The sequence below is a fragment of the Geofilum rubicundum JCM 15548 genome (assembly GCF_000974365.1).
Taxonomy (GTDB): domain Bacteria; phylum Bacteroidota; class Bacteroidia; order Bacteroidales; family Marinilabiliaceae; genus Geofilum; species Geofilum rubicundum.
Window position 1 is genome coordinate 115,344 of sequence record NZ_BAZW01000007.1, and the last position, 46,066, is coordinate 161,409.

A 46,066-nucleotide genomic window follows, 5' to 3' on the forward strand; every position below is an offset into this window, starting at 1 on the left:
GCAATTGTAACCATTGCTGGTCAGCAATTTAAAGTAGAGAAAGACCGTAAGGTTTTTGTACACCGTTTGGGTGCAGAAGAAGGTGCTTCTGTTGAATTTGACGAAGTTCTTCTGGTAGAAGATGAAAGTGGTATCACCGTAGGTGCTCCCACCCTGGCAGGAGCCAAAGTAACTGCTAAAGTTTTAGCTCATTTGAAAGGCGAAAAAGTAATCGTTTTCAAAAAGAAAAGACGCAAAGGTTACAAAAAGAAAAATGGCCACCGTCAATACTTGAGCCAAATTCAAATCGAAGACATCCTGATTGGTTAATCAAAAAAAATTAATGTGATATGGCACATAAGAAAGGTGTAGGTAGTTCCAAAAACGGTCGTGAGTCAGAAAGCAAGCGACTGGGAGTGAAAATCTTTGGCGGTCAGTTCGCTAAAGCCGGAAATATCATTGTACGTCAGCGTGGTACGCAACACCACCCGGGTGACAATGTAGGTATTGGCAAAGATCATACTTTGTTTGCACTTACTGATGGTAACGTTGTTTTCCGCAAAAGGAAAGACAACCGTTCATTTATATCAGTAGAGCCTGTTGCTGCCGAGTAAGTAACAGCAGAAAAAAGCTTTAAAAGTCTCCTGTTTTTGTTACTTTCGTAACAAATTCAGGAGACTTTTTTTGTGGGGTGGTGGATGCCCCGGATTTTGGACTAAAATTATACAGGATTAACAATAAGCGCTATGCTCACACTCAAACAGATTCAGGAAAATAAAGCGGAAGTTATAGAGCGTCTCAAAATAAAAAATTTTGACGCTACTGCGACTGTGGATCAGATTATTCAGCTCGATAACAAGCGCAAAGCCACACAGACTAAAGCCGATCAATTACAGGCTGAGATGAATGCGCTTTCGAAGTCTATTGGCCAGCTTTTTAAAGCGGGTAAGATGGAGGAAGCCAATGCCGGCAAGGAGAAAACAGCGGTGCTTAAGGAGCAGATTAAGGCGTTAACTGCTTTGCTGGAAACCACAGAGCAGGAACTTCAGGCAGCCTTGGTTCAGCTTCCCAACCTGCCCCACGCATCTGTTCCTGCAGGAAAAAGTGCCGAGGATAACCTCACGGTCCGTGAAGGCGGCGAAATGCCTTCGCTGACAAACGCTCTGCCCCACTGGGAGCTGGCTAAAAAGTATGATTTAATTGATTTTGAACTGGGCGTCAAGTTAACAGGAGCCGGATTTCCTGTCTATAAGGGAAAAGGGGCCAAGTTGCAAAGGGCCTTGATTAATTTCTTTTTAGATCAAGCCATTGTTGCCGGTTACCAGGAAGTATTACCTCCTTTAATGGTCAATGAGGATTCCGGTTTTGGTACCGGTCAGTTACCCGATAAGGAGGGACAAATGTATCATGTGGGCGTAGATAATCTCTATTTGATACCTACCGCCGAAGTACCGGTGACCAATATCTACCGCGATGTCATTTTAAATGCCCATCAATTGCCGGTCCGCAACTGTGCTTACTCGGCTTGTTTTCGTCGGGAAGCCGGTTCGTACGGTAAGGATGTGCGTGGCTTGAATCGTTTGCATCAATTCGACAAAGTTGAAATTGTGCAGGTGGCGCATCCCGACAAGTCATATGAGACCCTGGAAGGCATGGTGGCACATGTGCAGACTTTGGTCGAGAAGCTCGAACTGCCCTGGCGCATTTTGCGTTTGTGTGGCGGGGACATGAGCTTTACGTCGGCGCTGACCTACGATTTCGAGGTCTATTCGGCCGCTCAGGAACGCTGGCTGGAAGTCAGTTCCGTCAGTAATTTCGAAAGCTTTCAGGCCAACCGTCTGAAGCTCCGCTTTAAGGAGGATGGTGGCAAAAAGGCGCAGTTGGCACATACGCTCAATGGCAGTGCTTTGGCTTTGCCGCGGATCATGGCTGCCTTGCTCGAGAATAACCAGTTTGAAGGGGGGATCCGTGTACCAGAGGTTTTGGTGCCGTTCTGTGGTTTTGACCTTATAAAATAATTCTGAATTGTGTTGATATTTAATACATCCTTTTATGTAGGTGAAGGCTCGGTTGAGGACTGGAAGAGGTGGCTTAACGAGCAGTTGTTTGTGGAAGTCGGCAAGCAGGTGGGGGATTTGCCAACTGAGGTTTTTGAGGTGGTTTCGGCCCGGCCTGAAGAGAATCGGATCTTCTCGGTTCAATGGCGCTGCAGTCAGTTGGGAGAGATCCGGCAGGTAGATGATTGTGTGGCCAGCGTTTTGTCAACCCTCCAGTCGCAGTTCGGAGAATCGGCTACGCATTTTAGTTCAATAATGAAAAAGTTGTGATAAAAAAGGCCGCTGGAGAAAAAATAATACTGGGCATAGACCCCGGAACCACCGTGATGGGGTATGGTGTTCTCCGAGTGGTGGGCAATAAGCCTCTATGCTGGCCATGGGCGTATTAGAGTTAAAGAAATACGACGACCATTATCTGAAACTGAAGCGTATCTTTGAGCGGGTGGTTCAGTTGATAGAAACCTACCATCCCGATGAATTGGCCATTGAAGCACCTTTCTTTGGTAAAAATGTTCAGTCCATGTTGAAGTTGGGACGCGCGCAGGGTGTCGCCATGGCCGCCGCACTTTCCCGTTCCGTTCCCATTTTTGAATATGCCCCATTGCGCATCAAACAAGCCATCACGGGCAGAGGTAGCGCATCTAAAGAACAGGTGGCCTTGTTTTTAAAGCAGTATCTTCACTTAAAAGAGGACCCCAAGTTTTTAGATGCCACAGACGGTCTCGCTGCAGCGGTTTGTCACTATTTTCAGGCCAATGCTCCGGTTTCGGCCTCCGGAAGCAACAGCTGGAAGGCCTTTATCAGTAAAAATCCCGGGCGGGTTAAGAAATAGGCTTAAAGATGCTGCCTGATGTTGGCGGCGATGGTATCCATCTCCTCCTTTTCCAGTTTTAATTTTGGCCTGGAAAAGCTGATGTCGGCCTCTGTCTGCAAGGGCACCAGATGAATATGGGCATGCGGTACCTCCAGTCCCAGAACCGCCACGCCAATGCGTTGACAGGGAATGGTCTTTTCAATGGCCAGCGCCACTTTTTTGGCAAAGACGGTCAGACCTGCCAACAGGTCATCTTCCAAATCGAACAGGTAATCGGTCTCCTGCTTGGGAACTACCAGCGTATGGCCTTTGACCAGGGGGTTGATATCCAAAAAGGCCAAATAATGATCGTCCTCTGCAATCTTATAACAAGGAATTTCCCCTTTGATGATTTTCGAAAAGATGGTTGCCATGGTTTTTTCTTTCTTTTTTGTCGGCTATAAACGAAGCTACTAGCAAATATAAGGAAACAATTAGAAGCAGGAAAGGGGACAAAAAAAAGAACTGCCTTTCCGGGCAGTCCTTTTATAAGTTTGTTCTTAGAGTTGTCGGGCTTAAAGAGAGATTTCCAATATCTCAAAAGGCATGGTGCCCGACGGGACCTGAATGTCCACTTTGTCGCCTACTTTTTTACCCAACAGCCCCTTGGCAATGGGCGTTGAGATGGAGATTTTGCCGGCTTTCAGGTCGGCTTCACTTTCCGATACCAAAGTATAGGTCATGACAGCGTTGTTTTTCAGGTTTTTAATTTTAACCTTATTCAAAATCTGTACTTTGGATGTGTCCAGTTTGGACTCATCAATAAGCCGGCTGCCTGCAATGGTCTCTTTTAGTCTGGCAATTTTCATTTCAAGCATGCCCTGGGCTTCTTTGGCCGCATCATACTCTGCATTTTCAGAGAGGTCCCCTTTGTCGCGCGCCTCTGCTATCTGTTTCGAAATGTTGGGTCTTTCAACCGATTCAAGGTGAGAAAGTTCTTCCCGTAATCGCTTGAGTCCCTCTTCTGTGATATAACTCACTTTTGACATGATGTTTTCCTCCTGATTCTTTTTTAAATAAGGTTAATATACTGAAGAATCCCGAATGAATCGGGATTCTTCGCTGCTTCTGCAGCAAAAGATTTTGTTTAATATAAAATAAGTTGGTGATGTTTTGGTTTAGCTTATGATGGCCTTAAATAGTGGGTCTTTTGATAATTTCAGAATAGATGATGGCTCGTTTTAAGTCGAAGTTCTCAGCATCCCAAACTGAAGCGTCGTCGTAACTATTGGCTTCTTCTGCTAAACTCTTGTGAACAGGTTTTCGGGTTATCCTTGTGATGCGTTCAGGCCGCCTTAAACTGTCACTTTTTTTGATGCTTTGGTAGTCGGGTTTTTTATACTGCAGTTTTTGATGCTGCAATTTTTCCGCTTGCATCGGTTCGATTTCCGGTTCGTTTTGGTATTCGCGTGGTGGTTTTCTGATGGCTTCATCATCAAACCATTCACTAAAGGGCGGCATGGCTTCATCTGAATACGCTTCATCGTCATGATCAGGCACAACTTCCCCTTTACGCGCAGCATCCCTTGATTTTTTAATAACGCTAAAAATCAAGGCGCCGATCATTACAAGGATATATAAAATGTCGCCTAACGAATCGCCCATGTCTGTAAAAAATAATAGCTAAATTAGCCCGAACAAAACTAATAAGCAAATAAAGAGGTGCCAATTTTCGTTTGCACCTCTTATTCGCCTGATTGATTGATGGCTATGTTATTGATCTAGCTGTCGCTTAAAATGTTTGAAAATGAAAAATATATATGTATTCCTGTCTCTTACGTTGATTTTTGCTTTTGGTTGCAAAAAAGATGAACATCCGGTTCCCAATTACCGCTTTACGGCTTATGTGGATCTGATGTTGCCCGATTATAACAAACAAGTATTTAAGGTCAGCAGTGACCGCTTTGGCAACCGGGTCGGGGTAGCGGGCGTGATTGTTTACCGAATGGCCACCGATGAGTACTATGTATTTGAGCGCTATTGTCCGCACGACCAAAAACTCACCTGTGTCGTGGATGTCACGCCTGGCAATACAACGGCCAGTTGTCCCTGTTGTGAGTCGGAATTTTTGATTGCGGTGCCGGATGGGGACGTCATAGACGGACCTTCCGTCTATTCCTTAAAAAGCTACCGAACGCGCATGGATGGCAACTATCTGGTTATTTATAATTGAGAAACAACAAAGACGGCCAGCGGCCGTCTTTGTTATATGAAACGTTGAGCCATTGTTCAATGACCAATGGCCCTTGTCAGCATTTAGTACCTGTAATGATCCGGCTTATAGGGCCCTGATTTAGGGATGCCGATATAACTGGCCTGGGCATCTGTCAAGGTGGTCAATTTTACGCCCAATTTGGACAGGTGCAAGCGAGCCACTTCTTCATCCAATGATTTGGGCAAGGTGTAAACCCCCAATTCATACTTGTTTTTCCAGAGTTCGAGCTGTGCCAGTGTCTGATTGGTGAAGGAATTACTCATCACAAAGCTGGGGTGTCCGGTGGCATTGCCGAGGTTGACCAGGCGACCGCGGGACAGCATAATGATGCAGTGACCGTCAGGGAAATTGAACTGATCGACTTGAGGTTTGATGTTTATTTCCTGAATGCCTGGCAGTTTCTCCAGTTTTTCTACCTGAATTTCATTGTCGAAGTGACCAATGTTACAAACAATGGCCGTGTCTTTCATTTTCTGCATGTGCTCAACCGTTATCACATCGCGGTTACCGGTGGCTGTTACATAAACATCCGCCTCGGCCAGGGCCTCCTCAACGGTGGTTACTTCAAAGCCTTCCATGGCAGCCTGAAGGGCACAGATGGGGTCGATTTCCGTCACAAGCACTCTGGCACCAAAGCCACGCATGCTCTGGGCACAGCCTTTGCCCACATCACCATAACCACACACGACGACAATTTTTCCGGCAATCATGACGTCGGTTCCGCGCTTGATGCCGTCGGCCAGACTTTCACGGCAGCCATAGAGGTTGTCGAATTTGCTTTTGGTAACTGAGTCGTTGACGTTGATGGCGGGGAAGAGCAACTCACCTTTTTCCAGCATTTGATAAAGGCGGTGCACACCTGTGGTGGTCTCTTCACTTACCCCTTTTATACCGGCGGCCACTTTTTGCCATCTGTTATTATTTTGTTGGAACAGATCGGCCAGTAAGGCCATGAGTTCCCTGAAGTCTTCTCCCTCTGCACTGTAGTCGATCTTGAGAACCGAGTCGTCTTTTTCAATTTCTACGCCCTTGTGAATCATCATGGTGGCATCTCCGCCATCATCGACAATCAAATCGGGACCTTGTCCCTCACCAAAATCCAGGGCCCGTTCGGTACACCACCAATATTCCTTGAGTGTTTCGCCTTTCCAAGCGAAAACAGGAACACCGGCCTGAGCAATGGCAGCTGCAGCATGATCCTGGGTACTATAAATATTACAACTGGCCCATCGGACGCTGGCGCCTAATTCCACCAGGGTTTCAATCAGGACGGCTGTCTGAACCGTCATGTGTAACGATCCCATCACTTTGGCACCCTTTAAGGGCTTGTCGTGGCCATATTTTTCGCGAAGGGCCATCAGACCCGGCATCTCTTTTTCTGCCAGAAGGATTTCTTTTCTTCCGTAATCTGCCAGAGAGAGGTCGGCTACCTTATAATCTTGTTGTGGTGTGTTCATGCTTTCTTATTTTTTATTTTTTTACTAAAGTCTCATTGTTGGGGCTAAGGGGCTTATAACTGGTTGCGGGTTAACAATTCACGTATAACGGTTTCGTCCTTTTTAAGTTGCTCTTTGAGTGCTTCTATATCTGGGAATTTGATCTCTTCGCGGGTTTTGGTAATAAAGGCGATGGAGATCTCCTCCGAATAAATTTCCTGATTGAAATCCAATATATGCACCTCAATGGAACGGTTATCCATTTGCTGGTTGACGGTCGGCCGGATACCAATATTAACCATGCCGCCATATACTTTCCCCATTACTTTAACCCGGCAGGCATAAACGCCATCCGGTGGCACCAGTTTGGCCTTTTCACTCAATTGCAAATTGGCGGTAGGATAGGAGAGCTTTCTTCCCATTTTCATGCCCCCCGTTACCTGTCCGGTTATGGTGTAGGTATATCCCAACAACAAATTGGCTTCAGGAATCTTTCCTTCTAACAAAAAATTCCTGATTTTGGTTGAGCTGGGATACAATCCGTTAACATCAATGTGGCGAAACTGGCTCAGTTCAAAACACAGTCGACCCGATAGGTGCATCAAATTGGTGAAGTCGGTTCCTCCCTTTCCAAAGCGGTGATTGTAACCGATGATCAAATGATGCGTGTTCAATTGCTGTACCAATATTTTTTCAACAAAGTCCTCTGCCGTCAAATTAGCCAACTCCTTATTAAAGGGAACAATAATCAGATGATCAATGCCGGTCTCGCTCATCATCTTCGTTTTTTCTTCCAGGGTGGTGAGCAGGCGTAATTTCGCCACATCCTGGCCCAAAACAATTCTGGGGTGGGGCCAGAAAGTGAGTACCACCGATTGCGTGTTCTCCAGCTCTGCCAATTGTTTAACCCGCTGCAGCAGGGCGCAATGTCCGGGATGCATTCCGTCGAACGTTCCCATGGTGACGATGGGTCGGGGCCCCTTATAACTCTCTATGGATGAATGTACCTGCATGCCCTGAATGTTATAGAATGCTTTTAATGTTTTCAACCGGGCGACCGATGACCGCTTTATCGCCGTTGATAACTACGGGACGTTCTATTAATTTTGGATGTTGAGCCATGGCTTCTGCCCACTGATCGTCGTTGAGCTCCTTGTGCTTATAGACCTCTTTATAGATGGCCTCATTTTTTCGGATCCAATCAATGGCCGGAATGCCGAGTTTTTTGAGCATCGATTTTATCTCTTCGGCTGTCAATGGGTGGTCCAGATACCGAATCTCCTCAGGCTGGATGCCTGATCCTGTATAAATTTTAAGCCTTCCCGACTTTTGGTACAACGCGGGTTGTGCAGTATTTGTATCATTTCGGTTCGTTTTTTTCAAAAACATCTGAAGCGCCATATTCCATAAGAAAGGCTTTTATGAATCCGTCAATATCCCCATCCAGAACGCTCTGTACGTTACTGGTCTCATGTCCGGTACGTACGTCTTTAACCAGCTTGTAGGGCTGAAGCACATAGGAACGTATTTGCGAACCCCACTCGATTTTCTTCTTCTGGGATTCGATTTTGTTGGATTCTTCCAGCCTTTTTCTTAGCTCTATTTCATAGAGTTGAGATTTAAGGATTCTCAGGGCATTTTCCTTATTACCTCCCTGCGAGCGTGATTCCGTGTTCTCAATCACAATACCAGAAGGCGCGTGTCGCAGTCGGACCCCCGTCTCCACCTTGTTGACATTTTGTCCACCGGCTCCACCTGAACGGAAGGTGTCCCAGGTTATGTCTGAGGGGTTTATATCCACCTCAATGGAGTCGTCGATCAAGGGAATAACAAACACGGAAGTGAAGGAGGTCATGCGCTTATTGGCTGCATTGAAAGGCGACAGACGCACCAGTCGGTGTACCCCATTTTCTCCCTTCAGATAACCATAGGCATAGTCCCCTTCAAACTGAATGGTGACCGTTTTAATGCCCGCATCATCTCCTTCCAGGATGTGGTTGACCGTCAGCTTGTATTTGTTTTTTTCTCCCCAGCGAAGGTACATACGCATGAGCATTTCTGCCCAATCCTGACTTTCGGTCCCGCCGGCACCTGCATTGATTTTGAGGATGGCCCCCATTTTGTCTTCTTCTTTCTGGAGCATATTGCGCAACTCCAAATCTTCCATCCGCGAAAGGGCCTGATGGTAGGCTTTTTCAAGCTCGTTTTCTTCTGCTTCTCCCTCTTTGTAGAAATCGTAGAGCACCTGAAGATCATCCACGGCGGTCTTTATTTCCAGATAGCCGTTGACCCAGCTTTTGATTTCCTTGAGTTTCTTCATTTGGACTTCCGCAGCCTTGGCATCATCCCAAAAATCGGGAGCCTGAGAACGCAACTCCTCTTCTTCTATTTCGATTCGTTTTCGATCGATGTCAAAGGTACCTCCTCAGCGCGTTTTCACGGGCGCTTAAGTCTTTAATTTGATCCGGTGTTATCATCAGTATTTTATTTTGAATCACAAAGGTACTAAAAATATCAATTTGGGAAGATTATCTGAATCCATTCGATGAGAAGGTCCCCCGCTTGAGTTGACTGCAGTGCTTGGATATCAATCTAAAGGCCTGGGTGTTACCCAGTTTTCCGGCATTTTCCCAGTCCTCACAGGCCCTCTCCTTGAGGCCGGTATTGAAATAGGCCATGCCCCGGTTCATCAATGCATGGTCGTCGCGCGGATCCATGCGCAGGGCGCGATTGAACTCCGTGATGGCTTCCAAATAATCACTGCGTTTAAACTTGATATTTCCTATGAGGGTATAAACGCCGGGTAAATAAGGGTTGAGCCGGGATGCCGTGGTTAAATCTTCCAGCGCCGGATCGTGGTTGCTGGCATGTTGCATGACTAAACGCCCCCGTTCATACCATCCTTCTCCTAAAAGGGTATCCAGTTCAATGGCATAAGAATAGCTGGCATGGGCCTTCCTGACTTCGTTGTTCAGATTTTGCAGTTGCCCCAGAAGCACAAATCCACTTGCCAGGTTTTCTTCTTTTTGGAGACAGGTCATCAAATCTTCAACGGCCTGTTGGTTTTGTCGGTTCTTGATATGGTATATGGCCCGACCATAATAAGCCAAACCGCAATTCTCATCCAATTCAAGCGAGTAGCTAAAATCTTCTTCTGCCCCTATTCGGTTACCATATTGATGGCGGCTGATGCATCTTAAGGCATATAAGCGGGCATTCTCCGGCACCATTTTAAAGGCCATAGTGAAATACCTGGCGGATTCAATCCATTTTTCCCAGCCTTGCAGCAATAGTGCTTCGGTGCAATGGGGATCCGTTAATTCCATTTTCCTGGGGTTGATTTTGAAATGGCCCCAGGTTTGGTTAACGGAGGTCCACTGGTGGTCATTGATCAGATAAACCGGCAGCATAACGGGCTGATGGGCAGAAGGCATGTAGTGCAAAATGCCCACAAACAGGCCGGAGGTATTGATGATGGGTGCGCCCTTTGAGGCATGGCTGCAATCGATGGATAGGAGAGCGGAACGACCGATGGAAAAGGGGTGAATGATCTTCTTAATTTCGGCGATGTTTAAAGAGTTGTTTTGGTCCGATTCGTGCGGAAAGGTCATGACTTCACCCGGTGCGTCAAAGGGCTGACGGGCAGGACTCAGAAAATTATCTTCCCGGCTTCTGAAGCCGGACACCTGAATCATCGCCAAATTGGCCATGGGATGAATGGCTATGACACGGGATAAAAAAAGATTTCGGTTTTTGTGACCTGAGATGATCACCGTATCGGCTTTTTGAAACAGCGCTGCATTAGTTATGGCCAGTCCGTCCGCACTTATAAAGAAAGCCCTGGCCGTGTCTGTGGTGTGTCTGGTTGAATTGTAGGCGGTTAAATTGAAGGTGGCGGCCTCGGCTTTTTCGATGAGCTCCATCATGTTGAGTTGGGCGAAATTGTTGTGGCTCATTGTCAGAAGAATAAGCACCCATCCGAAAGGCAGAAGGAAGCGTTTTCCATGGGAAACTATTCCTGAGAAAGAAGACGTAAAACGGCCGGGACTGCCATCATGATGTCTTGTCGTGTAAAAGATTTTCATGGGAAACTGTCAATTTGGTTCCCAAATTAAACAATTATTGGTTAAATTGAGCCAATAATTTGACGGGAGTCGGGATTTAAGCTATAAGAACTCAGTAGTTTTTGTCGGGATAAGAAAAACAAAACCCGATGAATTTCTTCATCGGGTTTTTGAAAGGGTGAAAGACCGGTCTCGAACCGGCGACCTTCGGAACCACAATCCGACGCTCTAACCAACTGAGCTACAATCACCATTTTTTTGCAGTGCAAATATAAAGTTTTTTCTTCTAATTTTGCAAGCGATTTTGAAAAAGGATGGGTGATTTTTAGAGATATTTTTAAGCGAAATAGTTTTAATGTTTGAGAATGAAGTTTTTTGCCTACAATGAAAATTTGGAAGAACAGATGAAGTTGATCCAGCAACGCATCCGGAAGTTGATGAATGGAGAAATTGCCAGTCAACTTCAGGTGGCTGGTTTAAATTATCCCAAACTTTATGGGGTATCCTTGGTGCATCTGCGCCAGCTTTCACAAGGATTGACGCCGAGCAATGAATTGGCCGACCGGCTCTGGCATCGCAATATCAGGGAAACCATGATTTTAGCGACCATGGTGGCCAGGCGCGACAGCATCTCGGACGAACAGTTGATGCAATGGGCGGAAGGCATAAATAATCTTGAGTTGGCGGAGCAGATAGCCTTTAATTTGTTGGGAAAAAGGGAGCAATCGGCCGGCCTTATTGAAGCATGGATGCTTCATCCACAGTTTTATGTGCGATATGCGGCCTTGATGGCCTTGGGCTGGCAATTTCGCTTTGGTGACGGAGCAGCGAGAACATGTTTAAATCCGGAATGAGTACCATAGAGGCACTGGCCACAGATGCCAAAATTTGTCGGGCTGTGGTACATTGTTTAAAAATGTGCGGCAGGTTTTCTGAAGATTTGCGACCCTCGGTCCGACAATTGGCCAATCAATGGATGCAATCGGGGGAGCCGCATTTAAAGGGGTGTGCCAAGGATGTCCTGTTTGAACTGGATGCGGTGACCGGTTAAGGTCTGTCTGACTTTGTGCCTGCTTTAGTTTGAAAGTGCTTAAAAAAAAAGAAAACCCACATTGAAATAAAACTTTGTGCGGTTAAATTGTCAGAAAATTTAACTTTGTGCATCTTTTTCAAGTATTGATATTAAAATAAAGGAGTCTTATGGAGATACTACCGGTTAGCGATGGCCAAAGCGTCCGGGCGTTTTTGGACGTTGTTGAACTCATATATAAGGAAGATAAAAACTATGTCCGACCATTGGACGTTCAGATCGAAGAAGTTTTTGATCCGGCATCCAATGACTTTTTTAAACATGGTGAGGCGCAGCGTTTCATTTTAAATGATGACGATGGTCAAACCATTGGTCGCATAGGGGTATTTATCAATGAAAAGAAGGCCGGTGGATTTGCCCAGCCTACCGGTGGCATGGGGTTTTTCGAATGCATTGACCATAAAGAGGCTGCTTTTCTGCTATTTGACCGTGCCAAAAAGTGGTTGGCCGAACGGGGAATGGAGGCCATGGACGGGCCCATCAATTTTGGGGAAAATGATAATTTTTGGGGCCTGTTGATAGAAGGTTTCACGCCTTGTGCCTTTGGTATGCAATATAATCCGCCCTATTACCAATCCTTCTTCGAGGCTTATGGCTTTAGCAGATATTTTGAGCAGGTCACCAATCATTTGGATCTCCGCAAGCCTTTTCCGGAGCGCTTCTGGAGCATTGCCCGCAGAGTGGTTAGTCGGGAAGCCTATACCTTCAAACATTTTGAAAAGAAGCAATCAGAAAAGTTTATTGCCGACTTTGTCAATGTGTACAATGATGCCTGGCAGTATCACGATAATTTCACCCCCATGGACCCGGATACCTTGCGCAAATCATTGCGGGAGTCCCTGTCTTTTATGGACGAAGAATTGATCTGGTTTGCTTACCATAAGGATGAGCCCATCGCTTTTTTGGTGATGTATCCGGATGTCAATCAAATTATCCGGCATTTTAAGGGGAAAATGAACTGGATCAATAAACTGAGGTTTGTCTATTATAAGTGGCGGCATGAAATGACACGCGCCCGCGTAGTCATTATGGGGGTGAAGAACAGGTATCAAAGACTGGGCATTGAGTCTGGTATTTTTTACCACCTGCGTGAGGTCGTTGCTAAGAAGCCTTATTTTAATGAACTTGAATTATCATGGGTCGGTGATTTTAATCCGAAAATGCGTGCCATGCATGATTCGATGGGGGCTGAATTGGGCAAACGACACATTACTTACCGGTACATTTTTGATCCTGCCAAACGTCAGGAACAGCGGGCAGGCAGTATTCCTCTTGACACGAGGTCCCGAAAGGAAAACCTGGAAATGTCATAAGCCTGGAGGGATGCAAAAAATTATGAAATTTTTAGCGTGTTTCTTTTTGAGTTTTTGACCTTTATATATACCTTTGCATTCCATTTTGGAACAGATAGCTAGGAAGTATTAATTGTAGGATTTCCGAAACGCCTGTAATATTGGGTGCCCGGAAACATCAAACACAAACAATAAAGACAATGAAACAGGGAATTCATCCGGATAATTATCGCATGGTCGCTTTTAAAGATATGTCTAACGGCGACACGTTTATTACCCGTTCAACCGTAAATGCCCGGGAGACTGAAGAGATCGACGGCGTAGAGTATCCAGTAGTTAAACTTGAAATTTCAAGTTCTTCTCACCCCTTTTATACCGGTAAAATGAAACTGGTTGATACAGCAGGACGTGTAGATAAATTTATGAACAGATATCAAAAGCATATGGACAGCAAGAAGAAATAATCTTCATGTTGGCCTATACAACAAAAAAGCTTCGGAATTTCCCCGGGGCTTTTTTGTTTTCATTTGTTTTTTGTTTGGCACATCTATTGCGTTGACAAGGGTAATAATGGAAATGTCTTGGGCATTTCTATTCTTGTTTTTTCCTTTAAGTCAATGGAACAAACTGTTTTAAAGTGCTTTCTGGAAAAGCGAGGAGGTTCGTGATTTATAAGGATAATGTCATAATAAGCTGGAAGGGGTATAAAACAAATTGTTTTACGACATTTTGGCAGAAGGAGAAGGATTAAGATATGGATAATTTTAAAGTGTCAATCGGATTTAGTGAAATGATGGATTCTGATTCAGAATTTATTCCAATAGTTGAGGATGAGGATTATCAGATGAACAAGGATGATGAGCGCATGCCTGAGGACTTGCCCTTGCTGCCCTTGCGCAATACCGTTCTTTTTCCAGGGGTTATTGTCCCCATTTCAGTAGGACGTGAAAGGTCGCTCAAACTGGTCAAAGATGTCCAGCGCAACAAAGGCTTTCTGGGTGCCGTGGCTCAAATTGATGCGGCCATGGAGGAACCGGGCACTAAGGATCTGTATAAGGTGGGAACCATTGCCCGGGTCCTGAAGATTCTGGAAATGCCGGATGGTTCTACCTCCGTCATCATTCAGGGGCGTATTCGCTTTAAGTGGAAAACGGTTGTGAGTGATGATCCCTATTTTAAGGTGTCTTATAAGGTGCTGGAGGATGTTGTGCCCGAAGGAGATGCCAAAAGAGAGTTTGAAGCAGTGATTGGTTCACTCAAAGATCTGTCCTTACGTATTATTAAAGGATCTTCGAATATTCCCCAGGAGCTTCCTTTGCCCTTAAAAATATCAATAGTCCCTCTTTTTTGATCAATTATATTGGGTCCAACGCCGAGTTAAAGGTGTCAGAAAAACAGCGTCTGCTGGAAACCGAAGGTCTGAAAGAAAGAGGGATGGCCCTTGTGGAGCACCTTGTTCAAGAGGTGCAGCTGTTGGAGATAAAAAATGATATCCAGTCTAAAGTCAAGATGGACATTGACCAACAGCAGCGCGAATATTTTTTGCACCAACAGATTAAGACCATCCAGGATGAGTTGGGTGCCAGCCCTATTGAGCAGGAAGTCAAGGACATGGAGGCGGCTGCAGAAAAAAAGAAATGGCACGCGGAAGTCAGTGACGTTTTTAAGAAAGAGTTGGAGAAGCTTCGTCGGCTGAATCCGGCATCCGGTGAATATTCCGTTCAGCACAATTATTTGCAGACCATGCTGGACCTGCCCTGGAACGAATACACCAAAGATAATTTTGAACTGGCACGGGCTCGAAAGATTCTGGATCGGGATCATTATGGTCTCGACAATGTGAAGGAGCGGATACTGGAACATCTGGCCGTCCTCAAACTGAAAGGAGATTTAAAATCGCCCATTTTGTGTTTGTACGGGCCTCCAGGTGTGGGCAAAACATCTTTGGGGAAATCGGTGGCCGAGGCGTTGGGGCGACAATATGTCAGGGTCTCCCTGGGAGGAGTGCACGATGAAGCAGAAATTCGGGGACACCGCAAAACCTATATTGGCGCCATGCCGGGGCGTATCATACAAAGTGTGAAAAAGGCGGGTTCTGCCAATCCTGTGTTTATTTTGGATGAGATTGATAAAATTGGTAATAGTTTCCATGGTGATCCGGCCTCTGCGCTTTTAGAAGTGTTGGATCCCGAGCAAAACAGCACCTTCCATGATAACTATCTGGAAGTGGATTTTGATCTGTCGAAGGTGATGTTTGTAGCTACTGCCAATACCTTGAGTTCTATTTCAGCCCCGCTGCTCGACAGAATGGAGCTCATCGATGTGACCGGTTATATTTTGGAGGAGAAACAGGAGATTGCACGGCGACATTTGGTTCCCCGACAATTGGAGATGCATGGCATCCCTAAGGGAACCATCACCTTGTCAAAAAGCGTATTGGCTTATTTGATTGAAAGTTATACCCGTGAGTCGGGCGTTCGCCAATTGGATAAAGTGCTGGCACGTTTGTTCAGAAAGGTCGCCTTGAAAATTGCTTCCTCTGAAAAAGTCAAGAAGAATGTGTCTATGGCCGATATCAGAGAGTATTTGGGCGTGGAACGCTTCTCTAAGGACACCTGGGAAAAAGAATCCTTTGTTGGCGTTGTTACGGGTTTGGCGTGGACCGCTGTTGGCGGTGAGATTTTATTTGTGGAGAGCAGCATCAGCAAGGGCAAAGGAAATCTGACATTGACCGGGAATCTGGGGGATGTCATGAAGGAATCAGCTGTATTGGCGCTTGAATACTTAAAATCACATGTAGATAAGCTGGGCCTGGATGCAGCGGTTCTTGAAGAAAACAATTTTCATGTTCATGTGCCTGAGGGGGCCATACCCAAAGATGGCCCGTCGGCCGGAATAACCATGGTGACTTCCATCGCATCCATTCTTTCGGGAAGAAAGGTTAAACCCCGACTAGCGATGACCGGCGAAATTACTTTAAGGGGTAAAGTTTTGCCGGTGGGCGGGATCAAAGAAAAAATATTGGCTGCCAAGCGGGCTGGGATACAAGATATCATTCTGTCCAGAGAAAACCGTAAGGACGTAGATGAAATAAAGCCCATATATCTGGAAGGTTTAAACTTCCACTTCGTAGAAACTATTTTAGATGTGCTGGATCTGGCACTGGAAGCATAAAGTAAAAGGGAGCCGTTTGGCTCCCTTTTTTATTTTTGGCCCTCAATGATTTTTTCCTGAAATTTGGCCGTTTCAAAGTTCTCCATCAAACTTTCCATATCCGGGGTGAGGCGGGCCAGCGCTCTCTTAATAAAAGCTTTGGGTATGTGTTTGAAGTAAGCTTGTGCCAGCGCTCCGGTTATGGATGCAATGGTGTTAGAGGGACCCCCTATTAAGATGGCTAAGCGTATGGCTTCCTCAAAATCAGAAGCCTCTAAAAATGCGGCAATGGCTGGTGGTACTGGTGTTGAAAGTGTTTCTCCCGAGTGAATTTTAGACTTCCAATGCGTTACATTCAGGTTCAAATCATAACCAAAATGAACAGAAATGAAGCGCTTTATTTCTTTACGGGTGGCACCGCTTTTCGCCATATATACGGCCACTGCAGTGGCCTGGGCAGCTTCAAGACGAACCGGTACGTTATGGGTGATGAGGGCTGATTTTTTGGCTTCGGTTAAGGCCTCCTCAATGGAAGAAGCCGCAAAGCCAATGGGGCTGATACGACGGGCTGCACCGTCACCCTCACTTTTATAGTCTTCAATCCCACCATTCATCGCCCACTGTAAAAAATCAGGCCGGTAACCTGCTTCCGGAAAACGTTGGGTCCACTCAATGAGCGTTTCCTTGTAGGGTTTTTGATGGATGACAGAGTCGGCTGTGGCTAAGGTTAGTACAGTGTCATCTGTGAAAGCGGATGTGGGTTTAAAAAGTTGAAACTCTGTGGTTGGTAAATTGTCATTGACAAATGCCGAACCGATGATATCTCCAATGATAGCTCCCTTCATAAATGTTTGTTCTTTTCCGGATTTGGTGTGGTTTGTTTGCCCGCTTTTACATGGATATTTTAGGTTACAATGGTCAATTTTCAAATGGGTGGTTAATACCAGGTACTTAAATAGGCAGGACGAATATCATAAGTTTTGCTATAATATCAAATTATTTTTACCATTTCTTGAGATGTGTTTTTAATATAGTGAGTGTAATTAACTAAAAATAAGCGGGTTGTGAATGTGTGGAAGTTTCGGTATAAAATGGTGGTTTTTTATTTCTGCCTTTTTTTTTATATTTAATAGATAATGCAAGACTTTCCTAATGGCATGTATATGAAAAATGTTATAAAGTATCTTTTACTTAGTGGTGTTATTATTGCCGGATGCTTTCTCCTTTGGTACTTCAGGTCGGTGTTTATTTTTATTGGTATCTCCGCAGTGCTGTCATTAATTACCCGGCCCTTGTTTGATTTGTTCAAGAAAGGACACCTGGGAAGTCATTACATGGGAAATGGCCTGGCGGCCTTGTTGACGGTTCTTGTCATCTGGCTGTTTATAGGTCTATTTTTCAGGTATACCCTGCCATTGATTGGCGGAGAGCTTCAATATTTGTCTTCAGTCGATTTCCCGGAGGTCTTTGACAGGGCCTCTGTGTTGCTGAATGAGGCCTTGGATCCCTTTAAGCGGATTGATCCTGAGATGATTGTTTCCCTGGAGTTACAGATTCGGGAGGCCGTCAGGTCTGTTTTTGACGTGTCACAAATCACAGATGCTTTTTCGGGTATGCTGGGTTTTTTCGGCGGATTGTTTATTGCCGTTTTTTCGGTCACGTTTATCACCTTTTTCTTTTTGAAGGAGGAAGGTTTGCTGGTGCGCCTGTTGATGATGATGATCCCGGATGTGCACGAGGAAGGTGTCCGACATGTGCTATTGTCCGTCAAATTTTTGCTTAGAAGGTATTTTCTGGGCGTTCTTTTACAGATTTTCCTGATTTGTTTCTTTGTTACTTCAGGCTTTATGATCCTGGGACTTGGTTTTAACCATGCTGTAACCATAGGCATCATTAGCGGGTTGTTTAATGTGATTCCTTATGTGGGGCCTCTTTTTGGCGCCATGTTTGGCTTGCTCACCTCTGCCATTATTTATCTGCAAGTACCTTTTGAGGTGAGTTTTCTAATGTTTATGGCTTTTGCAAGCTTAATATATATTATTGTTCAATTAATGGACAATCTGGTGTTTCAGCCTTTTATTTTCTCGAGCAGTGTGCAGGCCCATCCACTTGAGATCTTTATTGTTATTTTAATGTCTGGTTATTTATCGGGAGTGATTGGGATGTTTTTGGCCATTCCGGTTTACACCATTGTTCGAGTAATTGGCAGAGAGTTTTTTTACAAATACCGGGTGGTAAAAAAATTGACAGACGGCTTGGGTTAAGGCAGAGAATCAACTGGAATTGTTATGGGTTGAGGTTCCGCATTCACCTTTTCCGGTAATGCCGGTTGCTGGCTTTTTATGGCCAGAGCCTCTTTGATGGGCATTCTTTTTCCGTTAAATGTGGCAATGATAAAGGCATCGCTAAAACCCATTTGTTGAATGATGTCCCGAAAGGATTCAGCATCGTTGAAATTTTCAAAAATGCCAACGGTGAATTGATTGATGGTTTGATAGGTATATTGCTGCAGGGAAAACATATTGGCCTGGAAGGGCTGCATATCTACACCCGTATAGGCGCCAATTTGAATGCTGAAAAGGATGCCGTCTTCCGGCACATAAAAAGTGAGCATGTCTTCTTTTTGAATTTCAGGTCGGGGCTCCGCCATTATGGATGGGCGCACAAGCGTGTCGGTGACGGTTGTGTCTTTGGCCGAAGGCTTCTCTTCAAGGTTTCTGGTGCTGACATCTTGTTTGGCAGGCCATTGAATGATGCCATAGGCAAACATCATCACCAGCAACAACACGAAAAAGAGAAATTGAAAAGAAGTTGTTTTTTTTAGCTTATTATATTTAACAGACTGCTTTTGAGAAAGCGTCCTGAGTCTGGCCACTTCCTTCTCAAGTGCATTCGTCCTTGTTGAATCTCCTTTCGTTTGCTGGGGTGAATGGTCACTATCTGTCATAGAGCTTTCATTTGGTTGGTCTAAAAATAGTGATTCCTTTTAAATATCCATGATACAGCGCTTTTTTTTCATTAATTAGGCCTCCCAGTTTGTGTTTCTCGTTTTAAAGTTAAAAAGTGTCAAATTTGGCACAGGATTTGGTTATACATAGTTGAACCGGTTTTTTAAGTGATTGTTTAACTTAATTCGAGGAACCATGAAAACGATACATATCATTTATCAGATAGCCATTGTTACCTGTTTATCCACGATATCGATGGCCGCCACAGGGCAACAGAACACGCGCCAGGATCGCCGTAGCGGTTCCGAAAGAAATACCTACCGGACGGAAACCAGTCAGCGTAGCAGAGGCCACTCAGAGGGCCGGGTGTCTGACAATGATTCCAGACAACGGGGAAGTGAGCGGTATAAACGGAAGGATTCCGGTTATGAGAGAAACGAACGGTCGTATAAAAAGGAGGATCGTCAACAGGGGTATTACAAGAAGTCGAAGCAAGGGCACCGGCCTGCCCCGGCTCATGTGTATCACAGCGCGCCCCGGCCAGGAAATAACCGCGTGGCTCATGTACGCCACCTACCACACAGGCATGATACCTATTTCAGACACCTGCCTACCAAAAGAGTGAACAGGTTTCATCACAATGGTTACGATTACTATCACTCGAATAATCGTTTTTACCGCTATTACCCGCGTTATGGCTACCGTATGGTGGAAGCCCCTTTTACACACGTGAGGTATTTGCCGGCCAGATACCAGGTAAGGGTTTATAACGGGTATTCTTATCCTTACTACAATGGCTATTTCTTTTTGCCGGCTGAATATGGATACGTCATGGTGCCCGCGCCTGCCCGACCCCGAATGTCCTTTAATGTGGTCTTGAATTTCTAAATCATACGATCAGGCACGGGTTTGAATTATAATATGGGCGGATGTTAGAAAACAAAGGCCGGGCGTCGCCCCGGCCTTTGCTGCTTCCTGAAAGTTTTGGACTTCTATGATTGAGGATGGTTGGATTGGTTGTACATCTCAATGATGTTGATATAGGGTGCGACCCCTACAGTGGTGGCATCCGCCTTCACGGCTGATAAATTATAAAAAGGTTCCCGCTCTGCAAGTTTCTCCTGAATAAATAACAGAAGCTCACTGTCTGATTTATCGGCAATGAGGGGCCGTGATTTCCTGGCTGGCATCAGGCGGTCTTTTAAAATGTTGGCGTCCAATTTTAAATAGATGGTGAGTCCGCTTTGATTCATCAATTCCATGTTTTTATGGAAACAAGGCGTACCACCACCTGTGGAAACAATCACACGGGAGAGGCGGGTCATTTCGAGGACGGCCTCGTGCTCCATTTGCCGGAAGGCCGCTTCCCCCCGGGTGCTGAAAATATCGCTGATGCTTTGTCCCTGTTTTTTTCAATGTGCTGGTCCAGGTCAATAAACCGCCATTGAAGCGCCCGGGCCAGCATTTGTCCCACCGTCGTTTTTCCACTGCCCATAAAACCTGTTAAAAATACCCTGGTAACTGTCATGCATCTGTTTGTTTTTGTCCGTCAGAAAAGGCCATCCCTTGGCACCGACTAATTATCGAAAATGGACATTTGCCCATTCGTCTCCTCATCATCCGGATCTTTTGGCCCATTGTCAGTCGGTTCCTCCTGCGGTTTTGGCTCCGGTTGAATCAGCGGTTCCAGTTCATTGATTTTGGAAACCTGGTAAGTCGTGAGCCTTTTTCCCCTTGCTTTGAAGCCCTTAACATTGATAAATTCAGCCACCTCCACAATGACTTTTTCACGGTCTTTGTCGTCCCCCCCAAACTTAAGTTCCAGTCGGGGATACTCCACCTTGGTCATTTTAACCAAATACGATTTTGGGTGCTCACCTATGAGTCGCTGTGCTTTACTCACACTTTCCAATTGGAAACGTTTGACATAGTAAAATTTTTGCTCCGCATCATAATACACGGCCGACCAAACCGTTTCGGGATGGAATTTTTCGATGTAAAGGATGTTGTCGTCGTAGTGATTGCTTAGATCGTAGTTGGTTTGATAAAAGTGACCATCTTTGGTAACCACCAGGATGGCATCATCACCATGAAATTCTCCCAGGAAGTTGCCGCGCCCATCCACATTCAGTCGCAGCACTTCGGGTTCAAACCATATTTTTCGACCGCCCAGAGTGGATTCTCCTTTGCGCTTTAGCACAATTTTATGTACCTCATGCTTCGAAAGAATGTTACCCATGGCGCCACGTCCCTTCACGATTAATTCGCCCATGTCGAATTCGAAAATCAGATTGCGAATGCGGGCACGCGGCTTAAGGGTGACTTTGACTACCTCCGCTTCTCCATTGGGGTTTTCGCTGAAGTAGAGCACCTGAGAGCCTTCGGTTCCCTTGGTCAGGTTGTACTCCTTGTCGCGCGTTATGCCGGTGACGGCAAATCGCTTCACGTAGGTGGCGCCATGCTTGCCATCGCGGTAAGCCACATTGTAAATGGTCCGGTTATCGTTTCGTTTGAAAACCGCTAAATGGATAATGTCTTTGCCGACAAAAGCTTTGTCCTGCACCTTATTGATAATGTAGCGGCCATCGCTGTAAAAGAGGATGATGTCATCCATGTCTGAGCAATCACAAACATATTCATCTTTACGCAAGGCAGTTCCTACAAATCCATCGGCACGATTGATGTACAGCTTTTCATTTTTTACCACCACTTTGGAGGCCTCAATACTTTCAAAGCTTCTCAGTTCTGTTTTGCGGGGATATTTGCTGCTGTATTGTTTTTTCAATCGTTTAAAATAATCGATGGAATAAGGAATGATGTTTTGAAGGTGGTATTCCACCTGTTCGAGTTCCTCCTCCAATGAAGCAATGTATTCGTCCGCTTTTTTGGCGTCAAAACGCGAAATGCGCTTGATCTTGATTTCTGTCAGCCGAATAATATCATCCCGCGTAACCTCTCTTCTAAGAATGTGCTTGAAGGGATCCAGTCCATGATCAATGGTCTGGATAATGGCTTCATAGGTTTCGCATTCTTCGATGCGCTGATAAATTTTGTTTTCGATAAATATTTTTTCCAATGACGCAAAGTGCCAGGATTCTTCCAGTTCCCCTTTGCGGATTTCCAACTCGCGGGTCAACAAATGCACCGTGTGATCGGTATTGGACCGAAGAATTTCTGAGACACCAATAAAAACCGGTTTGTTGTCGCGAATAACGCAGGCATTCGGAGAAAGCGACAATTCACAATCGGTGAAGGCGTACAAGGCATCGATGGTTTTATCGGGAGAGGCTCCCGCATGCAGATGTATCTGGATCTCTACGTTTTGTGCGGTGTTGTCATCAATCTTGCGGATTTTAATTTTTCCTTTTTCTACCGCTTTGAGAATGGACTCTATCAACGTTCCGGTATTTCTGCTGAAAGGGATATCCGAAATGATTAAGGTCTTGGCATCTAGCTTACTGATTTTGGCACGCACCTTAATCTGTCCGCCCCGCAAACCGTCGTTGTAGCGAGACACATCCAGCATGCCTCCTGTTGGGAAGTCGGGATACAATTCAAAGGTCTCCTGCTTAAGGTGGGCAATGGAGGCATCAATTAATTCCTGAATGTTGTGCGGAAGTATTTTTGAGGCCAAACCTACCGCAATACCTTCCACCCCCTGGGCCAGCAGAAGGGGGAATTTAACGGGGAGCGTAACCGGCTCTTTGTTCCGGCCATCGTAGGTGGGTTTCCATTCGGTTGTTTTGGGGTTGAATACCACCTCGTGGGCAAACTTGGTGAGTCGGGCCTCAATGTAACGCGGTGCAGCGGACCCATCACCGGTATACAAGTTTCCCCAGTTTCCCTGCGTATCAATCAACAATTCTTTTTGACCAATTTGAACCATGGCATCTCCTATGGAGGCATCCCCATGCGGGTGAAACTGCATGGTGTGTCCAATGATGTTGGCCACCTTGTTGTAGCGTCCGTCATCCAACCGTCGCATAGAGTGCAGGATGCGCCTTTGAACCGGTTTTAGTCCGTCGTTGATGTGGGGCACTGCCCGTTCCAGTATAACATAGGAGGCATAATCCAGAAACCATGAGCGGTACATGCCCTGAAGGGGTGTTATTTTGGTTATGTCCTGGGCATTGTCCGATGCCTCACTGCCATCTTCGGTCGGCCGTTCCTCGTTTTCGTCAAAAATTTCTTCGTTATCCATGTTTCGAAATTGTAACCCTGTTTTCTATCTTTTTGACTTGGTTTTATAGCATTTCTTCATCAACAATCAGATTGTCGATGATGAAGTTTTGTCGGTTGGGCGTGTTTTTCCCCATGTAAAAATCCAACAGCTCCTTGGCCGCATCTTCTTTTTTCATGCGAACCTGGTCCAGACGAATGTCCTTTCGAATAAAATTCGAAAACTCGTCGGGCGATATTTCACCCAAACCCTTAAATCGGGTGATTTCCGGGTTGGCTCCCAGTTCTTTCAGTGCCTTTAATCTTTCCTCCTCGTTATAACAATAGCGGGTTTCCTTTTTATTACGCACCCTGAATAATGGTGTTTGTAATATATAAAGGTGTCCGTTTTTTATCAACTCCGGGAAAAACTGAAGAAAAAAGGTGATCAATAGCAGTCGGATGTGCATGCCATCGACATCGGCATCGGTGGCTATGATGACATGGTTGTAACGCAATGACTCCATGCCTTCCTCAATGTTTAGCGCGGCCTGAAGCAGGTTGAACTCCTCGTTTTCGTAAACAATTTTTCGGGTGAGTCCGTAAGAGTTCAAAGGTTTTCCTTTGAGCGAAAAAACGGCCTGCGTTCCCACGTCACGTGCCTTGGTGATGGACCCGCTGGCCGAATCTCCCTCCGTAATAAAAATGGAAGATTCCGTTTTGCGCTCAGCGTTGGAGTTATAGTGAATGCGACAATCACGCAGTTTTTTATTGTGGAGACTCACTTTTTTGGCACGCTCGCGAGCCAGTTTCTGAATGCCCGAAATGGCCTTGCGTTCCTTCTCGGATTCCAGAATCTTCTTATAGATAATGTCTGCCGTGGCTGATTTTTTGTGCAGGTAATTGTCGAGATTCTGCTTCAAAAAGTCATGCACATAATTGCGCACCGAAATGCCATCAGGCGACATGTCCTTGGACCCCAGTTTGGTTTTTGTTTGTGATTCAAAAACAGGCTCCTCAATTTTTATACTGACAGCAGCTACCATGCCCATGCGAATGTCTGCCACGTCAAAGTTCTTGTTGTAGAATTCGCGAACCGTCTTCACCATGGCTTCCCGAAACGCAATGAGGTGTGAGCCGCCCTGGGTGGTATGCTGACCATTGACAAATGTGTAGTACTCTTCGCCGTATTGTCCGGTGTGGGTAATGGCAATTTCGAGGTCTTCATCTTTAAGGTGAATCGGCTCATACATGCCCGGCTCCGTCATTTTTTCATCCAGCAAATCCAAAAGCCCTTTCTTGGAGATGAATATTTGTCCGTTGAAATGGATGGCCAGTCCGGCATTCAGGTAGGTATAGTTTTTTAGTAAGTCCTCAATGTATTCATCTTTGAACGTGAATTTCTCGAAAACCGCCTCGTCCGGGCGGAATTCGATTAAAGTGCCGTTGGCACTTTTGGTAGGCTCTACCGGATGATCAATGGTGAGTTCTCCACGAGAAAACTCTACCCGCTTGGTCTCCCCTTCTCTGAAAGCCTGAACCGTAAAGTCCACCGAAAGGGCATTAACGCTTTTACGCCAACCCCGTTGAGTCCCACGGATTTTTTAAAGACTTTACTATCGTATTTGGCGCCGGTATTCATTTTTGAAACCACATCCGTCACCTTGCCTAAGGGAATGCCCCGACCGTAGTCGCGGACACGTACCACCCCTTCATTCACTGTTACCTCAATTTTCTTACCGAACCCCATCATGTATTCATCAATGGCGTTGTCCATCACTTCTTTCAGCAGCACGTAAATACCATCATCGCTGTAGGTACCGTCACCCAGTTTGCCAATATACATACCGGGGCGACGACGAATGTGCTCTTTCCAGTCCAGTGTTTGAATGGAATCTTCTGAATAATTCTGAATCATATTGTGGTTAATTATAGCTGTTTGTGATTTTTTTCCTGAAACCCTTATCTTTTTTCACCCATCTCCTGATTATCTGGCGGTTTCTGTCCGGAGAAATCGCTGAGCGACATCTGCCGATACCTGAAAAAATCTTCCAAATATAACGAAAAGCTAAAACCAATCGTAATTTGTTTATGAACAGTGTGGATTACTTGTTGAAAAATCATATTTTGACCCCGGTTTAGCGTCGTTTTCTTAATGAATTTATTATAAGGGTGTTAACAAGGCGGCATCGTTGTTTAGTCCGATGGCATAAACCTATTTAAATGTCCGCCATTTATCTGTTTTTATCCTCCCTTAATTCTGTGTTTTGAATTAGTTTTGAAAAAAACAAAAAGGCATTGTAGGGTTTATTGATCGATGATTTTTTGCGGGATTCCCTGCTATGATTCATCAAGGCGAAAGAATTTTTGTTTGCGTTTTAGAATAAAAATTTGTTTTTTAACTTTAGTTTTTGATTAAATAAAAGTAATCAGTACTTTTATGGCGCTTTTTAAAGCCGTTTTTTGTGCTTTAAAAATTGGGATGGGTCGATTTATATTTAGGAACAAGTGTTTGTTGTTTGTTGGATGAAATAATTAAAATATTTGAATTATGTTAGAGAGCTATGAAGTATGGTTTGTAACAGGGGCGCAACTTTTATACGGCGGAGATGCTGTAGTGGCCGTTGATGCTCATTCAAACGAGATGGTGGCCGGTATGAATGCCTCGGGCAATCTTCCGGTAAAAATAGTTTATAAAGGTACGGTTAACTCTGCCAAGGAAGTCACTGCAACCATGAAGGCGGCCAACAATGATGAAAAATGTGTGGGCATTATCACATGGATGCATACTTTTTCACCGGCAAAAATGTGGATTCAGGGATTGCAGGACTTACGTAAGCCCTTGCTTCATTTTCACACACAGTTTAACAAGGAAATTCCATGGGATAAAATGGACATGGATTTCATGAATTTGAACCAAAGTGCGCATGGTGACCGTGAATTCGGACACATCACTGCCCGTTTGCGTAAACCCCGCAAGGTGGTGGTGGGACACTGGCAAGATCCAAAAGCGCAGGAAAAAATTGCTGTGTGGATGCGTGTGGCCGCTGCCTGGGCCGATTCACAGGATATGCGTATTATTCGTTTTGGCGATCAGATGAACAATGTGGCTGTTACGGATGGGGATAAAGTGGAAGCCGAAATGTTGATGGGCTACCATGTGGATTATTATCCCATCGCTGATTTGGTAGCTGTGCAGGACAAGGTGACCGATGCTGATGTCGCAGAATTAATGAAAGTATATGAGGCGGATTATGAATTTGCCGATGATTGCAAAGCGGGTGGCAAAAACAGAGGGCAGGTGGAAAAGGCTGCGCGCATTGAAATAGCCATGCGAAGATTTTTGGACGAAAAGGGCGCCAAGGCCTACACGACCAACTTTGACGATTTAGCTGGTATTGACCAGTTGCCGGGATTGGCCTCTCAACGCCTCATGGCTGATGGTTATGGTTTTGGCGCTGAGGGCGACTGGAAAACAGCTGCCTTGTATCGCACCATGTGGTTCATGGGTCAGGGGCTGCCTAAAGGTTGCTCTTTCCTTGAGGACTATACCTTGAATTTTGATGGTGAAAACAGTACCATTCTTCAGGCCCATATGTTGGAGGTATGTCCCTTAATTGCTGAGCAAAAACCCCGCATGGAAGTCCACCCGCTCGGAATAGGTGGTAAAAATGATCCCGCCCGGCTGGTATTCACCAGTAAGCCCGGTCAAGGTGTGGCCGCTACCGTCGTAGATATGGGCAGCCGTTTCCGGATGATTGTTAACGTAGTGGACTGTATTGAATCAAAACCGCTGCCTAATCTTCCTGTAGCCAGTGCTTTATGGGTTCCGCAACCTAATTTTGAAGTTGGTGCTGCTGCCTGGATCCTCGCTGGTGGAACACATCATACCAGTTTCTCTTATGATTTGACGGTGGAGTACCTCGAAGATTATGCCGAGATCGCAGGAATAGAATTTGTTTTAATAGACAATAAGACCACGATTTCTGAGTTTAAGAAGGAATTACGTTGGAATGATCTGTTTTTCCATCTTAAAAAGGGATTCTAATTTGGAATGGTGTCCGAAAGTTGAATTTAGGAAGTATTTATATTCACATATAAACTATAAACTATGAATGCAGGTTTTACGACCTTAGATTACATGATTTTTATTGCATACGCACTATTAATTATGAGTCTGGGTTTGTGGATTTCTCGCTCTAAAAAGGGGGTGGAGAAAGATTCGAAGGATTACTTTTTAGCAGGGGGAACGCTCTCATGGTGGGCCATTGGTGCCTCATTAATTGCAGCGAATATTTCTGCGGAACACTTTATTGGCATGTCCGGTTCCGGGTTTCGGATTGGATTGGGAATTGCTGCTTACGAGTGGATTGCCGCTCTGACACTCATATTGGTAGCCAAGTATTTGCTGCCTTTGATGATTGAAAAGAAGATTTACACCATGCCGCAATTGGCCAAGGAACGTTATGGAAAAGGCGTGAGCTTTTTCTTCTCTTTTTTCTGGTTGTTGGTGTATGTGTTTGTTAACCTGACCTCTGTAGCTTGGTTGGGCGCTCTGGCCATGGAGCAGATTTTGGGCTTTCCACGTGAGTATGGGGTGCCAGCCTTGCTTGTTTTTGCCGGTATTTACTCCATCTACGGTGGTTTGAAGGCCGTGGCCTGGACCGATGTGATTCAGGTGGTGTTTTTAGTGGGTGGTGGTTTAATTACTGCCTGGTTCGCTTTAGATGCTGTTGGCGGTGATACAGGTGGAGCCATTCAGGGCTTTGTGACTGTTTTGCAAAAAGTGCGGGAGGTGCCTTCCGATTTGCACTTCAACATGATAATTGACCGAAATCTGGATATTGATGGAACGGTCTTTAAAGATCTGCCCGGTTTGGCTGTTATTTTTGGTGCCATGTGGTTAACCAACCTGGGTTACTGGGGTTTTAACCAATACATCATTCAAAAAGGTCTGGCCGCTAAGAACCTGAAAGAAGCCAAAAAAGGTCTGATCTTTGGAGCTTATCTGAAAATTTTAATTCCGATTATCGTTATTATTCCAGGTATCACGGCTTATGTGTTGTTTAATCACCCTGATTTACAGCATACCCTGGTCGGTCTCGATGGAACCATTCAGGTGGCCGATGAGGCTTACCCCTGGTTGCTACGTAACTTTGCACCTGCTGGTATCAGAGGTCTTGCCTTTGCTGCGCTTGTAGCTGCTGTGGTTTCTTCGCTGGCCTCCATGCTGAATTCCACATCGACCATTTTTACGCTGGACATCTACCGGGATATGGTGAAGCCGAATGCATCAGAACATCAAATGGTTAAAGTCGGCCGTATCACAGCCTTTGTTGCTTTGGTGATTGCCATTATTTCTGCAAAACCCTTATTGGGCGGTTTGGATCAGGCCTTCCAATACATCCAGGAATACACCGGATTTATCTATCCGGGCGTTGTGGTGGTATTTGGTATGGGCCTTTTATGGAAACGTGCTACGAACCGAGCTGCTCTGTGGACCACCATTGCTACCATTCCGGCGGGTATCCTGATGAAGATTGCTTTGCCTGATTTGCCATTCATCATCCGGATGGGTTATGTCTGTATTGTGTTGATTACTTTGGCTGTAGTTTTGGTATTGACCGATAGTCATCAGGTTAAGGCCAAGCCGGTTTCAGAGAAACACCATGGCATGCTTACAAGAGCTGGCTGGTATTTTGGTATTGGTGCTGCAGTGACTTTCATCGCTGGTGTAATTTGGGGAACGCCTTTGTTTGATTTCAACCTTCTCAACCTTGGCTTCAATTCCATTTTCATGATGTCAGCGCTTCTTGTCTTCTTATCGATCATCATGTTTACCAATGCTTCATCCGGACGGCAGGATGATAAGGCCTATGATTTTGAGCCTGATTTGTTTGATACCGATGGCAAATTTGCTGCCGGAGCGTTTGGTATTGTATTGATTATTGTTGCACTTTATGCCTACTTCTGGTAGGTTCTGATAGTTCTTTAAAAGATTTGCCGGTTGATACCGGCAAATCTTTTTCTTCTTCTAGGGGCTTTTCTGCCTGCATAATTCTCTGCCGTTGACAGTTGTTTTCAATAGGAGGTGCCGATGCGCATCAATCATCGAAACTTAGCAAGCAACCAAGTCTTTCCAGGTATGTTAAATCAAGGGGTTCGAACGAAGAGAGATTCCGATGCCTAAAAACTTATTTGCTTCGGAACCTAGCATAGCGCAATTCCGGTTTTTGATGTAAGAGCAGAGTGATAGGCCGGCCTTTTAAACCTTGTTGCTTTTGGAATGAGCACGTAATAAAATCTTGTCATGTTAGAATCATTAAAATCAGAGGTGTGCCAGGCCAATTTGGATCTGGTAAAACACGGATTGGTTATTTTCACCTGGGGCAATGTGAGCGCCATCGACCGCGAGGCTGGTCTGGTAGTCATTAAACCCAGTGGTGTGGCTTACGATGGAATGAAGCCCGAGCAAATGGTGGTGGTGGATTTGGATGGAAAAGTGGTGGAGGGAAGTCTTAAGCCTTCATCTGATATGCCTACCCATGTCGCTCTGTACAATGCTTTTCCTGAAATTGGCGGGGTGGTTCATACCCATTCTACCTACGGCACTGCCTGGGCGCAGGCCGGTATTGATTTGCCCATCGTTGGCACCACACACGCCGATTACTTTGCCGATACCATACCGTGCACGCGCGATATGACGGAGGGTGAAGTCAAAGGGGACTATGAAAAGGAAACGGGGACGGTTATTATTGAACGTTTTGAAGGGTTGAATCCCAATCACATTCCCGGTGTTTTGGTAAAAAATCACGCCCCCTTTACCTGGGGTAAAGATGCGCATGATGCGGTTCACAACAGTGTGGTACTGGAGCAGGTCGCCAAAATGGCTTACATCGGAAAAATGCTGAATCCCGAAATGGGCATGAACGGACTGCTTACCAAAAAGCATTTTGAACGCAAGCATGGTAAGAACGCTTACTACGGTCAGTAGAGGGGGTACGGCCACCAGGCGTTGATAGCCTGTTACTGCCAATAATTGTTCCCGGTGGTTTTTAGCTTGTTTTACCTGAGTAATGGGATGCTCCCGGTTTTGTTGAAAGCCATAGGTCCTGTTTTCTCTGCAGGTTTGGCCCAGGTCGAATGTTGTTACCTTCTTAAATGATCGGGGAGCCTCATTCATTGACTTGGATACCGCATTAAGAGAAGTAACAGCGCGTTATTGAATATTGAACTTTTAAAGAATAATATTATGTCGGATAAAAAATATGTGATTGGTCTGGACTATGGTTCTGATTCTGCCAGAGCCGTGATTGTGGAAGCCATTTCAGGTGAAGAAGTGTCTTCTTCGGTAAAGCACTACCCGCGTTGGGTGGAGGGAAAATATTGTGATCCCGCTAAGGATCAGTACCGCCAGCATCCACTGGATTACATTGAAGTAATGGAGTTTATTATTAAGGATGCTTTGGCACAGGCAGGTGCGGGTGTAGCTGAAAATGTGGTGGGCATGTCGTTCGACACCACCGGCAGTACCCCTGTTTTTGTCAATGAGGAAGGTGTTCCTTTGTCGATGCTCCCGGCGTTTGCCGAGAACCCCAACGCCATGTTTGTGCTTTGGAAGGACCACACAGCCGTGAAAGAAGCAGCCGAGATTAACGAGTTGGCACGCCAATGGAAAATTGATTATACCCAATACGAAGGTGGAATTTACTCCTCCGAGTGGGTTTGGGCCAAAGCTCTGCATGTATTGCGGCAGGATGAGCAGGTGCGTAAAGCGGCTTATTCGTGGATCGAGCATTGCGACTGGATGCCGGCTTTGATTACCGGTAAGCAAAAGCTTCAGAGGTGGTTCGCAGTCGCTGTGCCGCAGGTCACAAGGCCATGTGGTTTGAAGGATGGAATGGTTTGCCGGAAGAGGAATTCTTAACGAAACTGGATCCCCTTTTGGCCGGTTACCGCGATCGCTTGTTTATGGACACCTATACCAGTGATGTTAAGGTGGGTAATCTGACACAGGAGTGGGCCGATCGTTTGGGTTTATCTACGCAGGTGGCCATTGGAGTGGGTGCTTTTGACTGTCACATGGGGGCCGTGGGTGGTGAGGTTACTCCCAATGTACTGGCCAGAGCCATTGGTACTTCTACTTGTGATATTATGATTGCGCCTTACGAGCAGATTGGCGACAAACTGATTGCCGGTATTTGTGGACAGGTAGACGGATCGGTTATGCCCGGTTATGTTGGTCTGGAGGCCGGGCAATCGGCATTTGGCGATTTGTATGCTTGGTTTAAGCGGGTAGTGGCATGGCCTTTGGAAAACATTTTATCGAATACCACGCTGGTGGATGCCGAGACACGGGCCAAACTGATCGATGAAACCATGGATCAGATCATTCCCAAGCTTTCAGAAGAAGCCATGAAAATTCCGGTGGAGGAATCGACCATTATTGCCGTGGACTGGATGAACGGTAGAAGAACCCCCGACGCCAGTCAGGAAGTCACCGGTTCCATTGCCGGCTTAAAGTTGGGAACTGATGCCCCGCGCATATTTAGAGCGATTGTGGAAGCCACTGCTTTTGGCTCCAAAGCATCGTGGATCGTTTTGCCCGTGAAGGGGTAGAGCTAAAAGGTATTATTGGTTTGGGTGGTGTGGCTAAAAAGTCGCCCTTTGTGATGCAAACCCTCGCTGATGTCCTTAATATGCCATTGAAAGTGGCCCGTACGGAGCAGACCTGCGCCTTTGGTGCGGCCATGTTTGCGTCGGTTGCTGCCGGTGTGCATTCTAAGGTGGAAGATGCGCAAAAAGCCATGGGAAAAGGTTTTGAGAAGGAGTACCAACCCATAGCTGCCAATGTGCAAGCCTATGCCGCCATTTATGAAAAGTATGCCCAATTAGGTGCCTTTACCGAAAAGGAGAAATACTAGGGTCCAAGGGCTTGAAATAAAAAGAGGTTGTCCAATCATTCCGGACAACCTCTTTTTATTTGCACTCCTTCCACCCGAGATTTTTTATAATATTCCAATCTCAGAGGTTAAAAAAAACTTTTTGGACAAGCTCGTTTTTTTAGGAATTGACATCAAAGGTTCTGCGACGCAGAATGAAGTCATCTCCTAAATACACCCTTCTTACATCGGGGTCTTCGGCCAATTCTTCGGCGCTGCCGGCCTTCATGATGTTTCCTTCAAAAAGCAGGTAGGCCCTGTCGGTGATGGACAGTGTTTCGTGAACGTTGTGGTCGGTAATCAGAATACCGATGTTTTTGTATTTCAGTTTGGCCACAATTTCCTGAATGTCGCGTACCGCAATTGGATCTACCCCTGCAAAGGGTTCATCCAGAAGGATGAACTTCGGGCTAATGGCCAGGGCTCTGGCAATCTCTGTGCGGCGGCGCTCTCCGCCCGACAGCTGTATGCCCTTGCTCTTTCGAATGTGGGTCAGACTAAACTCTTCCAGCAATTCTTCGGTCCGGTGCCTTTGATAATCTTTGGGATATTTGGTCATCTCCAGAATCGCCTTGATGTTGTCCTCCACGCTTAAATTTCGGAATACGCTGGCTTCCTGGGCGAGATAGCCTATTCCTTTTTGGGCACGTCGGTAGACCGGTTCATTGGTTATTTTTTCATCGTCCAGATAAATTTCCCCCTGATTGGGTGAAATCAGTCCGACCATCATATAAAAGGTGGTGGTTTTACCGGCCCCGTTGGGGCCAAGTAAACCAACAATTTCTCCCTGCTTTACTTCCACCGAAACGCCTTTAACGACTGTTCTGTTTTTGTAGCGTTTGACCAAGTTTTTGGTATGAAGCCTCAATCCTGAGTTGTTATCCATGCTGTTTGAATTTTATTGCGCAAATTCTTTTTCCTTCTTACGCTCTACTCTTTTAGCAATAATGATACCAGTTTCGTAAAGCAAAATGAGCGGAAAACACACCATGATCTGGCTGATCACATCGGGCGGTGTGATGATGGCCGCCACAGCAAGTATGAGTACAATGGCATGCTTCTGTATTTCTTCAGGAAGGCGGGCGTTACCAGACCCACCTTACTTAAAAAATAAATGAATACGGGCAGCTCAAACATGACCCCGCTGGCCAGAACGATGGATGACACCGTGGATACATAAGAGCCAAAGTTGATGATGTTTTCTACGCTTTCGCTCACCTGGTAGCTGCCTAAGAAAAAGACAGAAAGGGGGGCTATGATATAGTAGGCAAATAAAATACCCAATGAGAACAACACGCTGGCGGCAAATATGGCCCCTCTGCTGTGCTCAATCTCCTTTTCGTACAAAGCCGGCCGCACAAAACGCCAAAACTCATAAAAAATGTAGGGGAAAGCAGCCACTGCGCCTGCCACAAAGGCAATCCAAATGTGCATGGTGAACTGTCCCGACATGTTGATGTTCTGAAATTTCAACTGGGTCTGGTTGATGCACAAGGCTGGTAATTGCAGTATCTCTGATAGTTGACAAAGGTACTGATTGGTGAAAAAATCGGGTCGGCTGGGCCCCAAAAGAACCACATCAAACACGAAGTTTTTAAACACAAAGGCCAGAACGGCAAAAACTAATATGGCCAAAAATGAGCGAATGATATGCCACCTCAACTCTTCGAGGTGGTCAAGAAAGGTCATTTCCGGTGGCTGACTTTTACTCATAACTCCCAGTGCTTGGAATGTGTTTGTGGACAATATTTATGTTGCGAAGATAACGAGCTATTATTTATGGTGAAAATGTTTTGGGTATTATTGACGGTCCGGAAATAAAAATGCCTTTCAGAGGGCCCGAAAATGACCTTTGTTTTTCAATATTTCTGGCAGCAAGAGGAGCGTTTCTTTATTTCTGAAACCGGCCTTTTGGCCAAGACCAATTGATTCCTAAAAGGCAGATTCTCCCATTATAATTCGCTTTCTATGCAGAGAGCTATGATCTGCTGTCAAAAAAAATGCTTTCTTCAACATTTCTTTTTATTATTGTATGGCTTTACATCGGCATGATCTTCTGCCTTTTTAATAATCTATTAACCTAAAGATCTATTTTTTTTATTTAATACTTATAACCATGACTTTACTGATAATTGCTGCCGTCTTGGCACTTTTGGCGCTGCTGCTCTATAACGGGCTGATTAGAAAAAAGAATGAAGTGGAAAACGCCTTTGGCGGCATGGATGTTCAGCTGAAGAAACGCTATGATTTGATTCCCAATATTGTGGCCACCGTTCAGCAATATGCCAGTCACGAAAGAGAGCTGCTTGAGAAGGTGACCAAATTGCGGGCCCAGGCCGTGTCGGGGGATTTGTCCAATGATGAAAAGGTGGCGGTCGATAACCAAATTTCCGGTGCCATCAGGGGAATCATGGTCGCCGTGGAGAATTATCCGGATTTGAAAGCCAGTGAAAACTTCCTGAATCTTCAGCGGACACTCAATGAAGTGGAATCGCAAATCTCTGCTTCCCGCCGGGCCTATAATGCGGCAGTCACCGATTACAACAACGGCGTAGAAACTTTTCCGGCAAATTTAATGGCCGGTATGATGGGGCTTCAGCGTAAACCCGTCTTCGAAATACCGGAAGCAGAAAGAGCCAATGTGAATGTAAAAGATTTGTTTAATGGATAGCGTTATAGAAGGCGGCCAGCTCTCCGAGATCTATCAAAAGGCCATAAAACCCCGGATTGGAGAATTGACCCGCATTCGGGAAAAAGCCCAAAAAGCTGTTTATTACGGGGTGGCAGCTGTTGTGCTGCTCATTATTTTTATTGTTTTAATAAGTAACGGTGCTTCCATGGCCATTGCCGGACTGGTGTTGTCGGTTATTGGCCTCATCGTTGTTATAGTGAAAGGGCAAAAGGCCTGGAAGCTTTATCATACCGGATTCAAAGAACAGGTGGTACGGGAGGTTGTTAAGGTGGTGAATCCCGATTGGGCTTATCACCCACAGGATGATTGACAGTTCCGTTTATGCCCAGAGTGATTTGTTTAGAAAGTCGGTGGATCGCTACAAGGGGGATGATTTGGTCCAGGGGGTTTTGGACAAGACCGATTTTGAGTGTTCCGAGCTGCATACGCAATACAAAGAAGTAACCACGGATAGCAAGGGGCGCCGGCAGGAGCGGTGGGTAACCATTTTTAAGGGCCTCTTTTTTCATGCCGATTTCAACAAGGACTTCATTGGGCGCACCTATGTGTCGCCCGATACCGCAGAGCGCCTGCTGGGCAAATTTGGCCGTCGCTTTCAAAAAATTTCTGGTCCCGCCCCCCTCGTCGTATTGGAAAATGTGGAATTCGAAAAGGCCTTTGTGGTGCATGCCACCGATCAGATAGAGGCGCGATACATCCTTACGCCCACTATAATGGAGGCCATGCTTCGAATCAAGCAGCTCTACGACTGTCAGGTACATTTCTCCTTTGTCGGGTCCAGAGTTTATTGTGCCCTGGGCATGAATAAGGCCCTTTTTGAACCGAAGTTGTTCGGACCGGTGATCAAGCTGCACGAAATGGAGGATATGTATCATCTCTTTAAAGTGAACGAGGTGATTATTCGCGAACTGAATTTGAATACCCGGATATGGACCAAAGTCTAAGGACAGAGAATCCGACCAGTGATCCACAAATAGGACCAACTTAACTTGTTTTATTGACTTACTTCGAACTTCGTTCCATATAATTTGGGGGGGCAATGGGCAGCAATGATAAAAAAATACAACATGCGCTTCTTTAAAAGGTTTTGTCTGCTTTTGTCATCCATTCTGGTGTTCGGCTTATTCCTGGCCTGTGATCCGTTTGGCACGCAGTTGACCCAGGAGGATGTCACTTACTACATTTCAGAGGGTGCATCGCCTGCGCCCGGCAGGGATACGCTTGAAGTGATGACCTGGAATTTAAAGTTCGGCGGTGGCCGCATCGAATTTTTCTTCGATTGCTTTGGCGACCGGGTGGTGATGACATCTGATGAGGTGCAGGGGCACCTCGAAGGCATAACTGCTTTCATCAATGAAACCCAACCGGATATTTTGATGGTGCAGGAGGTGGATGTACAAAGCAAGCGATCGGCCTTTGTTGATCAGGTGCAATGGGTGCTGGACCATACCGAATTTCAATATGCCTTTTATACCCCCCAGTGGAAGGCTTCTTATATTCCTTCGGATGGACTGGGGCGGATGAATTCGGGTCTGGCGATATTCAGTCGCTGGCCGATATCGGAAGGCCGGAGAATGGCTTTGCCCCTCATTGGTGAGCAAAGTTGTCTGGTTCAATATTTTTACCTGAAGCGCTGCCTTCAGACTTGTGTGGTGGATATCCATGGCCAAAAAATTACCTTGTTAAATACCCACACGGCCGCCTATGCCCAGGATGGCACCAAAAAGAAGCAGCTGGATTTAATTTTTGAGCGTCTGCAAGATTTGGCCAGCAGGGGAGAGCCTTTTATTTTTGCCGGTGATTTGAATGCCCTGCCCCCGGGCACCACTCAAACCAAAGGTTTCCCCGATTCCGTTTGTCCCCCCGGCGAGTTTGAGGCCGATGACTACTCAGCCGAGACCGATTGGCTCAGTCCGTTCTACGGGGCGTTTTCCTCCGCGGTTCCCCTGTCCGATTATCAGCGCAACAATGCCCCCTATTTTACACATACGGTGGATGGCATTGGCCGCTGGAACCGCAAGCTGGACTACCTGTTTACCAACCGCACATTTGTTGATGAATCTGATGTGACGTATCAGTCTTTTGAAGCTGGTGGCTTCGATACCTTTGGCTTGTCGGATCATTGTCCCTTAAGCGTGAATTACGTCCTTAAATAAGGGAGCTCACGGTCCTTACTCCACTTTATTATCCTCCTAAAGAGGATTTAATAAAATTTCACATTTGGAAATTTTTGAAGCTTCCGTTTGTAATTCAGCTTAAGTTATTGTAAATTAAGTCGGTATTGAATCAAATGGAAGGCCGGCCGGACAGGGCTTATACTGCTATTAAACACTAAATCAGATGCTCCTAGTATGGAACAAAAGCCGTACTTTTGCCGGCTGTAAATGGTATTAGTAAAACAGTTACATTATGGCAGATAAATCAAATCAACCGCTGTTCAGCGATTTTGCCCCTGTGAGTACACAGGAGTGGATGGACAAGATAACAGCGGATCTTAAGGGGGCGGACTTCGAAAAGAAGCTCGTTTGGAGAACCAACGAAGGGTTCAGTGTGCGTCCTTTTTACCGTGAAGAGGATCTGAAACAGGTCCAATACCTGGATTCGCTACCGGGCGAGTTTCCTTACGTCCGTGGCACCAAAACCTCCAACAAATGGCTGGTACGCCAGGATGTGGTGGTTAAAGATGCCGCAACGGCCAATGAAAAGGCGCTGGTATTGCTGACCAAAGGGATTAACTCATTGGGTTTTCAGTTCGAAGATGAAGCACTCATTAGTGCAGAGAACATCCAGGTGCTTTTGAAAAACATCATCTCGGATGATGTGGAGCTTAACTTCTCTACGCAGCATGGCAACGACAAGTTGTTGAAACTGGTCGTGGAAACCTTGAAGTCGCAGAACCGCAACCTGGAAACGGTGAAGGGTTCCATTAACCTGGATCCCATTGGAAATCTAACCATTGATGGCCGCTTGTGCGAAAGCGTTGAAAAAACCATGGACTTTGTCGCTGAAGTCGTGAAAGAAGGCAAAAAAGTGCCGGCTTTTCAGGTAGTGAATGTGAATGGCCGATATTTTGGCAACGCGGGATCTTCTATTGTTCAGGAACTGGCCTTTGCTTTATCAGCCGGTAACGAGTACCTCTCGCAGCTGACCGATCGTGGTTTGAGCATCAACGAGGCCGCTAAATCATTGCGCTTTACTTTCAGCGTGGGCTCCAACTTCTTTATGGAGATTGCCAAATTGCGCGCCGGACGTATGCTGTGGGCGACCATCGTCAATGCTTACAAGCCTGCAGGCAACGAAGCGACCAAAATGGTGGTGCATTGTGAGACTTCTGAGTTCAATAAAACCATATACGATCCCTATGTGAACATGCTTCGCACGCAAACCGAAGCCATGTCTGCTGCCCTGGGCTCTTGTCACTCCTTGACGGTACAGCCTTTCGACAAGGTTTTCCGCACGCCCAACGAGTTCAGCGAGCGCATCGCCCGCAACCAACAGTTGCTGCTGAAGGAAGAATCTTACCTGAGCATGATCGTTGATCCGGGTGCAGGTAGTTATTACATCGAAAATCTGACAGATAGCATCGCCCGCGAAGCCTGGAAACTCTTTGTGGAGATCGAGGAAAAGGGTGGTTACCTGAGTGCTTTGAAAGCGGGAACCATTCAAGCACAGATTAAAGCTTCAGCCACCGAGAAATCAAAGGCTTTTGCCAGTCGCAAAGAAATATTCCTGGGTACCAACCAGTATCCCAATGCCGCAGAAACCATGGCCGATGCCATTGAAGCAGGGGTGGTTGCCCGTCCCAAAGCCGAGGCTGGTGACGTGGAGCCCATTCAGCTTTTCAGAGGCGCAGAGGCCTTTGAGGCCTTGCGCTTAGCGACAGAAAAATCAGCTAAACGTCCCAAAGTATTTATGTTGACCTATGGCCATTTGGCCATGCGTTTGGCCCGTTCTCAGTTCTCTGCCAATTTCTTTGGCTGTGCCGGTTACGAAATCATCGACAATCTTGGCTTTGCCACGGTTGAAGAAGGTGTTGAGGCCGCCTTGAAAGCCAAAGCGGACATTGTTGTGCTGTGTTCTTCCGACGAGGAATACACCAATGCGGCACCTGCAGCCTTTGAAAAACTCAATGGTAAGGCGCAGTTTGTGGTGGCCGGTGCCCCTGCTTGTATGGACGAATTAAAGTCCAAAGGCATCGAGCATTTTGTGCATGTCCGCAGCAATGTGTTGGAGACACTGCAAGGGTTTAATAATGTTTTAGGAGTTTAGTTAATCGCTAACGGGTTCAAACCCTCAGCGAAAAAAAGATAAAAATATGAAACCGGATTTTTCAAAAATATCCTTTCAAAAAGAGCCTTGTGGCGCTAATGCTGCTGACTGGGCCAAGAAAAACGGGATTAAAAAAGATTGGGTTACGCCGGAGCGTATCCCCGTTAAGCCTGTTTACACCAAAGAGGATTTGGCCGGCATGGAGCATTTGAACTATGCTGCAGGTTTGCCTCCTTATCTGCGTGGACCTTATTCGGGTATGTACGCCATGCGTCCATGGACCATCCGTCAGTATGCCGGATTTTCCACCGCTGAAGAGTCTAACGCTTTTTACCGTCGTAACCTGGCAGCCGGTCAAAAAGGTCTTTCAGTTGCCTTTGACCTGGCCACGCACCGCGGTTACGATTCTGATCACGAGCGTGTTGTGGGTGATGTGGGTAAGGCCGGTGTGGCCATCGACTCCATCCTGGATATGAAAGTCTTGTTCGATGGTATTCCCCTGGATAAGATGTCTGTCTCCATGACCATGAACGGTGCTGTATTGCCTGTTTTGGCTTTTTACATTGTGGCCGGACTGGAGCAGGGGTGTAAGCTGGAAGATATGGCTGGTACCATTCAGAACGATATTCTGAAGGAGTTTATGGTGCGTAACACCTACATCTATCCGCCGGAATTTTCGATGAAGGTGATTGCCGACATTTTTGAGTACACCTCTAAGAACATGCCTAAGTTTAACAGCATCTCCATCTCGGGCTATCACATGCAAGAGGCGGGGGCCACTGCTGATATTGAACTGGCTTATACGCTGGCCGATGGTCTGGAGTACCTGCGTGCAGGTGTGAATGCCGGCATGAGTGTGGATTCTTTTGCACCGCGCTTGTCCTTTTTCTGGGCCGTGGGCATGAACCACTTCATGGAGATTGCCAAAATGCGTGCTGGTCGTATGTTATGGGCCAAGATTGTGAATAAATTCAATCCCAAGAATGCCAAGTCGCTGGCACTGCGTACGCACTCGCAGACTTCAGGGTGGTCGCTCACCGAGCAGGATCCTTTCAACAATGTGGGTCGTACTTGTATTGAGGCCATGGCTGCGACTTTGGGACATACCCAATCCTTGCACACCAACGCTTTGGATGAGGCCATTGCTTTGCCCACCGATTTCTCGGCACGTATTGCCCGTAATACACAGATTTACATTCAGGAAGAAACCCAGATTTGTCGCGGTGTTGACCCCTGGGCCGGATCCTATTATGTGGAGTCGCTGACCAATGAGCTGGCCGAAAAGGCCTGGGCTTTGATCGAGGAAGTGGAAGAAATGGGCGGTATGGCCAAAGCCATCGAAACCGGATTGCCTAAAATGCGCATTGAAGAAGCAGCCGCCCGTACACAGGCCAAAATTGACAGTGGCAAGCAGGTGATTGTGGGTACCAACCGTTTCCGTTTAGAAAAGGAAGATCCCATTGATATTTTGGACATCGACAATACCGCTGTGCGCAAGTCACAAATCGAGCGCCTGAAAAAACTCAGAGCCGAGCGCAACGAAGCAGAAGTACAAGCTGCCTTGAAGGCCATCACCAAATGTGTGGAGACCGGCCAGGGCAACCTTTTGGAGTTGGCGGTTGATGCTGCTCAAAAGCGGGCTTCTTTGGGTGAGATTTCTTATGCATGTGAAACGGTTGTAGGAAGATATAAAGCTGTGATACGATCCATAAGTGGAGTTTATTCTTCAGAGGCTGGTGACGACAGCGTGTTTGAAAAGGCACAGTCGCTGGCCCGTCAGTTCGCTGAGGTAGAAGGCCGTCAGCCCCGTATTATGATCGCCAAAATGGGACAGGATGGTCACGACCGCGGCGCCAAAGTAGTGGCTACCGGTTATGCCGACATCGGTTTTGATGTGGACATGGGACCTTTGTTCCAGACACCCGCCGAAGCTGCCAAGCAAGCCGTTGAAAACGATGTACATGTTTTAGGCGTTTCTTCATTGGCTGCTGGTCACAAGACCCTTGTTCCACAGGTCATCGAAGAACTGAAAAATCTGGGCCGTGAAGACATCATGGTCATCGCCGGAGGTGTTATCCCTCACCAGGATTACCAGTATCTGTACGATTGCGGTGTAGTTGGGATTTTTGGTCCCGGTACCTCCGTAGCTCAAGCAGGCGTAGATATTTTGAGCCTCCTTCTGCAGATGCGTGAAGCATAGATTTTTTATAAAGTAAATAATAAAGGGATTGCCTTCATTGGGCAGTCCCTTTTTTCTAAGTCGCCCGGTTTTTCTCTACAACAGAAATGAATGCCTTCTCCCGGCCATCAGGTTTGGCCTTTTTCCTACGGTTATTAACGCTTGGTTTATAGGTAAACCCGTTTTCGCCCGCTCAAAGTACCTTTGTTTTCTCCCTGGGTTTCGGTAATTCAGTCTCTTAACATCATATTGTGCTTTTCCGAGGATTAAGGCCTTGTCGTGTTCAGCGCTTCAGACCATTACATCTTTTTTATGTGTTCAATTGATACTGTTCTCAGCCCTTCAGAATTTGGTTTCTGCTTTAAATGGTCCATTTCTTCTGTGTTTACTGTTTCAAAACTTCGTTATTTCGTTAGGCGCTCAATCGGTAAAGTTGTATCGGCAAAGTTTGAGGTGTGATTTTACCTTCAGCCTGGTTGGTATTCATTGCTTTTTGTTGTTTTCAGCGTTCCAGACTTTCAATTCTGCTTTTTGTGGTCATTATCCTCTGTTTGAGTATCTCCGCCGAAATTCACAACGCCATAATTTCTGCTTTTAAACATTTTGGGTTAATTGTTTTTTTTATCTACTTTGGTTCACGTAAATTCCTTGACAATTTTTGTAAACCGCAACCCTGTTTTACATGGCCCTTTTGAGTACATACCCTGTTATTCATCCCGAGAAAATGCGCAGAACTCTCGAGATTGATTTGGCTATTAAGGGCAGTGACTTATACCATACAGAATACCATCAAGCCCTCCTTAAAGCCTTCACAAAATCCATGGGGATGAAAGGCCTGAGTCGGGCCACACAAAACATATACCTGAAAGCCTTTAAAGGATTTTTATCCCACCACTTCGATTCAGATATTAACACCCTCCGTTACCGTGAGCTTTTGCGCTATGTCAAAGCGCAAGGCATGATAATGCACCCCACAAGGCTTAAACAAACCGTTTCCGCCATAAAGTTTTACTATGAGCGCACACTGGGGCGCGAAAAAATGTTCTTCGCCCTGGCGAAGAACAAAGAGGCCTCGTTGTTCACGCTCTACCTGCCATTTTACGACCTGGAAAAACGAGTCCATGGCATAGACTCGCCCGGCGACAAGTTGCTTCTTTTCCTGGTTTACCATGCCAATTTCAAACTGAGTGATATTTGCAGACTACGAAAGGAAGCCAAGGATATGTTTGAACACCATTTTCGCATGCCTGGCAACGATGAACGAGCCATACAATATTTCCGGAGGTTGGTAACGGAATGTAATAAGCAATATCGCCAAACCACTTATTTATTTGAGAACAATGGTCACGCATACAACACAAGCACCCTAAAAAGTAAACTTTTTCGGATATTGGGCCGTTACAGGATGGAGGATATCTACCGGATACAGTATCAACAGATTCTCAAGGGGACAGATTTTCCCCTCAGAACCCGCGCCATGTACCTCAGCGCCTTCATGAAGTTTTTGAAGCATTTCAATTATAAACATCCGGTCTTTGTCACTGATGGCGACATCCGGGCCTATATCGCCTTGCACCGCAAGAAATCCTCTGCCCATCAGAATACCATGATCAGCAGCTTCAAATTCTTTTTTCACAAGGTGCACAAGCTTCCCGTTTCACCCCAAACGTTGGTGCGTCCCCGCAATGACAGGCATGTGTCCGATTATTTCTCTGAGTCGGAGATAGCCGCCATGCTGGGCACCACCGACAACCTCAAACACAAATTGCTGTTAGAGTTGGGCTGCATAAGCAATCTACGCCAACAGGAAATTCAAAACCTGAGACTGGTCGACATTGATTTTAAACGCAACCAGCTATATTTAAAAGCGTCGGAGGGCAAGCGCAGCCGCTATTCCTTGTTTTCACAACATCTGCATGATTTGCTAAGGACCTACCTGATCGTTCATAAGCCAAAAATATATCTTTTTGAAGGCCAAAGGCCCGGCATGAAATGCAGCACCACCAGTATATCAGCCATCCTAAAAAAGATGGCTAAAGCAGCAGGCATACAAGGCAAAGTACCCATGCAAATGCTTCATCAAAGCTTTGCCACCCATTCACCTGAAGTCAATAAAGACATCGTTTACAGGCAAGAACTGCCAATACCAGGATATGAAAGCATCAAAACCACTGACCGACACAACCACTTTTCAGGTGGTGCCCTGCTCAACCTGAAAAATCCGCCCGGTCGTTCGGGAGTCCAAATAAGCATCAAAGCGAACAGAAATCACGGTCCGCCCTAGCTCAAAACTACCCGCAAAACTATTGCTGATTGCACGAAGCCTAGGCGAGAACTGCTACAAAAAAAAGGCACTTAGTAAATAATTGTTTGTTCGTCTGAAACATAGTCTCCTTACCAAAACACCCCCTGCGTCATGGGACTCAGGCCAACGAAGTTATGTCCAAAGTCAACAAAATAAAAAAAATAGCACTAAATCGCTCAACTAATAATATATTTGAACAACACATTACAAAAACCAAACAATTGCAGTTAATCCCAACCCAAATCCAATCATATTTAACCATAAATACAGCCACCATGAAACCCAGTCCCCACCACCAACCAAATGTATCCAAAAAAGCAATACACACGTTAAATCAATCACTTACACCCCCAAGCCTCCCCACAATATAATAGTCATAAACACAATGCGTTTATGGAGGCGTTATGGGCAAGCTAAAGAGACGATAGACCACTACAAAATTTAAAATATGAGTGAACTAAAAATTGCATTTCTTAATGTTGGACACGGAGATTTCTGCTACTGTGAAACTCCTAATTCTGAAAATATGATAATTGATTGTGGTTCTGAAAAGGATGCAGTTGTTCCATCTGAATTTCTAAAGAAAGTCTCAACTATCAATGAATTGCAGATATCACATCCTCATACTGACCACTTTCTTGACATTGAAGAAATTTCTAAAAAAGAAATAAAATCTTTTCGATGTCCAAACCCAAATTCATTTGAGAATAGCAAAATTGGATGGAAGAAGTCTGATGAGAGTAAAATAAAGAAATTAAAAGAATTATATAGGACAATAAAACCTGATGACGGTGCTGTCCAAATAACCAATGGTTTTGGACATTGGTTGTATTACCCTTCCTTTGACAAAACAGACCCAAATACTTCGAGTATAATTACTATCCTCTCATACAAGAATGATAAGGTTCTTATGGCTGGTGATTTAATGGCTACTGGTTGGGAGGAAATGCTTAAGAATAAGGACTTTCTTAATGCTATTAAAGGGACAACTGTCTTAAAAGCATCACATCATGGGAGAGAAAATGGATTTTGCGGTGCTCTTTTTGACCATATATCACCAAGTATCTGTATAATCTCGGACAAGTCATTAGATAAGGATAACGAAAATACAAGTTGCACAGATAAATATACAAAGGCTGTTAAAGACGGTGGCGGTGGCATTGAGTTTTTTAGGACGTTAGATGGAGTAAGTGTTGGTACAAGATATGTGCTAACAACACGGAATGATAATTCTATTTTTATTAAAATATCAGCATCTGGATTATACATTAAAACACATACGAATTGGGAATAATATGGCACAAAAAATAATATGTATTGACCTTGATGGCACGCTTGCTCACTACGAGGAATGGAAAGGTGAAACTTACTTTGGTGATGCAATAGAGGGTGCCAAGGAGGCACTGCAAAAGTTGAAGGAAAATGACTGGTTGATAATTATTTTTACAACAAGAACGAATACGGAACTTATTACAAAGTTCTTAAATGACAATAAACTTGAATTTGATTACATAAATGAAAATCCACATCAGCCTGAGAACGCGATTGGAGGAAAACCATATGCAGATGTTTATGTAGATGATAGAGCAATTCAGTTTAATGGTGATTGGGAGGAAATTGTGAAATGTATTGATGATTTCAAGCCTTGGGAACTTAGAACAAATCAAAATCATGAGTCAAAATACGGAAATGAGTTATTAAGCCATGACTTTGACCAAAGCTACCAACAATTAAGACATTATGATTCTTTAAACTGGGACATAACTAAATTTAGTTTTATTGAATTATTACTTGGGATAACGGCAGTGTGGGCAATTTATGGTTTTGCCAAAGATTCAGATAATGTTAACACTTTAGTCGCAATAAATTATCAATGGTTAATTCCAAGCATATTTGGTGTTAGTTATATTTTTTCTCTATTAGCCTCTTTTCTAATTTCACGCAATAGGGTTTATTATGCAAAAACTGCCAGATATATAAATGAACATAGAAAATTAGCCCTTAAACATAAGCCATTTGGATTTGAAAACGCCACCAGGTTTTATACAAATACAAATTTCCCTCCAGCATTCGATAAATGGAGTACGCAATTGGTTTGCTTCTATGTAATACAACTTGTAAGTGCTTTTATGTTCGGAGCAATGATTTATTGTATAAGTGCAATGTGTTTTGAAAAAGTCGTAGTTCATTATTTATCAGGAATAATTGGAGGGATAATCTCAATTTTACTGAATTTTTGGATTTATATCTCATACATGAAAAAACAAGATAATCAATTAGGAACATAAAGCCAGCCCATAACACGCAATATACGTAAGCCGGGGGATGTGGGTAAATTGAACTTTTGTACATTTACTCAAATTCGCAACGGTTTGACAGGTTGGAGCTTCGAAATCCCGGCCTCCGCATATTGCCACCGTTAACGCCAAACCCA

At 45.3% G+C, this 46,066-nt stretch carries 43 protein-coding genes, 1 tRNA gene and 2 pseudogenes (1 of these 46 running past the window's edge); 28 read left to right on the forward strand and 18 right to left on the reverse strand.

Annotated elements, in window-relative coordinates; genetic code table 11:
- The 5 genes from rplU to ruvC form a co-directional block, all read left to right on the forward strand.
- Positions 1-309 carry the 3' portion of a 50S ribosomal protein L21 gene (gene rplU / locus JCM15548_RS05855; protein WP_062123295.1) on the forward strand. 6 nt of this gene lie to the left of the window's left edge, so 309 of the gene's 315 nt are visible here — the last part of the coding sequence; its start codon lies off the left edge, out of view; its stop codon occupies positions 307-309.
- A 20-nt stretch (positions 310-329) separates the two neighbouring features.
- Complete coding sequence (rpmA, locus tag JCM15548_RS05860; protein WP_062123298.1) at positions 330-593, forward strand: 50S ribosomal protein L27; 264 nt, start codon at positions 330-332, stop codon at positions 591-593.
- A gap of 132 nt (positions 594-725) precedes the next feature.
- Positions 726-1,997 carry a serine--tRNA ligase gene (serS, locus tag JCM15548_RS05865; protein ID WP_062123301.1) on the forward strand — a complete coding sequence of 424 codons (1,272 nt, stop codon included), beginning with the start codon at positions 726-728 and terminating at the stop codon, positions 1,995-1,997.
- Positions 1,998-2,006: 9 nt separating this feature from the next.
- Entirely contained in the window at positions 2,007-2,306 is a 300-nt protein-coding gene (locus JCM15548_RS05870; protein ID WP_062123304.1) for a DUF4286 family protein, read from the forward strand.
- A gap of 106 nt (positions 2,307-2,412) precedes the next feature.
- Positions 2,413-2,868: a crossover junction endodeoxyribonuclease RuvC gene (gene ruvC / locus JCM15548_RS05875; protein ID WP_227625516.1), complete on the forward strand. Its 456-nt coding sequence runs from the start codon at positions 2,413-2,415 to the stop codon at positions 2,866-2,868.
- Between the two features lie 2 nt (positions 2,869-2,870).
- Here ruvC and JCM15548_RS05880 read toward each other — a convergent pair whose 3' ends face one another.
- The 3 genes from JCM15548_RS05880 to JCM15548_RS05890 form a co-directional block, all read right to left on the reverse strand.
- Entirely contained in the window at positions 2,871-3,263 is a 393-nt protein-coding gene (locus tag JCM15548_RS05880) for an HIT family protein (protein WP_062123306.1), read from the reverse strand.
- A 141-nt stretch (positions 3,264-3,404) separates the two neighbouring features.
- Positions 3,405-3,878: a transcription elongation factor GreA gene (gene greA, locus JCM15548_RS05885; protein ID WP_062123311.1), complete on the reverse strand. Its 474-nt coding sequence runs from the start codon at positions 3,876-3,878 to the stop codon at positions 3,405-3,407.
- A gap of 145 nt (positions 3,879-4,023) precedes the next feature.
- On the reverse strand, positions 4,024-4,494 hold the full coding sequence (locus tag JCM15548_RS05890) for a hypothetical protein (protein ID WP_062123313.1): 471 nt from the start codon (positions 4,492-4,494) through the stop codon (positions 4,024-4,026).
- Positions 4,495-4,636: 142 nt separating this feature from the next.
- On the opposite strand from JCM15548_RS05890, the gene JCM15548_RS05895 reads away from it, so the two are divergent.
- Positions 4,637-5,062, forward strand: coding sequence for a Rieske 2Fe-2S domain-containing protein (locus JCM15548_RS05895; RefSeq protein WP_062123316.1), 426 nt, complete (start codon positions 4,637-4,639; stop codon positions 5,060-5,062).
- Positions 5,063-5,145: 83 nt separating this feature from the next.
- On the opposite strand, the gene ahcY is transcribed toward JCM15548_RS05895, so the two are convergent.
- The 6 genes from ahcY to JCM15548_RS05925 all read right to left on the reverse strand — a co-directional run bounded on the left by ahcY (position 5,146) and on the right by JCM15548_RS05925 (position 10,856).
- The gene (gene ahcY / locus JCM15548_RS05900; protein WP_062123319.1) at positions 5,146-6,561 is read right to left on the reverse strand and encodes an adenosylhomocysteinase; all 1,416 of its coding nucleotides are present in this window, start codon (positions 6,559-6,561) and stop codon (positions 5,146-5,148) included.
- A 53-nt stretch (positions 6,562-6,614) separates the two neighbouring features.
- Complete coding sequence (locus tag JCM15548_RS05905) at positions 6,615-7,553, reverse strand: bifunctional riboflavin kinase/FAD synthetase (protein ID WP_083984996.1); 939 nt, start codon at positions 7,551-7,553, stop codon at positions 6,615-6,617.
- Positions 7,554-7,563: 10 nt separating this feature from the next.
- Positions 7,564-7,878 carry an ArsC/Spx/MgsR family protein gene (locus tag JCM15548_RS05910; RefSeq protein ID WP_227625517.1) on the reverse strand — a complete coding sequence of 105 codons (315 nt, stop codon included), beginning with the start codon at positions 7,876-7,878 and terminating at the stop codon, positions 7,564-7,566.
- A 22-nt stretch (positions 7,879-7,900) separates the two neighbouring features.
- Positions 7,901-9,017 (reverse strand): peptide chain release factor 2 gene (gene prfB / locus JCM15548_RS05915; protein ID WP_157482458.1). Its coding sequence is split into 2 segments (ribosomal slippage): positions 7,901-8,953 and positions 8,955-9,017, totalling 1,116 coding nucleotides; the frame shifts between segments, so codons are not numbered across the junction.
- A gap of 51 nt (positions 9,018-9,068) precedes the next feature.
- Positions 9,069-10,625, reverse strand: coding sequence for a tetratricopeptide repeat protein (locus JCM15548_RS05920; RefSeq protein ID WP_062123322.1), 1,557 nt, complete (start codon positions 10,623-10,625; stop codon positions 9,069-9,071).
- Between the two features lie 155 nt (positions 10,626-10,780).
- Positions 10,781-10,856: transfer RNA gene (locus JCM15548_RS05925), tRNA-His, on the reverse strand.
- Between the two features lie 113 nt (positions 10,857-10,969).
- Here JCM15548_RS05925 and JCM15548_RS05930 point away from each other — a divergent pair.
- The 6 genes from JCM15548_RS05930 to lon all read left to right on the forward strand — a co-directional run bounded on the left by JCM15548_RS05930 (position 10,970) and on the right by lon (position 16,160).
- Positions 10,970-11,458 (forward strand): DNA alkylation repair protein, encoded by a 489-nt coding sequence (locus JCM15548_RS05930; RefSeq protein WP_062123325.1) that lies wholly within the window; start codon positions 10,970-10,972, stop codon positions 11,456-11,458.
- On the forward strand, positions 11,455-11,655 hold the full coding sequence (locus JCM15548_RS05935) for a hypothetical protein (RefSeq protein ID WP_062123328.1): 201 nt from the start codon (positions 11,455-11,457) through the stop codon (positions 11,653-11,655). The genes JCM15548_RS05930 and JCM15548_RS05935 overlap by 4 nt, the downstream gene beginning before the upstream one ends.
- Before the next feature lie 149 nt (positions 11,656-11,804).
- Positions 11,805-13,007: an MBT domain-containing protein gene (locus JCM15548_RS05940; protein ID WP_062123331.1), complete on the forward strand. Its 1,203-nt coding sequence runs from the start codon at positions 11,805-11,807 to the stop codon at positions 13,005-13,007.
- Positions 13,008-13,186: 179 nt separating this feature from the next.
- Complete coding sequence (locus JCM15548_RS05945) at positions 13,187-13,450, forward strand: type B 50S ribosomal protein L31 (protein WP_062123334.1); 264 nt, start codon at positions 13,187-13,189, stop codon at positions 13,448-13,450.
- Between the two features lie 290 nt (positions 13,451-13,740).
- On the forward strand, positions 13,741-14,337 hold the full coding sequence (locus JCM15548_RS23180; RefSeq protein ID WP_227625518.1) for an LON peptidase substrate-binding domain-containing protein: 597 nt from the start codon (positions 13,741-13,743) through the stop codon (positions 14,335-14,337).
- On the forward strand, positions 14,334-16,160 hold the full coding sequence (gene lon / locus JCM15548_RS05950; protein ID WP_262486905.1) for an endopeptidase La: 1,827 nt from the start codon (positions 14,334-14,336) through the stop codon (positions 16,158-16,160). Before JCM15548_RS23180 ends, lon begins: the two co-directional genes overlap by 4 nt.
- Positions 16,161-16,189: 29 nt before the next feature.
- Here lon and JCM15548_RS05955 read toward each other — a convergent pair whose 3' ends face one another.
- Positions 16,190-16,984, reverse strand: coding sequence for an ADP-ribosylglycohydrolase family protein (locus JCM15548_RS05955; RefSeq protein WP_062123337.1), 795 nt, complete (start codon positions 16,982-16,984; stop codon positions 16,190-16,192).
- A gap of 318 nt (positions 16,985-17,302) precedes the next feature.
- Here JCM15548_RS05955 and JCM15548_RS05960 point away from each other — a divergent pair, with 318 nt between their 5' ends.
- On the forward strand, positions 17,303-18,403 hold the full coding sequence (locus JCM15548_RS05960) for an AI-2E family transporter (RefSeq protein WP_062123401.1): 1,101 nt from the start codon (positions 17,303-17,305) through the stop codon (positions 18,401-18,403).
- On the opposite strand, the gene JCM15548_RS05965 is transcribed toward JCM15548_RS05960, so the two are convergent.
- Positions 18,400-19,086 carry a hypothetical protein gene (locus JCM15548_RS05965; RefSeq protein ID WP_062123339.1) on the reverse strand — a complete coding sequence of 229 codons (687 nt, stop codon included), beginning with the start codon at positions 19,084-19,086 and terminating at the stop codon, positions 18,400-18,402. The two genes, JCM15548_RS05960 and JCM15548_RS05965, sit on opposite strands and share 4 nt — an antisense overlap.
- A gap of 196 nt (positions 19,087-19,282) precedes the next feature.
- Here JCM15548_RS05965 and JCM15548_RS05970 point away from each other — a divergent pair, with 196 nt between their 5' ends.
- Positions 19,283-19,975 (forward strand): hypothetical protein, encoded by a 693-nt coding sequence (locus tag JCM15548_RS05970; protein ID WP_062123342.1) that lies wholly within the window; start codon positions 19,283-19,285, stop codon positions 19,973-19,975.
- A gap of 104 nt (positions 19,976-20,079) precedes the next feature.
- Here the strand turns inward: JCM15548_RS05970 and JCM15548_RS05975 are convergent, their stop codons facing one another.
- From JCM15548_RS05975 to JCM15548_RS25120, 5 genes are read right to left on the reverse strand one after another with little or no spacing between them, the layout of a single operon-like run.
- A complete protein-coding gene (locus JCM15548_RS05975) occupies positions 20,080-20,436 on the reverse strand; it encodes a shikimate kinase (RefSeq protein WP_262486906.1) in 357 nt (118 codons plus the stop codon).
- A complete protein-coding gene (locus tag JCM15548_RS25115) occupies positions 20,409-20,615 on the reverse strand; it encodes a shikimate kinase (protein WP_262486907.1) in 207 nt (68 codons plus the stop codon). The genes JCM15548_RS05975 and JCM15548_RS25115 overlap by 28 nt, the downstream gene beginning before the upstream one ends.
- A 48-nt stretch (positions 20,616-20,663) precedes the next feature.
- A complete protein-coding gene (locus tag JCM15548_RS05980) occupies positions 20,664-23,288 on the reverse strand; it encodes a DNA gyrase/topoisomerase IV subunit A (RefSeq protein ID WP_083984998.1) in 2,625 nt (874 codons plus the stop codon).
- Positions 23,289-23,331: 43 nt separating this feature from the next.
- Positions 23,332-24,798, reverse strand: a complete 1,467-nt coding sequence (locus JCM15548_RS05985) for a toprim domain-containing protein (protein ID WP_262486908.1) — start codon at positions 24,796-24,798, stop codon at positions 23,332-23,334.
- Positions 24,750-25,163, reverse strand: a complete 414-nt coding sequence (locus JCM15548_RS25120) for an ATP-binding protein (RefSeq protein ID WP_262486909.1) — start codon at positions 25,161-25,163, stop codon at positions 24,750-24,752. The genes JCM15548_RS05985 and JCM15548_RS25120 overlap by 49 nt, the downstream gene beginning before the upstream one ends.
- A gap of 633 nt (positions 25,164-25,796) precedes the next feature.
- Here JCM15548_RS25120 and araA point away from each other — a divergent pair.
- From araA to JCM15548_RS23190, 5 genes and pseudogenes are all read left to right on the forward strand, one after another.
- Positions 25,797-27,293, forward strand: a complete 1,497-nt coding sequence (gene araA / locus JCM15548_RS05990) for an L-arabinose isomerase (protein ID WP_062123345.1) — start codon at positions 25,797-25,799, stop codon at positions 27,291-27,293.
- Between the two features lie 63 nt (positions 27,294-27,356).
- Positions 27,357-29,222, forward strand: a complete 1,866-nt coding sequence (locus tag JCM15548_RS05995; protein WP_062123347.1) for a sodium:solute symporter family transporter — start codon at positions 27,357-27,359, stop codon at positions 29,220-29,222.
- Between the two features lie 333 nt (positions 29,223-29,555).
- Entirely contained in the window at positions 29,556-30,239 is a 684-nt protein-coding gene (locus JCM15548_RS06000) for an L-ribulose-5-phosphate 4-epimerase (RefSeq protein ID WP_062123349.1), read from the forward strand.
- A 258-nt stretch (positions 30,240-30,497) separates the two neighbouring features.
- A complete protein-coding gene (locus JCM15548_RS23185; protein ID WP_227625519.1) occupies positions 30,498-31,172 on the forward strand; it encodes a hypothetical protein in 675 nt (224 codons plus the stop codon).
- Between the two features lie 227 nt (positions 31,173-31,399).
- Positions 31,400-32,169: pseudogene (locus JCM15548_RS23190) on the forward strand (FGGY-family carbohydrate kinase).
- A 139-nt stretch (positions 32,170-32,308) separates the two neighbouring features.
- On the opposite strand, the gene lptB reads toward JCM15548_RS23190, so the two are convergent.
- Both lptB and tatC read right to left on the reverse strand, forming a co-directional pair.
- Positions 32,309-33,073 (reverse strand): LPS export ABC transporter ATP-binding protein, encoded by a 765-nt coding sequence (lptB, locus tag JCM15548_RS06010; protein ID WP_062123352.1) that lies wholly within the window; start codon positions 33,071-33,073, stop codon positions 32,309-32,311.
- 12 nt (positions 33,074-33,085) lie between these two features.
- Positions 33,086-33,900, reverse strand: a pseudogene (gene tatC, locus JCM15548_RS06015) (twin-arginine translocase subunit TatC).
- Positions 33,901-34,303: 403 nt separating this feature from the next.
- On the opposite strand from tatC, the gene JCM15548_RS06020 reads away from it, so the two are divergent.
- From JCM15548_RS06020 to JCM15548_RS06060, 9 genes are all read left to right on the forward strand, one after another.
- Positions 34,304-34,858, forward strand: coding sequence for a LemA family protein (locus JCM15548_RS06020; RefSeq protein ID WP_062123354.1), 555 nt, complete (start codon positions 34,304-34,306; stop codon positions 34,856-34,858).
- On the forward strand, positions 34,851-35,189 hold the full coding sequence (locus tag JCM15548_RS06025) for a hypothetical protein (protein ID WP_062123356.1): 339 nt from the start codon (positions 34,851-34,853) through the stop codon (positions 35,187-35,189). The genes JCM15548_RS06020 and JCM15548_RS06025 overlap by 8 nt, the downstream gene beginning before the upstream one ends.
- On the forward strand, positions 35,182-35,823 hold the full coding sequence (locus JCM15548_RS06030; RefSeq protein WP_062123361.1) for a DUF3137 domain-containing protein: 642 nt from the start codon (positions 35,182-35,184) through the stop codon (positions 35,821-35,823). The genes JCM15548_RS06025 and JCM15548_RS06030 overlap by 8 nt, the downstream gene beginning before the upstream one ends.
- A gap of 123 nt (positions 35,824-35,946) precedes the next feature.
- Positions 35,947-37,035: an endonuclease/exonuclease/phosphatase family protein gene (locus JCM15548_RS06035; RefSeq protein WP_062123364.1), complete on the forward strand. Its 1,089-nt coding sequence runs from the start codon at positions 35,947-35,949 to the stop codon at positions 37,033-37,035.
- Between the two features lie 253 nt (positions 37,036-37,288).
- Positions 37,289-39,148 (forward strand): methylmalonyl-CoA mutase small subunit, encoded by a 1,860-nt coding sequence (mutA, locus tag JCM15548_RS06040; protein WP_062123367.1) that lies wholly within the window; start codon positions 37,289-37,291, stop codon positions 39,146-39,148.
- A 46-nt stretch (positions 39,149-39,194) separates the two neighbouring features.
- Entirely contained in the window at positions 39,195-41,348 is a 2,154-nt protein-coding gene (gene scpA, locus JCM15548_RS06045) for a methylmalonyl-CoA mutase (protein ID WP_062123370.1), read from the forward strand.
- Between the two features lie 703 nt (positions 41,349-42,051).
- Complete coding sequence (locus tag JCM15548_RS06050; RefSeq protein WP_162198179.1) at positions 42,052-43,611, forward strand: site-specific integrase; 1,560 nt, start codon at positions 42,052-42,054, stop codon at positions 43,609-43,611.
- 469 nt (positions 43,612-44,080) lie between these two features.
- A complete protein-coding gene (locus tag JCM15548_RS06055) occupies positions 44,081-44,926 on the forward strand; it encodes a ComEC/Rec2 family competence protein (RefSeq protein WP_062123376.1) in 846 nt (281 codons plus the stop codon).
- A 1-nt stretch (position 44,927) separates the two neighbouring features.
- Positions 44,928-45,920: an HAD family hydrolase gene (locus JCM15548_RS06060; RefSeq protein ID WP_062123378.1), complete on the forward strand. Its 993-nt coding sequence runs from the start codon at positions 44,928-44,930 to the stop codon at positions 45,918-45,920.
- Positions 45,921-46,066 lie beyond the last annotated feature (146 nt).

Coding starts and splice junctions, on each gene's coding strand:
- rpmA (WP_062123298.1), top strand. CDS start 330: ATGGCACATAAGAAAGGTGTAGGTAGTTCCAAAAACGGTCGTGAGTCA.
- serS (WP_062123301.1), top strand. CDS start 726: ATGCTCACACTCAAACAGATTCAGGAAAATAAAGCGGAAGTTATAGAG.
- ruvC (WP_227625516.1), top strand. CDS start 2,413: ATGGGCGTATTAGAGTTAAAGAAATACGACGACCATTATCTGAAACTG.
- JCM15548_RS05880 (WP_062123306.1), bottom strand. CDS start 3,263: ATGGCAACCATCTTTTCGAAAATCATCAAAGGGGAAATTCCTTGTTAT.
- greA (WP_062123311.1), bottom strand. CDS start 3,878: ATGTCAAAAGTGAGTTATATCACAGAAGAGGGACTCAAGCGATTACGG.
- JCM15548_RS05890 (WP_062123313.1), bottom strand. CDS start 4,494: ATGGGCGATTCGTTAGGCGACATTTTATATATCCTTGTAATGATCGGC.
- JCM15548_RS05895 (WP_062123316.1), top strand. CDS start 4,637: ATGAAAAATATATATGTATTCCTGTCTCTTACGTTGATTTTTGCTTTT.
- ahcY (WP_062123319.1), bottom strand. CDS start 6,561: ATGAACACACCACAACAAGATTATAAGGTAGCCGACCTCTCTCTGGCA.
- JCM15548_RS05905 (WP_083984996.1), bottom strand. CDS start 7,553: ATGCAGGTACATTCATCCATAGAGAGTTATAAGGGGCCCCGACCCATC.
- JCM15548_RS05920 (WP_062123322.1), bottom strand. CDS start 10,625: ATGAAAATCTTTTACACGACAAGACATCATGATGGCAGTCCCGGCCGT.
- JCM15548_RS05930 (WP_062123325.1), top strand. CDS start 10,970: ATGAAGTTTTTTGCCTACAATGAAAATTTGGAAGAACAGATGAAGTTG.
- JCM15548_RS05935 (WP_062123328.1), top strand. CDS start 11,455: ATGAGTACCATAGAGGCACTGGCCACAGATGCCAAAATTTGTCGGGCT.
- JCM15548_RS05940 (WP_062123331.1), top strand. CDS start 11,805: ATGGAGATACTACCGGTTAGCGATGGCCAAAGCGTCCGGGCGTTTTTG.
- JCM15548_RS05945 (WP_062123334.1), top strand. CDS start 13,187: ATGAAACAGGGAATTCATCCGGATAATTATCGCATGGTCGCTTTTAAA.
- JCM15548_RS23180 (WP_227625518.1), top strand. CDS start 13,741: ATGGATAATTTTAAAGTGTCAATCGGATTTAGTGAAATGATGGATTCT.
- JCM15548_RS05955 (WP_062123337.1), bottom strand. CDS start 16,984: ATGAAGGGAGCTATCATTGGAGATATCATCGGTTCGGCATTTGTCAAT.
- JCM15548_RS05960 (WP_062123401.1), top strand. CDS start 17,303: ATGAAAAATGTTATAAAGTATCTTTTACTTAGTGGTGTTATTATTGCC.
- JCM15548_RS05965 (WP_062123339.1), bottom strand. CDS start 19,086: ATGACAGATAGTGACCATTCACCCCAGCAAACGAAAGGAGATTCAACA.
- JCM15548_RS05970 (WP_062123342.1), top strand. CDS start 19,283: ATGAAAACGATACATATCATTTATCAGATAGCCATTGTTACCTGTTTA.
- JCM15548_RS05975 (WP_262486906.1), bottom strand. CDS start 20,436: ATGGAGCACGAGGCCGTCCTCGAAATGACCCGCCTCTCCCGTGTGATT.
- JCM15548_RS25115 (WP_262486907.1), bottom strand. CDS start 20,615: ATGACAGTTACCAGGGTATTTTTAACAGGTTTTATGGGCAGTGGAAAA.
- JCM15548_RS05980 (WP_083984998.1), bottom strand. CDS start 23,288: ATGGATAACGAAGAAATTTTTGACGAAAACGAGGAACGGCCGACCGAA.
- JCM15548_RS25120 (WP_262486909.1), bottom strand. CDS start 25,163: ATGATTCAGAATTATTCAGAAGATTCCATTCAAACACTGGACTGGAAA.
- araA (WP_062123345.1), top strand. CDS start 25,797: ATGTTAGAGAGCTATGAAGTATGGTTTGTAACAGGGGCGCAACTTTTA.
- JCM15548_RS05995 (WP_062123347.1), top strand. CDS start 27,357: ATGAATGCAGGTTTTACGACCTTAGATTACATGATTTTTATTGCATAC.
- JCM15548_RS06000 (WP_062123349.1), top strand. CDS start 29,556: ATGTTAGAATCATTAAAATCAGAGGTGTGCCAGGCCAATTTGGATCTG.
- JCM15548_RS23185 (WP_227625519.1), top strand. CDS start 30,498: ATGTCGGATAAAAAATATGTGATTGGTCTGGACTATGGTTCTGATTCT.
- lptB (WP_062123352.1), bottom strand. CDS start 33,073: ATGGATAACAACTCAGGATTGAGGCTTCATACCAAAAACTTGGTCAAA.
- JCM15548_RS06020 (WP_062123354.1), top strand. CDS start 34,304: ATGACTTTACTGATAATTGCTGCCGTCTTGGCACTTTTGGCGCTGCTG.
- JCM15548_RS06025 (WP_062123356.1), top strand. CDS start 34,851: ATGGATAGCGTTATAGAAGGCGGCCAGCTCTCCGAGATCTATCAAAAG.
- JCM15548_RS06030 (WP_062123361.1), top strand. CDS start 35,182: ATGATTGACAGTTCCGTTTATGCCCAGAGTGATTTGTTTAGAAAGTCG.
- JCM15548_RS06035 (WP_062123364.1), top strand. CDS start 35,947: ATGCGCTTCTTTAAAAGGTTTTGTCTGCTTTTGTCATCCATTCTGGTG.
- mutA (WP_062123367.1), top strand. CDS start 37,289: ATGGCAGATAAATCAAATCAACCGCTGTTCAGCGATTTTGCCCCTGTG.
- scpA (WP_062123370.1), top strand. CDS start 39,195: ATGAAACCGGATTTTTCAAAAATATCCTTTCAAAAAGAGCCTTGTGGC.
- JCM15548_RS06050 (WP_162198179.1), top strand. CDS start 42,052: ATGCGCAGAACTCTCGAGATTGATTTGGCTATTAAGGGCAGTGACTTA.
- JCM15548_RS06055 (WP_062123376.1), top strand. CDS start 44,081: ATGAGTGAACTAAAAATTGCATTTCTTAATGTTGGACACGGAGATTTC.
- JCM15548_RS06060 (WP_062123378.1), top strand. CDS start 44,928: ATGGCACAAAAAATAATATGTATTGACCTTGATGGCACGCTTGCTCAC.